Below are 56,589 nucleotides of genomic sequence, written 5' to 3'. Positions count from 1 at the left end.
GCGTCGCGGAGCATCGCGTCGTCACGGGTGTCCCGGACGATCGCCGGGATGCTCTCCCGCCCCACCGCCTGGGCGGCCCGCCAGCGCCGCTCGCCCATCACCAGTTCGTACTTCTCGTCGTCGAGCTGTCGGACGACGATGGGCTGGAGGAAGCCGACCTCCTGGATCGAGGTCTTCAGCTCCTCCAGCGCCTCCTCGTCGAAGACCTGGCGGGGCTGCTTCGGGTTGGGCATGATCGCGTCGACCGAGATCTCGGCGAATCGAGCACCGGGCACCGGGCTCAGCACGGGCTCCGGATCGTGGACAGGCGCTCCCGCCGGCACCGCGGCGACGGCGACGGTACCCGCGTCGTCCAGATGCTGGTTCTCCGGCTCGGCCGCCGCGGTGCCAGCGGCATCCGGCGCCGGCCCGGTTGGGATCAGCGCCCCCAGGCCCCTACCCAGACCGCCCCGAGGACGGTTCTTCATGCCACGCCTCCCAGCGACTCGTCCGCACTACGCATTCCGGCCCACCGGCTCCTTGACGCCGCGCTCGGCGATCTCCTGAGCGGCCTCGAAGTAACTCGTGGCACCCCGCGAACCGGGATCGTAGGTCATCACCGACTGGCCGTAACTCGGCGCCTCGGAGACCCGGACGTTGCGGGGGATGACCGCCTGGAGAACCTTGTCGCCGAAGTGGTTCCGGACGTCCTGCTCGACGGCGTCGGCCAACCGGGTACGACGGTCGTACATGGTCAGCAGGATGGTGGAGACATCGAGCTTCGGGTTGAGGTGCTGGCGTACCAGGTTGATGTTGTTGATCAGCTGGTTGAGCCCCTCCAGCGCGTAGTACTCGCACTGAATCGGGATCAGCACCTCCTGAGCGGCAACCAGGGCGTTGACGGTGAGCAGGCCGAGCGAGGGCGGGCAGTCGATGAAGACGTAGTCGAACTCGCCCGGGTAGGCGGCGATCGCCCGGTCCAGGCGCGACTCCCGGGCCACCACCGACACCAGCTCGATCTCCGCGCCGGCCAGGTCGATGGTCGCGGGTACGCACCAGAGGTTGGGGATCCCATCGACCGCCTGTGCCACCTCGGCCAGCGGCACGCTGTTGATCAGGCAGTCGTACACGTCGGGGATTCCGGTGTGGTGTGGGACGTTGAGCCCGGTCGAGGCGTTGCCCTGCGGGTCGAGGTCGACCACGAGCACCCGGTTGCCGTGCAGGGCGAGCGCCACCGCAAGGTTGACGGTGGTGGTGGTCTTACCCACGCCGCCCTTCTGGTTGGCGACGCACATGACCCGGGTCCGGTCCGGCCGAGGCATTGTCACCTCGCCACTGGGATTCAGGATCTGCACGGCGCGCATCGCCTCCATAGCCAACGGTGGGTCATCCTCTTCGCGCGTCGGGGTTTCACGTGAAACGTACGTGGGATCGGCCGCCACGGCGGCCAACGACTCGGTCGAAGCGACCGGCGCGGCGTCCCGGACAACCGCCGCAGTGGGTTGGTGTGGGACGGCCGGCTCGAAGCGAACCGCCGCGGCGGTGTTGCGGCGACCCGAGGTCGACCGCACTTCGGCGGCGTTCACCGGTCGACTCGACACCTCCGGCGTCCGACGACCACCCGGCGGCTTCGGCATAGCCGAGACCTCCGGATGCCCGGCGCCCGACGGCGGGTCGAGCGCTGCCGGCGGATCGCCGTCGGTAGATCGGGTCGATGGCCCGGTCGCGCCGGGCGACCAGCTCGGGTAGTCGGTTTCACGTGAAACGGGATCGCTGGTCGACCCGGTCACGCGTGGATCGTCGTACCTGCCGTCGTCATGCACCTGTCATCCCTGCCCGCTTCGGATGGTCGGTCCGCGCCCCGGTCAACTTGGCCGCATCCTCGCCCGCATCCCGGAGCGTACGGCCCGCGGGAGCGGTCGGAGACCCGCGACGTCCGTCACCCGCTCCACACTATCGACGCGCGGTCAGCCTACGGCGGACGGGCGCGGCCGGTCCACGTCGGGTTCTCATCCCCTCGTCCATCCGTACAGGTACAACGAGGCAACCCGCCGGCCGGAAGCCCGATGGCGCGAAGTGTCAGCCTCGGCGGGAGCGTCCGCCCCGGGCGCGCTTCTTGGCCGCCGGGCGAGCCGGGCCGACCATCCGCTCGCGCACGATCTCCACGACAGTGGTGGACGGATCGATCACCCCGACGCCGCAGAGCTGCACGGCCGGCTCCCCGCCGCCGAGTCGCGCCACCACTTCGGCGTGTTCCTCGATCTCGGCTGCGGCGGATGAGCCCTTGAGTGCCAGCAGCCGACCACCGCGAACCGCCAGTGGAAGGCTCCAGCCCGCGAGCCGATCCAGGGGCGCCACCGCGCGCGCGGTCACCACGTCTCCGCTGATCGGCTCCCGGCCGCTCGACCCGCTGGCCGCCTCGTCGGCCCGGCCGCGGAACACCCGCACCGACCTGGCCAGACCGAGTCGCTCGACGACCTCGATCAGGAACGACGTCCTCCGGGCCAGCGGCTCGATCAGTGTGACAGTGAGGTCGGGGCGGGCGATGGCCAGGACGAGGCCCGGCAGACCAGCGCCGGAGCCGACGTCGAGCACTGTCGCTCCGGACGGGATCCGCTCCGCGACAGCAGCACAGTTGAGCAGGTGCCGGTCCCAGATACGGGGTGCCTCGCGGGGGCCGATCAGGCCGCGGACCACCCCGTCGGTGGCGAGCAGTTCGGCGTACGCGGCGGCCAGGTCGAGACGGTCGCCGAAGAGGGTCAGCGCGGCCGGGGCCAGCTCGGGCGGCAACGCCGCGTCAGCCGGTGACGGTGCGGTGTCACGCCCGGCCGATTCGGCATCTGCGTCGACGGTTGCGGGGCGGACAGCGGACGGCCCGGGCGGCGTACCGCCCGGGCCGGACACGGCATCGGCCGTGATGTCGTCGTGGGTCACCCGGTCAGTCCGCCGGCCGTACGACGATGCGCCGGTTCGGCTCCACACCCTCGGACTCGCTCGCCACACCGGACATGGCGTTGACGACGTCGTGCACGCACTTGCGCTCGAACGCGGACATCGCCTCCAGGCGGACCGGCTCGCCGTACTCCTTGACCTTCTCGACGGCGTTCTTGGCGACCGCGGCGAGTTCCTTGCGGCGGTTCGCCCGGTAGCCACCGACGTCGAGCAGCAGACGGCTCGGCGTACCGGTCTGCCGGAAGACGGCGAGGCGGGTCAGTTCCTGGAGTGCCTCCAGGGTGGCCCCGCGCTGACCGACCAGATTCTGCAGCCGCTCGCCGACCACCTCGACCATCGGACGGCCGGCGGCAACCAGTTCGTCGATGTCGCCGTCGTAGTCGAGGATGTCGAGCAGGCCCTCGACGTAGTCGGCGGCGATCTCGCTCTGCCGGAACAGGTCGCCCTCGCCCACAGCCTTCTTCACCCGGGTGCCAGCGGCGGTGTCGGTGTCGTCGTCCGCCTCGGTGTCATCGGCTTCGGTGTCGTCGCCGTCCACCGCGAGCGTGGCGGTCTCCTCCTCGTCCAGGGACTGCTCGGCGCGGGGGATGCTGGTCTCGGTCACGGTCTCATCTCCGTACTCGCTCGGCCGGACCGTCGGGTCCGACTGGTTTCCCGGGGCCGGCTGGAGGTTGCCGGTGCCCACGGGCACGTCTGTACGGGCAGTGTCGCCCGTGGCCGCGCGGTGCGCGGTCGGTTCCGCCCGGCGCCGGCCGTACGGCGGCTGCGCGGTGCGGAACGGGCCGCCGCCGGTGATCCGGCGGCGGCCCTCGTAGGTCAGCCCTGCCGCTTGGCGGGGCGGCTCTTCTTCGGGTTGTTCGCCGGCTTGGCGCCCGGCTTCGGCCCGGCCACCTTGGGCGCGGCCGCCTTGACCGGCGCCGCCGGGGCGGCCTTGCCGCGACCGAACAGGCCACCGGACTTGGCGGGCTGCACCGGGTTGCGGCTGGCAGCGGGCGCGACGGCCTTCTTGGCGGTCACCGGCGGCGGGAACTTCCGCAGCACCCACTGCTGCTGGCCGAGGGTGAAGAGGTTGTTGGTGACCCAGTAGATGATGACGCCGATCGGGAAGATCGCGCCGGAGATCAGCAGTGACGCGGGGATGCCGTAGAGCATCAGTCGCTGGATCATCCGCTGCTGCGGGTCCTCGGCCCAGCCGGTCTTGAGGATCATCTGACGGCTGGTCAGGTAGGTGGTGGCGATCATGACCAGGACCAGGACACCAGCAATGATCTTCACGGTGCTGCCGTTGGCGCCGAGGCTGGCCAGCTCGTCGGCGGTGGAGCCGAACTTGCCGGCGATCGGGGCGGTGAAGAGCTTCGCCTGCGAGGCGCTCTGGAACTGGTCGACGGTCCAGCCGTAGAGGGTCTTGTTCTGCTTGTCCGGGTCCAGCCGGCGCAGCACGTGGAAGAGGCCCAGGAAGACCGGGATCTGAAGGAACATCGGAAGGCAACCCATCAGCGGGTTGGCCTTCTCCTTCTTGTAGAGCTCCATCATTTCTTTCTGGAGCGTCTCCCGGTCACCCTTGTGCTTCTCCTGAAGCTCCTTGACCTTGGGCTGGAGCGCCTGCATCGCCCGCTGCGACTTGATCTGCTTGACGAAGACCGGGAACAGGATCACCCGGACGGTGACCACCAGGAAGATGATGGACAGGATCCAGGCGAAGTTGGTGCCGATCACCGCACCGACGGGCACCCCGATGGCGTCCCAGGCAGAGTGCCAGGTCAGCAGGATCCACGAAATCGCGTAGTAGATCCAGTCGAGACTCAGACTCAATTCGGGGCTCCAGTCACATCAGCACGGCGGCGGTCGCCCGGCTCCGGCACCGGGTCATATCCACCAGGGTGAAAGGGGTGGCAGCGCAACAACCGTCGGGCCGCCAGCACGGCTCCCCGGAGCGCGCCGTGCCGAACGACAGCCTCCTGGGCGTACGCACTGCACGACGGGTAGAACCGACAGCGAGCCGGCAGTGCCGGACTTATCCACCGACGGTACGCGATGATGGGCGCGATCAGCACCTTGGCACCGGTTGTCGACGGCCGAGGGCTGCTCTGCTCGGCGCCGCTCATCGGGACCGCCGTTCGCGCGGCGACCGGGCGACAGCGATGGCGGCGTCCAGGTCGGTGGCGAGCCGAGGGTACGACGCCTGCGCCGCGGCGGGGAGCGCCCGGACGACCAGGGTGCTGCCGGCGGGCAGGTCGGCCAACCGTTCCCGGACCAGCGCCCGTAGTCGGCGCCGGACCCGGTTACGGGTCACCGCGTTGCCGACCGCCTTGGACACGACGAAGCCGGCACGGGACGGCACGGACGACTGCTCCGCACTGTTGTCCCGTACCGGCTCCGGCAAGGTCGGTGTGTCGGGGTCGATGGTCACCGGCATGGCCAGGTGGACCACGACGGCGCCACGTCCGGCGCGTCGGCCACCGCGAACCGCTGCGGCGAAGTCAGTACTGCGCCGCAGTCGCTGTGCGGCGGCCAGCACGACTGCCCACGTCCCCTGGACCGGCCCGGTCGGCTCAGGCCGACAGGGTGGTGCGACCCTTGGCGCGACGGCTCGACAGGATGGCACGGCCGGCACGGGTGCGCATGCGCAGCCGGAAGCCGTGGGTCTTCGCGCGCCGGCGGTTGTTCGGCTGGTAGGTGCGCTTGCTCACGTCAGGCTCTCCGTTTTCGTACGCGCCCCGCGCGACGGGATCGCCGGGGTCGTGTGGTGGTCCAGGCCACCTCGACGGTGGCCCACGATCGGTGCTGTCCGGCGGAGCGGGACCTCGGTGTTGCGGGGATGCGACCGCGGACAGCAAGCACCCATCACCCTAGCAGAGGGCGAGAAAGCAGCCGTTCCAGCCTACGCAGGGGGGCAATGACCGTCAAACACCCCGAGCGGGGGACAACGGGACGCGCCCGAGGCCGAAGGGTGGTTTTCGCTGATGCCGACAAGGGCGCCGCCGCGTCGCCGGTTGATGGCGCAGGGACAACGCTGTTACCGTGCCCGATTGCGGTGAGCGTCGGAAGCTCCGGTCGTCGCGCAGGCAAGACCGGACATGGCAGTGAATCGTTCGGCACGGTGTACCCGCTTCAGCGCCCGTTCAGGCAGGGGCAGGTCCCACCCGCGTCCGGCGGCGGCCACAATCGGTCGGTACACAGGCTGTGGATAACTTGTGGATGACCACCGGTCGACCGTCCGGGTGGGTGTTGTTCCACCCGCGAACGCAGCGGGCCCGGGACGGCCGGCTGGCAGACAGCGGCGGCCGGGAGCAGAAGCGAGGGGGTGGCACGACGGTGGCCGGTACGACCGACCTTGCCGCAGTGTGGTTAGCGGCGACCGACGAGCTCGCCGACGAGATCATCTCCGCCCAGCAGCGTGCCTATCTCCGACTGACCCGGCTGCGAGCGATCGTCGAGGACACCGCGCTGCTCTCCGTTCCGGACGCGTTCACCCGCGACGTGATCGAGTCACGACTGCGCCCGGCGATCACCGAGGCGCTCACCCGCCGGCTCGGCCGACCGATTCAGGTCGCGGTCACCGTTCGGGTGGCCGAGGACGCCACCGGCCGACCGGCCGGCACCGTCTACCGCAGCGCCCCGGAGACCGGGCAGCTCGACATCGACGGCCCGGGTATCGCGCCGTTCGACGACGACCAGAGTGCTCGACCGTCGACCGACGCGATGGTCGCGGAACAGTCACCCGCGCCGCGTACCCCTGATCCTTCTCCGCTGCCCGCGCCGGCGGGTCCGCCGCTCGCGCCGCCTGTGGAGGGGCATCGCGCGGGGTTGATTCCGGCCAGCAGGGACGGGCAGGAGGCGCTGTTCAGCGCTGCCTTCGCGGAGCCCCTGCGGCCCTCCCGGCCGGGTCCGGACCGGCGCGGTTACGACGAGCAGGCCGCCCGCCTGGATCCGCCCGGCCCCGACACCCGGCCCTACGAGCCCCGCTACCGGGACGACTCGGCGTCACCACGCGACCAGCACGTGATCCGTTCGCTCCCCCGGGACAGCGGAACGGACAGCGGCCCGGGTCGCAGCGCCGTGGACCATCGGACCGGTGGCCGCGACGACCGCCGGTTGCCCGGTGCGGACACCGGCGGCAACCGGCTCAACCCGAAGTACATGTTTGAGACGTTCGTCATCGGCTCGTCCAACCGCTTCGCCCACGCGGCGAGCGTGGCGGTGGCGGAGTCGCCGGCCAAGGCGTACAACCCGCTGTTCATCTACGGGCACTCCGGGTTGGGCAAGACGCACCTGTTGCACGCCATCGGGCACTACGCCACCACGCTCGGCAACGCCCGCTCGGTCCGGTACGTCTCGACCGAGGAATTCACGAACGACTTCATCAACTCGCTCCGGGACGACAAGACCAGCGCCTTCCAGCGGCGCTACCGCGACGTCGACATCCTGTTGATCGACGACATCCAGTTCTTGGAGAACCGCGAGCGCACCCAGGAGGAGTTCTTCCACACCTTCAACACGCTGCACAACGCCAACAAGCAGATCGTGATCACCTCTGACCGGTCGCCGCGCCAGCTCGCGACCCTTGAGGACCGGATGCGAACCCGGTTCGAGTGGGGGCTGCTGGCCGACATCCAGCCGCCGGATCTGGAGACCCGGATCGCGATCCTGCAGAAGAAGGCCGCGCAGGAGCGGATGTACGCCCCGCCGGACGTGTTGGAGTTCATCGCCTCCCGGGTGTCGAACTCGATCCGGGAGCTGGAGGGCGCGCTGATCCGGGTGACCGCGTTCGCCAGCCTGACCCGGTCGACAGTCGAGTTGTCGCTGGCCGAGGAGGTGCTTCGGGACTTCATGCCCGACGGCGCCGGTCCGGAGATCAACGCGGACCAGATCATGGCCTCGACCGCTGACTACTTCGGGGTGAGCCTGGAGGATCTGCGCGGCCAGTCCAGGTCCCGGGTGCTGGTCAACGCCCGCCAGGTGGCCATGTACCTGTGTCGGGAGTTGACCGAGCTGTCGTTGCCCCGGATCGGGCAGGCGTTCGGTGGCCGCGACCACACCACTGTGATGCACGCCGACCGCAAGATTCGTCAGCAGATGGCGGAGCGCCGCTCGCTCTACAACCAGATCGCCGAGCTGACCAACCGCATCAAGCAGAACAGCTGAGGCGTACGACAGCCCTCGCGACGGCGCGCAGCCGCAGGACACGCCCGACCGGAGATCCGGTCGGGCGTTCTTTCTGGGTCGGTCAGCTGGACTCTCGACATGGTGGAGACCACAGCATTGAGGCCGTGACCGCCTCGATCCCCACTCGTTGTCCACAGCTCGTTATCCACCGTCGGTGGATAACTACGGTCCGTCCTCCGCCAGTTACCCACAGGCTGTGGAGAAACCCTGTGTACGAGGCTGTGGACGCCTGGGGACGACCGTCAGGTTATCCACCGATCATCATCAACCTGTGCACGAGCTGTTGAAGGTTCTGGGGATGACGGCAATGGTGATCTTTCCCGCGATCCACAGGCTTGGGGAGAAAGTCGGTGGATTACCGGTGGACAACCGGTGGACAACGGTGGACAACCGGCCGTCGTCGGCGGGCTGTGGACACACGAGCCGGTTGTACCCCCGGTTCTCCACAGCTAAATCACCGGTGGATAACCTGTCTGACCTGCGCAGACCTCGGTTTTCCACAGTTTGCACAGGTGCGATGAAGACGATGAGTTATCTCTTCTAAGAGAACAAAAACCAATCATCACCGTTGGGCTTTCTGTGGATCGGGCCGAACGCTGTCGGATCAGCCGGTCAGCATCGACACGATCCATGGGGTCGGGCGCACAGCCGATGTCCCCGCGCCCTAAGGTGCGATGGGTACCCGCACGGTCGGGCGGGACGGTAGGCAGCGGTCGGCATGAGAGAGTTGTCGCTGACGTCGACGCGGAGGCATTGATGAAGTTCCGAGTGGAGCGCGACGCGCTCGCCGAGGCTGTGGCGTGGACCGCAAAAAGCCTGCCCAACCGGCCATCCGTACCGGTGCTCGCCGGGGTGATGCTCCGGGTCACCGACGGCAACCTGCGGGTCTCTGGGTTCGACTACGAGGTCTCCAGCCAGGTGACCGTCGAGGTGCAGGGCGACGCCGACGGCGCCGCGCTCGTCTCCGGCCGCCTGCTCGCCGAGATCACCAAGGCGTTGCCGGCCAAGCCGGTCGACATCGCCGCTGTCGGCGCGCATCTCGAATTGGTCTGCGGCAGTGCCCGGTTCACGCTGCCCACCATGCCGGTGGAGGATTACCCGGCGCTGCCCGAGATGCCGCAGAGCGCCGGCACCGTCGACGCCGCGGCGTTCGCCACCGCCGTGGCCCAGGTGGCCATCGCCGCCGGTCGCGACGAGACGCTGCCGATGATGACCGGTGTCCGCGTCGAGCTGTCGGGCAACACCCTGTCGATGCTCGCCACCGACCGTTACCGGTTGGCGCTGCGCGAGATCCAGTGGCGGCCGGACGACCCCGAGGTGAGCATCAACGCCCTGGTGCCCGCCCGGACCCTGAACGACACCGCCAAGGCCCTCGGCCCGCTGGGCGGCGAGGTCACGCTCGCCCTCGCCCAGGGCGCTGCTGGCGAGGGCATGGTCGGCCTCGCCGGCGGCACCCGACGTACCACCAGCCGGCTGCTCGACGGCGCCAACTACCCGCCGGTGCGGTCGCTCTTCCCGGCCACGCACAACGCCGCGGCCCGGGTGCCGGTCAGCACGCTGATCGAGGTGGTCAAGCGGGTCGCGCTGGTCGCCGAACGGACCACCCCGGTGCTGCTCAGCTTCAGCGCCGACGGCCTAGTGGTCGAGGCCGGCGGTTCCGAGGAGGCGCGGGCCAGCGAGGCGATGGAGGCCACCTTCACCGGTGAGCCACTGACCATCGGCTTCAACCCGCAGTACCTCATCGACGGTCTGGCAAACCTGGGCGCTCAGACGGCCGTGCTCTCGTTCGTCGACGCCTTCAAGCCCGCGGTGATCTCTCCCGCTGGCGAGGATGGCGAGGTCATTCCGGGGTACCGGTACCTCATCATGCCGATCCGCGTCTCGCGCTGATCGCGCCCAGCAACACCAGATCCACGGAGGTAGAAACACATGCAGCTCGGCCTGGTAGGACTCGGCCGTATGGGCGGCAACATGCGGGAGCGGTTGCGTTCGGCCGGGCACGAGGTGGTCGGCTTCGACCACAACGCGCAGATCAGCGACGTCACGACCATCGCGGGCCTGGCAGAGAAGCTTGAGTCGCCGCGCGCGGTCTGGGTGATGGTGCCCGCCGGTGTCACCGACGCCACCATCGACGAACTCGCCGAGGTGCTCGGCGAGGGCGACATCATCATCGACGGCGGCAACTCGCGCTTCAGCGACGACGCGCCCCGCGCGGAGCGGCTCCACCAGCGGGGCATCGGCTACCTGGACGTCGGGGTCTCCGGCGGCGTCTGGGGCCGGCAGAACGGCTACGGACTGATGGTCGGTGGCGCCCAGGAGCACGTGGACCGCCTGATGCCGATCTTCAACGCGCTCAAGCCGGAGGGTGAGTTCGGCTTCGTGCACGCCGGCCCTGTCGGTGCCGGCCACTACTCGAAGATGGTGCACAACGGCATCGAGTACGGGCTGATGCACGCCTACGCCGAGGGCTACGAGCTGATGGCCGCCTCGGAGCTGGTGACCAACGTGCCGGGCGTCATCAAGTCCTGGCGGGAGGGCACGGTCGTCCGTTCCTGGCTGCTCGACCTGCTGGACCGGGCGCTCGACGAGGACCCGGAGCTGGCCGATCTGAGCGGCTACACGGAGGACACCGGCGAGGGCCGGTGGACGGTGGACGAGGCGGTCCGGCTTGCGGTGCCGCTGAACGTCATCACCGCTTCGTTGTTCGCCCGGTTCGCCTCGCGGCAGGACGACTCGCCCGCCATGAAGGCTGTCTCCGCGCTGCGTCAGCAGTTCGGTGGCCACGCCGTCCACAAGCGCTGAGCGGTATCCACAACCTGTGTACGTTCACCGGCTGGAACTGGTCGACTTCCGCTCGTACGAGCGGGTGGCCGTCGACCTCCAGCCGGGGGCGAACGTCCTGATCGGCGCCAACGGCGTCGGCAAGACCAACCTCGTCGAGGCGCTGGGCTACGTGGCGACCCTGGACTCGCACCGGGTCGCCACCGATGCGCCTCTGGTCCGGATGGGCGCCACGTCCGCGGTGATCCGCTGCGCGGTGGTGCACGACGGGCGCGAACTCCTCGTCGAGCTGGAGATCGTGCCCGGCAAGGCCAACAGGGCCCGACTGGGCCGCTCACCGGCGCGGCGGGCCAGAGACGTGCTCGGCGCGCTCCGGCTGGTGCTGTTCGCCCCGGAGGATCTTGAGCTGGTCCGGGGCGATCCGGCCGAGCGCCGTCGCTACCTGGACGACCTGCTGGTCAACAGGCAGCCCCGGTTCGCGGGCGTGCGGGCCGACTACGAGCGGGTCGTCAAGCAGCGCAACGCCCTGCTGCGCACCGCCTACCTGGCTCGCAAGACCGGTGGCTCCAGGGGTGGCGACCTCGGCACCCTCGCGGTCTGGGACACCCACCTGGCCCAGCACGGGGCGGAGCTGCTCGCCGGCCGCCTGGAGCTGGTGGCCGCGCTCACCCCGCACGTGGCCAAGGCGTACGACGCGGTGGCCGCCGGTCGGGGTGCGGCGAGCATCACCTACCGGCCCTCGATCGAGTTGGTCGAGCCGACTACCGATCGGGTCGCGCTGGCCGAGGCGCTGACGGCGGCCCTGGCCGCGTCCCGCTCCGCCGAGATCGAGCGGGGCACCACCCTGGTTGGCCCACACCGCGACGAGTTGGCGCTGAGCCTCGGCCCACTGCCCGCCAAGGGGTACGCCAGCCACGGCGAGTCGTGGTCGTTCGCCCTCGCGTTGCGGCTGGCCGGGTACGACCTGTTGCGGGCCGACGGCATCGAGCCGGTGCTGGTCCTCGACGATGTCTTCGCGGAGTTGGACACCGGCCGCCGGGAGCGGTTGGCGGAGCTGGTCGGCGGGGCGAGCCAGCTGCTGGTCACCTGCGCGGTGGACGACGACGTGCCGGCCGCCCTGCGCGGCACCCGCTACCAGGTCGGCGAAGGGACGGTACGCCGTGTCGGATGAGCCAGGCAGCAAACGACCAGCGGCCGGCGACGGTCCTGCTGCGCGTACCCCGAAGGCGGCGGAGGGATCGGCGGGCGGTGAGCCGGCGGCGGCCGCCAGCGGGCCGGAGCTGGCCCGGGCGGTGCTCGACGCGGCGCTGTCCCGACGGCAGGCGGCGGCCCGCGCCCGGCGTACCCCCGGCGGCGGCGATGCTGCCGGCGGCGGCTCGGGACGGCGGTTGCGCGGTTACTCCGGCCCCGGCCCCGACCCGCGCGATCCGCAGCCGCTCAGCGCCGTGCTGAACCGGCTGGTGAAGGCGCGCGGCTGGCAGCAGCCGGCCGCCGAGGCCACGGTGTTCGGCGCCTGGGAGCGGGTTGTCGGCGCGGAGGTCGCGCAGAACAGTCGCCCGGTGAAGTTGGAGAACGGCGAGCTGACGGTGGAGGCGCGCTCGACCGCCTGGGCCACCCAGCTGCGGCTGCTCGCCGGCTCGCTGCTCAAGCAGATCGCCAGCGAGGTCGGGCACAACGTGGTGCGCAAGCTGCACATCCACGGCCCTGCCGCGCCCTCCTGGGGGAAGGGCCCGCGGCGGGTACGCGGCCGGGGGCCGCGCGACACGTACGGCTGAGCGGGCCGTTCAGCCGCGCCGGTCGGCCGCCCGGGCTGCCCGCTTGCGTTCCCGCTGCTCCCGGGTGAAGCGTTTGCGTTCGGCCAGGTCACGCTTCCACGCCTCGCGGGCCTCGGCCGAGCCGCCCTGCACCGCGCCCTGGACACCCTCGGCCGGGCCGGCGAGGTGCCGGAAGGCCCAACGCATCAGTCGACCGCCCTCGCCCGGGGCCCTGGTGATCGCGCCGTCCTCGCTCATCTGCCGTCCTCTTCCCCGCGTCGCCTCGCCGGTTCTCGCCCATCGCACGAGCAGACCTTTGGGGCACCAATGGTTGGTGTACCAATGATCGGTACGATAGTCACCGTGCGGAGCGAGGGCAACCGATGAGCGAACGACCTGACAGCGTCGACCCGCTGGCCCTGGAGCAGCAGGTCTGCTTCGCCCTCTCGGTGGCAGCGCGCAGCGTGGTGGCCGTCTACCGGCCGCTGCTGGAGCCGATGGGGCTGACCCATCCGCAGTACCTGGTGATGTTGGCGCTCTGGCAGCACGCGCCGCTGTCCGGCCGCGACCTCAGCCGCCTGCTCCAGCTCGACCCGGGCACGCTGTCACCCCTGCTCAAGCGGTTGGAGACGGCCGGCTACCTGCGCCGGGAACGCGACCCGAACGACGAGCGCAGCCTCGCCGTCACCCTCACCGCCAGCGGCGCCGCGCTGCGGAGTCAGGCCGAGCTGATCCCGGCCGCGATCGTGCAGCGGCTCGGGCTGCCCGTCGAGGACCTGCAACACCTGCACGCGGTGCTCACGCAGCTGATCGCGGCCGCCAACCGACCGGGCGCCTCGGAGAGTGACGCGGCGGCTCAGACGTCGGCGTAGACGGCGAACCCGCGCTCGGCGCAGCGCCTGTAGAACGCGGCCAGCACGCCCAGCTCCGCGCAGGTGAAGTTCCACTGCGGCGGAGCACCGCTCTCGTCGCGCAGCGCGTCGAGCCGGCTCTCCAGCCAGCGCAGCTGCTGCTCGGCCAACCGACCGTCGCCGAGCAGGGAGCGCAGCACGATGCTCACCGACTCGAAGGTGACCGCCTCGCCTGTCGCGCGGTGCGCGGCCACGAACCGTTCGATGCCGCTCGCGATCCAGGAGCAGCCGTCCGGATCGATCACCGGGTCCTCGTCCTCGGCGGCGGCGTCTGTGGCGTACAACACACCTTCGAGGCCGAGAAGCAGATCCACCAACTCGGTGTAGGCGGTCGCCCGGATGGTGCCGGTCTTCGCGATCAGCTCGGCCAGCGCCGCCGTCGGCGCGGAGATGCGCGGCAGGTCGACGATCTCGCCGAAGTCGACGAACTCGGCCGGCGCGACCGGATCGTAGAAGCGGCCGGTCCGCGGCCAGTGCACCGCGACGTTGTCCAGCCCCATCTGTCACCTCTTAAAGAGCACGTGTCGGGTCGATCGGGTCGATCGTCCCGGTTCCGGCCGGTAAAGATCAAGCCTGGTTCCGGAGCGCCGCAAACGTACGGCACTGACGCTTCGGCCGCGACCCCCGACCCGCCCGAGCGCGGGTCAACCCGTTCGGGGACGGCGCGTGCGATCGGACCGTGGCGTGTGGGGGGAGTCGCGGGCAATGGGGTTCTGCCGGCTACGGACTTCTCAGCCGCCTCGCTGAGGGTGCCGAGTGGTGGTTCTGTCCCCCGCGCACAGTAGGATTGACAGCGAGACGAAGACCCGGTGCGGGAGTGGGACGGGGCCGGTGGCCCAGATTCATTCTCCACGTCGGGTCGAGCCGATCGCGATCCGCGGGCAACCGCGGCGACCGGCGCGTTCGACCCGCTGTCCGGAGTTCTCCGGCGCCGGTCCGCGCGCGCCGACGTCGCGTCCTGTCCGCCGAACCCGCGCCCGACGCGCCCTACCGGCGCGGCTGACGCGAGAAAGTGGCCGAGGGTGGCAGCGCAGGACAAGCAGGAGTACGGCGCAGAGTCGATCACCGTTCTCGAGGGGCTGGAGGCGGTTCGCAAGCGGCCCGGTATGTACATCGGGTCCACCGGCGAGCGCGGTCTGCACCACCTCGTCTGGGAGGTCGTCGACAACGCGGTCGACGAGGCGCTGGCCGGATACTGCGACACCATCGACGTGGTGCTGCTCGCCGACGGCGGCGTCCGGGTCACCGACAACGGCCGTGGTTTCCCCGTCGACCTCCACCCGAAGCTCAAGAAGCCGGGTGTCGAGGTCGCGTTGACCATCCTGCACGCGGGTGGCAAGTTCGACGGCAAGGCGTACGCGGTCTCCGGTGGTCTGCACGGCGTCGGTGTCTCCGTGGTGAACGCGCTCTCCACCAAGATGTTCGTCGAGATCCACAAGTCCGGCTCCGTGTGGCGGCAGCACTACACCAACTCCAAGCCGAGCCCGCTGGAGAAGGGCGAGGCCACCGACCGCACCGGCTCGGCGGTCTCCTTCTGGCCCGACCCCGACGTCTTCGAGACCGTCGACTTCGACTTCCAGACCATCTACCGGCGTCTGCAGGAGATGGCGTTCCTCAACCGCGCCCTGCGCATCCACCTGCTCGACGAGCGGGTGGCCGAGGAGGAGGACGGCCGGCAGCGCGAGGTCACCTTCTACTACGAGGGCGGCATCGCGGACTTCGTCCGGCACCTCAACGCCTCGAAGAGCCCGATCCACAAGACAGTGGTCGAGTTCGAGGCCGAAGAGGAGGGCATGTCGCTCGAGATCGCCATGCAGTGGAACGAGTCGTACGGCGAGTCGGTCTACACCTTCGCCAACACGATCAACACCCACGAGGGCGGCACCCACGAGGAGGGCTTCCGGTCCGCGCTGACCAGCGTGGTCAACCGGTACGGCACCGACAAGAAGCTGCTCAAGGGCGACGAGAAGCTCTCCGGCGAGGACATCCGCGAAGGGCTCGCGGCGATCATCTCGGTCAAGCTGGCCAACCCGCAGTTCGAGGGTCAGACCAAGACCAAGCTGGGCAACACCCCGGTGAAGAGCTTCGTGCAGCGGGTCTGCAACGACCGGCTTGTCGACTGGTTCGACCGCAACCCGGCCGAGGCCAAGATGATCATCACGAAGGCGTCCCAGGCGGCCCGCGCCCGGATCGCCGCCCAGCAGGCGCGCAAGCTGGCCCGGCGCAAGTCGCTGCTGGAGTCCGGCTCGATGCCGGGCAAGCTGGCCGACTGCCAGTCGACCGATCCCCGCGAGTCCGAGGTGTTCATCGTCGAGGGCGACTCGGCCGGCGGCTCGGCCAAGCAGGGCCGCGACCCGCGGACCCAGGCGATCCTGCCGATCCGCGGCAAGATCCTCAACGTGGAGAAGGCCCGGATCGACCGGGTGCTGAAGAACAACGAGGTCCAGGCGCTGATCACCGCGCTGGGCACCGGCATCCACGACGACTTCGACATGGAGAAGCTGCGGTACCACAAGGTGGTGCTGATGGCCGACGCGGACGTCGACGGCCAGCACATCCAGACGCTGCTGCTCACCCTGCTGTTCCGCTTCATGCGTCCGCTGGTCGAGATGGGGCACGTCTACCTGGCCGCCCCGCCGCTCTACAAGATCAAGTGGAACAAGAAGGGCGACGACGCCCAGTACGCGTACTCCGACCGTGAGCGGGACGGCCTGATCGCGCTGCGCCAGCAGAAGAAGCCGAACGCCAAGCCGGACGACATTCAGCGCTTCAAGGGCCTCGGCGAGATGAACTATCCCGAGCTGTGGGAAACCACTATGAACCCGGCGACGCGTACCCTGCGTCAGGTCACTCTCGACGACGCGGCGACCGCCGACGAGTTGTTCAGTGTGCTGATGGGTGAGGACGTCGAGGCGCGCCGGTCGTTCATCCAGCGCAACGCCAAGGACGTGCGGTTCCTGGACATCTGACGGACTGCGCCGGATCGATCGGGCACTGCCCGGCCGATCCGGCGGTCCACAGAGTTATCCACAGCTTGGCCGGTATCCACAGCCGTTATCCACAGCACGAAAACGACTCTGAGTCTGATAAGGGTATACAGTGACCGATTCTCCCGAGTCCACACCGAACGAGCCCGAGGTTCCCGCCGAGGCCATCGCCGCGGTGGTCGCGCACGACCGGATCGAACCGGTCGGGCTCGAGGTGGAGATGCAGCGCTCCTACCTCGACTACGCGATGAGCGTCATCGTCGGTCGCGCGCTGCCGGACGTCCGGGACGGCCTCAAGCCGGTCCACCGCAAGATCCTCTACGCGATGTTCGACTCCGGCTACCGTCCGGACCGCGGCTACGTGAAGTGCTCCCGCGTCGTCGGTGACGTGATGGGTCAGTTCCACCCGCACGGCGACTCGGCGATCTACGACGCGCTGGTCCGGATGGCGCAGCCCTGGTCGCTGCGCTACCCGCTGGTCGACGGCAACGGCAACTTCGGCTCGCCGGGTAACGACCCGGCCGCCGCCATGCGATACACCGAGTGCAAGCTCGACCCCCTCGCCATGGAGATGCTGCGGGACATCGACGAGGACACCGTCGACCTGCAGGACAACTACGACGGCCGGGCCAAGGAGCCCACCATCCTGCCGTCGCGGATCCCCAACCTCCTGGTCAACGGCTCCGAGGGCATCGCGGTCGGCATGGCCACCAAGATCCCGCCGCACAACCTGCGGGAGATCGGCGCGGCGGTGCAGTGGTGCCTGGAGCACCCGGAGGAGGACGAGGAGACCACCCTCGAAGCCCTGCTCGGCATCGTCAAGGGCCCGGACTTCCCGACCCACGGCCTGATCGTCGGCACCACAGCGATCCAGGACGCGTACCGCACGGGCCGCGGCTCGATCCGGATGCGCGCCGTGGTGGAGGTCGAGGAGGACAAGCGGGGCCGCCCCTGCCTGGTCGTCAGCGAGTTGCCCTACCAGGTCAACCCGGACAACCTCGCCGAGCGGATCGCCGAGCTGATCAAGGAGGGCAAGCTCGCCGGGATCGCCGACATCCGCGACGAGTCCTCCGGTCGTACCGGCATGCGGATCGTCCTGGTGCTCAAGCGCGACGCGGTCGCGAAGGTCGTGCTGAACAACCTTTACAAGCACACCCAGCTCCAGGAGACCTTCGGCGCCAACATGCTGGCCCTGGTCGACGGGGTGCCGCGCACGCTCAACCTGGCCCAGTTCATCCGCTACTACGTCGAGCACCAGATCGACGTGATCCGCCGGCGGACCGCGTACCGGCTGCGCAAGGCCGAGGAGCGGGCGCACATCCTGCGCGGCCTGGGCAAGGCGCTGGACGCGCTGGACGAGGTGATCGCCCTGATCCGGCGCTCGCCGACTGTTGACGACGCCCGGCAGGGCCTGATCCGGCTGCTGGAGATCGACGAGATCCAGGCGACAGCGATCCTGGACATGCAACTGCGCCGGCTCGCCGCCCTGGAGCGGCAGCGGATCATCGACGACCTGGCGAAGCTCGAGATCGAGATCGCCGACCTCAAGGACATCCTCGCCAAGCCCGAGCGGCAGCGGAAGATCGTCTCGGAGGAGCTGGGCGAGATCGTCACCAAGTGGGGCGACGACCGCCGGACGCAGATCATCCCGTTCGACGGCGAGGTCTCCATGGAGGACCTCATCGCCCGCGAGGACGTGGTCGTCACGATCACCCGCACCGGGTACGCCAAGCGGACCAAGGTCGATCTGTACCGCTCGCAGCGACGCGGCGGTAAGGGCGTCAGTGGCGCCACGCTGCGGCAGGACGACATCGTCAGCCACTTCTTCGTCTGCTCGACCCACGACTGGATCCTGTTCTTCACGAACAAGGGCCGCGTCTACCGGGCCAAGGCGTACGAGTTGCCGGAGGCCAGTAGGGTAGCCAAGGGCCAACACGTGGCCAATCTGCTCGCCTTCCTACCCGACGAGCAGATAGCGCAGATCATTGAGATCCCGAACTACCAGGTAGCCCCCTATCTGGTACTGGCCACGAAGAACGGCCTGGTGAAGAAGACGCGGCTCGAGGAGTTCGACTCCAACCGTTCCGGCGGCATCATCGCGATCAACCTGCGCGATGAGGACGAGCTGGTCGGTGCTGCGCTGGTTGCGCCGGAGAACGACCTGCTGCTGGTCTCGAAGAAGGCGCAGGCGATCCGGTTCAACGCCTCGGACGAGGCGTTGCGGCCGATGGGCCGGGCCACCTCGGGTGTGATCGGCATGCGCTTCACGGACGACGACGTCCTGCTCGCCATGGAAGTCGTGCGGGAAGGTTTGGACGTGCTGGTGGCCACGAACGGGGGATACGCGAAGCGGACCCCGATCGAGGAATACCCGGTGCAGGGCCGGGGAGGTAAGGGCGTGTTGACTGCAAAGATCACCGAACGGCGCGGCGGTCTGGTTGGCGCGGTGGTGATCGATCCGGACGACGAGCTGTTCGCGATCACCAGCAACGGTGGTGTCATTCGGACTCCGGTGAAGCCTGTACGGCGTACGCGTGACCGGAACACAATGGGGGTCAAGCTGATGGACCTCCCGGACGGCGTGACTATCGTGGCGATTGCTCGCAATGCCGACGAGCCTGACGAACAGGACTAGTTGAATGACGGAGACACAGGCGAAGTCGGGGAACACGGGGACCTCGGCCAAACCGGTCGACGAGGAGGCCGCCAAGGGCGGCACACCAGCGACCGGCCGCGCGGCCGTGGGCCGGGCGACGGTCCCCGCCGACGCGCCTGCCCCGAAGTTCACCAGGGCTCCAGGCATGACACCCCCGCCGGAGCAGCCGGGCGAAGATGGCGAGTCCGGCGACAAGACCGAGGCGTCCAGCGCCGAGGCGCCGACGTCGGCCGCCGCCAGCCCTCCGGGTCCGGCGACGGCACCCCCGGCACGTCCGGCGACCACCCAACCGATCGGTCTCCGGCCCGGTCAGGCGGCGTCAACCGGGTCCACCGGCACCCAGCCGCGGATCACACCCGGGATGACCCAGCCGCAGCCTGACTCGGCGCGGGCGACCGCCACTGCCGGCCGTCCGGCCAGCGGCGGTGGCCTCCCACCGGGGATCGGCAACGCGTCCGCCGTCGGCGCAGCCCGCGTCGGTGACGCGGTGCGTGCGGCGCGTACGTCGGTCAGCTCGGCCGCCTCCCGCGGGCCGCGTCGGGCCCGGCTGAACCTCAAGCGGATCGATCCGTGGTCCGTGATGAAGTTCGCATTCGCGGTGTCGGTGGTGCTCTTCATCGTCGTGGTGGTGGCCACCTCGGTGCTCTACCTGGCGCTGGACGCGATGGGTGTGTTCCAGAGCGTCAACGAGAGCCTGAGCGATCTGGTCAACGCCGGCGGTGGGCAGAGCACCAGCGGCTTTCAGATCACCGCCAAGGGCGTGATTCTCAGCTCGGCGCTGATCGGCCTGGTCAACGTGGTGCTGTTCACCGCGCTGGCCACCCTTGGCGCGTTCGTCTACAACGTCTGCGCCGACCTGGTCGGCGGGATCGAGCTGACCCTCGCCGAGCGGGACTGAGTGACCGGGACGCCGGGGCACCGCGGAAAGCGGTCGCTCCGGCGTCCCGTACTCGGGTAGGTTTTGCAGGCGACGACGGGCCTGGCACGCAAGCTCGGACCCCGATTTGGGGCCGGCGGAGCGGATGGGTTAATCTTGCTCGTCGCAACGCGGGGCTATAGCTCAGTCGGTTAGAGCGCAGAGCTGATAACTCTGAGGTCGATGGTTCGATTCCATCTAGCCCCACCGCATGTCGTCCGACGGTAGTCGAGCGCGAGGGGTCGCCCCATGTTCAAGAAGCTGCTGATTCTGGCTGGCGTCGTCGGTGTGGCCGCCGTCGTGTTCAACAAGATCAAGGCGTCAAACGACGAGCGTGCCCTGTGGCACGAGGCGACGACCGCGCCCGACCTGCGCTGACGCTCGGCCCGGCGACGAGCGATCGTCGCCAGGGCCACCCGCGGGGCCCTAGCTCAACTGGCAGAGCACTGCCTTTGCAAGGCAGGGGTTAGGGGTTCAAGTCCCCTGGGCTCCACCAGCACTTTCTTCGGTTGATTCGATCCGAGCACAGCCAAGCCGGTCGCGCCGTCCCCTCCTGGCCGAGAATCCGGTCAATGGCCGAGGCAGCGTGACGAGTCCGCGCCGGCAGGACGTGCCCGTAGGCGTCGGCCGTCATCCGGATTGTGGAGTGCCCGAGCAGCTCCATCACCGTGCGCAGCTCCTCGCCCTTTTGACGGGAGCATGTCGGCTGATGGTCGTCGGGTACCGCTGCCTGCTCCTCGGGCCGCCCACGGTGGGTCTGACCATCGGCGCGATAGCCCTCTGGTCCCTGAAGCCACCGCTGGTCTGGATGCCGATCGCCATCACGTTTGGGACAGTGTTTGTCGGGGTGGCTGCGATATGGGTCGGGCTGGCGACTCTGTACGCCTGCCGACTCATGCCACGGGGTGGCACCAACCGACACGCAGCCCTGATGAGGGCCCTGCGACGGGACGTGAATGCCGCGAGCGAGGCGTGGCATGTCGCCGGTCATAAAACCTGTAGATCGAGCCCGCTCTCGGGCCGCAGGAACGTCGCCGTGAACGTCATTGAACGTTCCGCTATGGTCGCTTCCAAAGCAATCGTCTCCGTGCCGGCGAGGTCCACCTCAACCGGCGCACTGCTCTGCCAGTCCAGATGAGCCCGCACCACATGCCGGCCTGGCGCTACGTCGACACTCTGGACGGCTCCACGCCTCAGGCGTGCCACGACTTGCCCATCAACCTCGATCTTGATACGGCGCAGCAGGCCACCAGCGTCCAGGGCGCGACTAACGGTGATCCTCGGCATGCGTGTCCCATCCCTCCCTGCTGCGCGGTGGCACATCGAAGTACCTCAGCGCCGTGCATGCCAAACCAGAGGGAGGCGAGTACGGCCATCCGTACAGCCGACACCGCGGCTGTCGCCGAATCTTCATGGTCACCATGCTCGGCAGCTCGGGTGCGATCCACAAGGGATGGGTGCGGGGGTGACGAGCCGCCCGGATGGTTTAGCCTCTTCCCGGCAGGGGATCCGCGCTCATGCGGATCAACATCGACGAACCGGATGCGGTCGAGAAGTTTTGGGAAGGGATGCGGGAGGTGGCCGCTGCCGCTACCCGGCACCAGGACGACGACCTGTACGACGCGCTCGTCAAGATCGGTAGATCCGCGCTGGCCCAGGGGGTCGAACTGGTGCCGTCCAGCGGATTCTTCCTCCAGTGCCCCATTTGTAGCGCCAGGTCGGGTCAGCGCTGCATCAACGTGGCCGGCCACGTGCTGGGCGAGAGCACACTCCATTCGGAGCGCGTCGAATTGGCCGAGAAGGCGATCAGCGGTGAGGTCCCGCTGCCTGCGCCGATGCGGTGACGACCTTTCCGCGCCGACGAGCGCTGACGGGGAGGTGGGCGGTATGGCGCTGAGGTGCAGCGATCCTTGCGACCCGGCCGCCGGGCTCTGACCGCGTGCGGTCAGGAGTCGGAGTGAGCGATGCGGACGGCGATGCCGTCGAGGATCAACTCCAGCCCCAGTGAGAAGTCCGCGTCGGCGATCGCCTGGTCGGGGGTGTCCGACGGCGGCGCCTCGAACAGTGTCGAGGAGAACAGCCGGGCCGTCTCGGGGAAGCGGTCGGGGTCGACGAGTCGGGCCAGCGCGCGGCCGTAGTCGCGTTCGGCGTCGGCCTGACCCTTGCCGTCGGCCCTACCCTCGGCGAGTTCGCTGAACTGCCGTACCGACTGGACCACGTAGCCGCTGATCAGCGACATCGCGCCGATCTTGTGCGCCCAGTCCAGGAGGGTGCCGGACATGATCGCCAGCGCGGCCTCCATCCAGGCGATCTGGTGCGGCCCGGAGGGCGGTCCGGCGACGGGCACGCGCGTCAACCACGGCCGACGCTGAAGCACTGCGCGGTGCTCGGAGGCCCACCTGCGCAGTCCTTCCCGCCAGTCGGGGGCGGCGATGGCCGGCGGTGGGCCCAGTGCGGCGTCGGCCATGAGGGTGAGCAGCTCGTCCTTGGAGCCGACGTGCCGGTAGAGCGACATGCTCGTGAAGCCGAGGCTCTTGGCGACTCTGGGAAGCGTGACGCCGTCGAGACCGTCACTGTCGGCGATGCCGACCGCCGCGGCGACGACCACGTTGACGTCGAGCGACGCGGGCCGTCCCAGACGCGACGGCTCTGACATCCCCCACAGCCGGCGCAGCGGTGCCGGAACAAAATCGTCGCTGGTCATGGGCTCCCACGTTCGCCCGGAAGGTTACGTCCACATCATGACAGACAGCATTAGTGTACGTCTGATACTTTCTCTCTGAAACTAAAGCCGAGTCGCGCGGGGAGAGACGACAATGAGCACTGACAGCGCAGTACGGACATCGAGAGGGCCGGTGCTGCGCACCGAGCGGGCCCTCGCGCCGGATCTGGCCCGGGGAGCGATGCTGCTGATAATCGCGCTCGCCAACGTCGCCGGAGTCGTCTTCGCCGGCGAACCCGGCCTCGACGCCACCCCGGAAGGCGTCGATCGCGGCCTCAACTTCCTGCTCTTCGAACTCGTCCATGCCCGCGGCTATCCGGTCTTCGCCGTGATGTTCGGCTACGGCCTCGTCCAGCTCGCCCGCCGCCAGGACGCCTCCGGCGCCACTCCGAAGCGGGTCCGCTCAGTGCTGCTGCGTCGTAACCTCTGGCTCGTCGTTTTCGGTTTCGCGCACGCCACCCTGCTCTACTACGGCGACTTCCTCGGCGCGTACGGAATCGTCGGGATCGCGATGACCCTGTTGCTGCTGCGCCGCGGCGACAGGTTCCACCGCATCGTGCTGGTGCTCTGGGCGCTGTCGGCGGTCGAGATGCTGGTCATCGGTGCCCTGGTGGCGAGCGGCATCCTCGGCGGGTCGGGCGGGTCGGCACCGCTGCCGTCGGGCCACGTCGACTCTCTCGCCGCGCCCGACTACGTGGCGGCCATGCTGGCCCGCCTCGGCGAATGGCCGGTGCACACGCTGACAGTCCTGCCCTTCATCATGATCGCCTGGCTGGGCATGTGGGCCGCGCGCCGCCGGATCCTCGAGGAGCCGGCTCGACACCGGACCCTGCTCACCTGGACCGCCGTCCTCGGCCTCGGCGCCGCAGTCCTCGGCGGCCTCCCGGCCGCCCTGGTCAGTGCCGGATGGCTGCACGTCGACGAGTCAGCCGCCAGCCTGATGCTGCTGCTCCACGGGGTCAGCGGCATGTTCGCCGGACCGGGATACGTGGCCGTCTTCGGCCTGATCGCCATGCGGGCCCACCGATCCGGCCCCGTCGTCGGCGCTCTCGCAGCCCTGGGCCAGCGCTCCCTGTCGGGATACCTGTTCCAGTCCGTGGCCTGGCTCGTCCTCCTGGCGCCCTTCACGCTCGCCCTCGGCGACCGGTTCAACAACCCCACGGTGACCGGTCTGATCATCGCGGTGGCCGTCTGGCTCGTCACCGTCCTGATCGCCAGTCAGCTCGACAGGCGCAAGCAACCCGGCCCCGCCGAGATCGTCCTGCGCCGCCTGACCTACCGGCCACGGACGTGATCGCCGCCGCCTGAAGCCGCCTCGGTGCTGGTGGCTTGGTGGACCACCAGCACCGAGGAATCGGCTTCCCACCCGGCGCCGCGCTCGCCATGATTCATCGGTGGACGAACAGCCGGAGCCCGTCATCCTGCACCTGTACTGCCGTGTCGACGTGATGGTCACCGATCCGGCTGCTGTCACCGGTCACGCCGTGGCCGATCTGCGATCCGCCGGGATCGACTGGTCCACCGAGGAGGACGCCCTCGACACGGCCGCTGCGGAGTTGCGGGGCGACCTGACCGCCTCGCTGGCCAGCGTCGCGGACATCAGCCGACTCGTCGACGACATCCCAGGCGTCGAGTTTCGGGGCGGCCACTGCTGGGCCGAGTCCGGCCCGGTGCGGGAGGCCTTTCCGGCACGCTAGTGACGCCGACGGTCAGTCGGCGGAACCACCGTCCGCTGTGGGCCCGGCACCGGATCGGGTCCGGTTGGGGCGGGCCTCCGGGAGGTGTTCAACCAGCTTGGTGAGCGCGCCGTTGGCGAAGGTCGCGCCGAGCGCCGACCCGGCCCCGATGGTCCAGCCCACCGGCCCGAGCGGGGTGCAGCCGAAGAACTGGCTCACCCCAGGGGTCTGCACCACCACTACCAGCACGCCCAGTGACGCCGCAGTGGACGCCAGCACCGTCGGGCTGGTGCCGCCGGCCAGGATGGTCTGTCCGAGTTGGGTGCCGACCAGGGAGACCAGGGCGACAGTGCCGGCCCGCTGCCGGCGTCCGGTGTAGCGGGCCAACGTCCAACCTGCTGTCGCGCCCAGCGTGGTGGCTGCCGCCCGCAGCCCGATCTCCCTGGTGAGGCTCTCGCCGAGCGCGGTGTCCGGGCCCTCCCGCAGCAGCGCGTCGGTGCGGTCCGAGGCGGGCGGCCGGACCGCGATGGCCAGCGCCGGCGCCAGGTCGGTGAGCAGGTTGACCAGTAGCAGTTGGCGTCCGGTGAGTGCGGAACGGCCGGTCGCCGCGGCGGTGAGCACACTGAACGCGATCTCGCCGAGGTTGCCGCCGACCAGGATGCTGAGCGCATGCCGTACCGACGACCACATGGCCCGCCCTTCGATCAGGGTGGCGATGATGGTTTCCAGCCGGTCGTCGGTGACCACCAGGTCGGCTGCGGCGCGGGCGGCCGGGGTGCCCCGTTGACCGAGGGCGATGCCGACGTCGGCCAGCCGGATCGCCGGGGCGTCGTTGGCGCCGTCGCCGGTCATCGCCACGGTCCGCCCGCACTTCTGCAACGCCTGGATGATCCGCACCTTGTGGGCGGGGGTGCAGCGGGCCACCACGTCGGTGTTTGCCAACCGCTCAGCGAGCGCGTCGTCGTCCAACTGGTCGAGTTCAGCGGCGGTGACCACCCGCTGTTCGTCGTGTTCACTGATGGTGGCGGCGATCGCCTCAGCGGTGGCCGGGTGATCACCGGTGATCATGATGGTGTGCACGCCGGCCTGCCGGATCCGGCGTACCGCCGGGGCTGCGCTCTCCCGGACACCGTCCGCGAGGGCCAGGAAACCCACGAAGGTCAGCCCTCGAACGTCGGAGTCGGTCACCTTCGGCTCGTTCACCGGGCACTCCGCGACGGCCAGGATCCGATTACCCGCACCGGCCCGGTCGGCGAGCATCCGCTCCAGCTCCGCACGGCCGGCGTCGTCCAGTGGCTCCCGACGACCGTCCGTGCGTCGGGACGAACAGCGCGGCAGCACCGTCTCCGGAGCACCCTTGACGCTCAACAACAGGTGACCGTCGGTCTGTCCGATGCTCGCGTGGTAGCCGCGGGACGGCTCGAACGGCAGGCCCCCGGCAGCGTGCCAACCGGCGGCGCCGGTCTGCTCCACCACCCCGGCCTCACCCGCACCCCGCCGGACCGCCCGGTCGGTCTGCAACGCCAACTCCTCCGGATTCTTCGCGGCGGGGGTGGCCCGCAGCGCCGCGGCCAGCGTCATCCGCAGTCGGTCGTCCAACCGGTCCAGCGGGGCGTACCGGTCGCCGACGCTGTCGCCGACCCCGGCAAGCAGCAACTGGCCCTCGGTGAGGGTGCCGGTCTTGTCGAAGCAGAGCACGTCCACCCGGCCCAGCGCCTCGATCGTGCGCGGGTTGCGGACCAACGCGCCGTGCTCGGCCAGCCGCCGGGCCGCGGCCAGCTGCGCCGCGCTGACCAGGAACGGCAGCCCTTCCGGCACCGACGCCACGGCGAGGTTCGCGGCGGTCGCCGCCGTTTCGGCCAGGGGTACGCCTCGAAGCAGGCCGGCGCCGGCCACCGCCACAGCGGAACCGGCCGCCAACGGAATGGCGGCACTGGTCAACGAGCCGAGCCGGGCCTCCACCCCACTGGCTGGTGGGTCCTGCTTGACCAGGGCGAGGCTGCGACCGGATTCGGTGTCCGACCCGGTCGCCACCACCACGGCAGTGCCGTGCCCGGCGGCGACCGTGGTGCCCTCGTACAACATGGAGTGCCGGTCGGCGAGTGCGGCAGCGACCACCGGTCGGTTGGACTTGGCGACCGGCAGCGACTCGCCGGTCAGCGACGACTCGTCGGCCTCCAGGCCCACCGCCTCGAGCACGCGGCAGTCCGCCGGCACCGAGTCACCGGGCTCTAGGGCGATGACGTCCCCGAGGACCAGGTCTTCGGCGGCGAGAACCTGCTCGGCACCGTCGCGGCGGACCCGTGCGGTCACCGCCGAACGGGACAGGAGTTCGGCCAGCGAGCGCTCGGTGTTGCGCTCGTGCACCGCCCCGATCAGGGCGGACCCGCCAACGACGCTGCCCACCAGCGCGGCATCGACAAGCGAACCGAATGACGCGGAGAGCACCGCCCCGGCGGCCAGCACCGGGGTGAGTGGGTTGGACAACTCGTCCACGAAGGCACGCAGCAGCCCTCCGCTCCCCGGTGCGGCATTGCCGTTCCCGCCAACGCCCTGGTGCCGGCGCTGCGCCTCCGCGCTGGTCAGACCGTCCGGCGTGGAACGCACGTGGTCGAGCACGGTGCCGACGGGCATCAGGTGCCAGGCGGTCGTGACCGGTGCCGGGGTGTCCGACTGGTCGTGCAGCCGGCGGGCCTGCCAGACCCCGTTGGCGAAGGCCAACCCCGCCGCGCCGTTCACGGCGACGAGCGAGCGGCCGGGCAGCTCGGCCGGCGGGGCCGTGAACGCGCCCAGCGCCCCGAGGCCGGTGCCGGCCATGGCCAGCCGGATGTTCTGCTGGGCAGCACGCCGAGCCACCCCGGTCGCCTCGATCACCAGCGCCACCACCCGCAGGTCGGCACCGACCAGCAGGTGCGCACCCCACGGCGGCAGTTCCTCCGGCGCGGCGAACCCGAGGCCGCAGTCGGACGCACCGAGCGCCTTCCGGTCCGCGGAAACCAGCATCACCACCGCCCCGTCGCGCTGCAACGCGCGTACCGACTCGGCCAGCCGGTCCCCGCCGGGCAGTATCGCGTCGGCGAAGCCGTACCGCTGCTCGTCACCGCCGGCGACGACCAGCCGCAGGCCGGCCCGCCGCGCGGCGGCCGGCAGCCCGTCGACGCCGGGTGCGGGTTCCGGCTCGACCCGCAACACTGCGGCAAGTCGGTCACCATGGGCGAGGCCGAGCAGGTGACCGCCGGCCGAGCGCAGCCGGGCCGCGTCCGGAATGGCGTCCGGGTCGTTTGCGGGCATCTGGTGCAACGGTCCGAGCCGCCAGCCGTCCGACGCACGGGAGGCGGCCGGGTCGTCCGGGTCGAACAACGCGAAGGCTCGCTCGACCACCTGGTCGACGTCCGTGTCCGGTGCGGGCGCCAGATCGGCAAGTACGCCCCGGTCCGAGCCGAGCACCGCAGCGTCCAGCACGAGGGTGTCGACCCGGTCCAACTCCCGCAGCACACTGCGGTCCATCGCGATCACCCCGCGCCGCGCCAGCATCCGGCCGAGCTGGGCGCCGTACCCTTCGCGTCCGCTGCCGGGCGCCTTCGGCAGCGCCGACAGGCCCAGCGCGGCGGCCCGCTTGCGCCCGGCGAAGGGCACCGCGGCAACGCCGGCCGCCGTACCGGCGGCGAGCGCCCGGTTGATGTACCGCTCGACCGGGCCGTGCGGCTTGGGGCGGGGACGGTCGGCGATCGGCCACCGGGCGACGGCACGCTCGGGGTCGCCGGTCAACCGCGGTTCGGCGCTCACCCAGGCGGAGAACTGGGCCCGGTCCTCGCCCCACTCCACGAGCCGTTGGGCGCCGTCGAGGACGATGCCCGTCCAGCGGCCGGTCAGGCCCTGCACCACGGCCTCGGCCAGCGGAAAGAGCACCTCCGCGCGCGGGTCGGAGCGCAACGTCCTGCCAAGGAACGCGTGCAGCTTCGGCTGAAGATCCACCGCGGCGAGCAGACCGGCCACCTCACCGGGCAACGGCGCGAACGGCAGGATCCGGGTGGCCGCCCAGAGGGTCAGACCCAGCGCGTCCGAGGCGAGCGCGCCGAGGGTGCGCGGGTTGTGTGGGCCCTCCTCGGGCGGGTGCGGGGGCGGGATCTCCGGGTCGGGCTCGTGGTCGCAGGTCCGCTCGACGCGGTCGATGGTGGCGATGAGGTCATCGAGATTCGGTTCGGGGGCCCGCACGGCCACCACCACCCGCCCGGATGGAGCGTTCACCCTGGCCCAGGCCACTCCGGGCATCCGCTCCAGCGCACCCTCCACCTGGCGGGCGAGCTGGTCGCCGCCCTCCTGGCAGACACCGTGCACCTCGATGTGGTGCCGACCCGGCCGGGACCAGACCCGACGCCGCGTCAACCCGACCGTCCGGGCCAGCCGGACCGCGGCCGAGCTGACCGACCGGGACGCCTCGCCCACCAGGTGTGGCACGCCGAAGGACGGCAGGATGCGGCCGGCAGCGCGACCCGCCGCCGTCATCGAGGCGTACGGCTGGACGGGCGCCGGCCCGGCTCCCTGTTGCCGCTCGTCCTGACCTTGGCCATGTCGTCCTCCCGCCGCACTCACGTCCGGCGGCCTGGCTTCCCGACCTGCCATCCGTTATGCCCCCTGAGTGGCGGAATTTTCCGCCGGCGCCGGCGCATGGACGGGATGGGCTGTGGAACCCGACGACCATCACCGGACATGGGGAGGCCGGAATGAGCACGCTGACGCGACATCTCAACGGTTCACGGGAGAACGTCAAGATGTACGACCGGCGGGTGCACCTGCCGATGCTGGGTGAGGTGGCGGTGCCGCCACCGGACAAGGTCGTCTACTACGCCGGGCTCGGGGCGCTCGCCGCGCTCCAGGTCATCGAGTGGCCGATCGCTGTGGTGATCACCGCTGGTCACCTGCTGGCAGACCAGCATTTTTCCGGACTGGTGCGCGGTGTCGGGGAGGCGCTGCAGGACGCCTGACGAGAGCCGGGTCACCGGACGGTTGACATGAATCAGGGTTGAAGTCGCATGCTCGGTCGATGCCGAGCACAGCCGTCACCGACACACCCGCCGCACCGGGACTCTTCGCACCCCGGCTGCGCGCGATGACGGTGGGCAGCGTCGCGCTGATCTCACTCCTCGCGTTCGAGGCGTTGGCGGTCGGCACGGCGATGCCGACCGTCGCGCGCAGCCTGGACGGGCTGGCGCTCTACGGGATCGCCTTCGGTGGCCCGTTCGCCACCGGTGTGCTGGCCATGGTGGTCTCCGGGATCTGGTGCGACGCGCGGGGTCCTCGGGGGCCGATGTGGCACGGCGTCGCCTGGTTCGTGGTCGGGTTGCTGATCGCCGGGACCGCGCCCGTGATGAGCGCGCTGGTCGTCGGGCGGGTGGTGCAGGGTTTCGGCTCCGGGCTGCTCTCGGTGGCGCTCTACGTGATCGTCGGGCAGGCGTACCCGCAGGACCTGCACCGGCGGATCTTCGCGGCGTTCGCGGCGGCGTGGGTCGTACCGTCACTGGTCGGGCCGGCGATTGCCGGCCTGATCGTGCAGCACCTGGGCTGGCGGTGGGTCTTCCTGGCGGTGCCGGCGGTGGCGGTGCCGGCGGGGCTGCTGATCCACCCCGGCCTGCGGTCGCTGGGTCGGAGTGCGGCGACGAGCCCGCCGAGGGGTGCGGCGGCACGGATCGGTTGGGCGTGCGGGGCCGCGGTGAGTGCCGCACTGCTGCACATCGGGGGACAGCAGCGCGGCACCACGGCCCTGGTGCTTGTCGCGTTCGCCGTGGCCGGCCTGTTGGTCTGTGCCCCGCGCCTGCTGCCGGCCGGGTTCCTTCGGGCCGCACGAGGGTTGCCCACAGTAGTGGGCCTGCGTGGCCTGGCGTCGGCGGCCTTCGTCGGCAGCGAGGTGGTCATCCCGTTGATGCTCTCCCGGGAACGGGGCCTGTCGCCGACCGCGGCCGGGCTGGTCCTCACTGTCGGCGCGCTGGCCTGGTCGGCGGGCTCCTGGTTGCAGGGCCGGATCCCGGTGCCGGCGTCGCGGGCCAGCCTGCCGCGCGCCGGGTTGACCTGCATCACCGTCGGCACCGCCACTGTGGCGCTGGCCGTACGGCCCGAGCTGCCGGTGGCCGTCGCCGTGGCTGGTTGGGCGATCGCCGGCCTGGGCATGGGGTTGCTCTATCCGCCGTTGTCGGTGCTCACATTGGAGTTGTCCGCGCCGGGTGAGCAGGGTCGTAACAGCTCGTCCCTGCAACTGAGCGACTCCCTCTTCGCGGCGACAGTGCTCGCGCTGACCGGGGCCGTGTTGGCGGCGGGAAACGCGCCGGGCCCGGCCAGCTACACGACGACGCTCGTGGTGACCGCGGGGCTGGCGTTGCTCGGGGCGCTGCTGGCCGGCCGGGTGGTGGTGGGCGGGGGCGTGCGACAGGTCGGCTGATCAGCGGATTCCGCCGCGTCCCACCCGCTCGTGCCGGAAGGATGGCGGGCGATGAACCTCCTGACCATTCTGCCGCTCGCCGTGGTCATGGTCGCCGGGACGCAGTTGGTGGTGGCGGTCTTCCTGGCCTCGTCGGATCGGCCCCGGGCGGCGTCGCTGGGCTTCCTCACCGGCGCGGGGCTGGTGGTCGCCGCCGGGGTGACGGTGGCCTGGTTGTTGACCAAGCTGGTGGGCGGAGTGGCCGCCGACGCCAGCGCCGTCGCCGGGAAGGTCGATCGTGGCCCCGCCATCGACCTGGTGGTGCTGGCCCTGCTGGTGTGCCTGGCCGTGCTGATCTGGATCCGCCGGGGCCGTTCCGGACCGCCGCGCTGGCTGGGGAGCATCGAGCATGCCGGTCCGCCGCAGGCGCTGCGGCTGGGTGCGCTGCTCTTCGTGGCGACGCCGACCGACGACCTGACCATGGCCACCGTCGGAGCGAGCGTGGCCCGACACGATCTGCCGTGGTGGCACCTGGTGCCGTTCGTACTGCTCACCGTGCTCCTGCTCGCGTTGCCTCTGCTCGCGTTGCTGCTGCTGGGGAACAGGGCCTCGCGGGTGCTGACGCGGATGCGGGAGTGGGCCCAGGGGCACGCCTGGGTCGTCAACGAGATCGTGATCGCGTTCTTCGCGCTGCTCACGGTGCTGGACCTGATCCGATCGGGGTGAGTGGCCGCTCGCCGTCACGGGTTGTCGCGTTGTTTCGTCAACGCCGGGTAAGGGTCGGACGGGTTTGCAGGAGGACGAGATGAAGGTTCTTATCACCGGGGCGTCCGGCAATCTGGGCAGTTCGGTGCTGGGCCGGTTGCGTGACGACGGGATCAGCGTTCGGGCCACCAGCCGCCGGCCGTCCGCCGGCTCGGACGTGGAGTGGGTGGTGACCGACCTGGCCACCGGGGATGGGCTGACCGAGGCGGTGACCGGCGTTGACGCCGTGCTGCACCTGGCGTCGGCGCCTCGGGGTCGGCAGACCTACCAGGTGGACGTGTTGGGCACCCGCCGACTGGTGGTGGCCGCCGGGACGGCCGGTGTGCGGCACATCGTCTACATCTCGATCGTCGGGGTTGATCGGGTGCCGTTCCCGTACTACCGCCACAAGCTCGCCGCCGAGCAGGTGATCGCGGCCGGGCCAGTGCCGTGGTCGGTGCTGCGGGCCACCCAGTTTCCCCAGTTCCTGGACGACATGCTGACCGCCAGCGCGCGGCTGGGCCCGGTGATCGGGGACCGGGCGGTGCTCGCCCAACCGGTCCACCCGGACGAGGTGGCGGCGCGGCTGGCGGCTCGACTGGTCGCCGGCCCGCTGGGCGGCATCGAGGAGCTGGGCGGGCCGCAGGTGCTCCGCTTCGACGAGGCCGCCCGGGCGTGGCGAGCGGCCCGAGGCTCGCGCCGACCGTTGCTGCCGGTGCGAATTCCCGGCCGACTCGGTAACGAACTGCGGGCCGGTGGTCTGACCACCGAGGCGCTGCCCCGGGGTGTGCGTACCTGGGCCGAGTACCTGGCCGACACGTACGGGGGAACCGGCCGGAAATGAGAGCAACACCGGTTCACGTTCGTCTTACCGTGACGCCATGTTCGCTGTCGTCACCACTGTGATCCTCTACGTCTTCGGCTTCGTCTTCCTCTACGGCGTGATCCGGCTGGGTGTCCGGCACGCGTTCGAGGATCTGGAGCTGCAACGGGCCAAGGCCCAGCGCGAGGAGGAGTTGGCGGCTGCCCGCGACAGCTCCTTCATGCGCGACAACGCCTTCCTCGCCGGCAGTTGAGCGCCGGATCGATCCGGCCCGGGCCGGTGGCGTCGCCGGGAGGACGGGGAGCCGCTGGGCGGTTCAGCGTCACGGATGCGAGGATCGCACCCGTGATGGGAACGCTGAAGACCGAACCGGCCCGCGTCCGCCTGGATCTGCTCGCCCCGCCGGTTGCGGAGGCCATCGCGCAGTGGCCGGTCGACGCGCCGGTGGACGTCAACGACGTGCTGGTCGCGCCGATCGACGCCGATCTCGCCGACACCGCGGCGTTCTGCGCGGCGTACGAGGTGGGGTTGGACGTGTCGGCCAACTGTGTCGTGGTGGCCGGCAAGCGCGAGGGCGTGGTGCGCTACGCCGCGTGCATCATCCTGGCCACCACGCGGGCGGACGTGAACGGGGTGGCTCGCCGGGCGTTGGACGTCCGCAAGGCGAGCTTCGCGCCGATGGACGACGCCGTCGAGTTGACCGGCATGGAGTACGGCGGCATCACCCCGATCGGGCTGCCGGCGCAGTGGCCGATCCTGGTGGACGCGCGGGTCATCGCCACACCGCACGTGATCGTCGGGTCCGGCGTACGGCACAGCAAGATCGCGCTGCCGGGGCCGGCGTTGGGCGCGCTGCCTGGAGCCCAGGTGGTGGAAGGGCTGGCCAGGCCGGTCTGACCAGGCATCGGCATCGATGTTGTTGCACGTGAAACATCGTGATCATCGATGCCGGCCGCCCGGCCGCCGATGACTCAGTGTGAGTGCGCTGCGGACTCGCGCTGCTCGACCTCGGCGAACGCGGCGAGCAACGTCTGCACCTCCTGCGCACCGGAGACCGCGTACTTCCCGGCCAGCACGAAGGTCGGCACGCTGGTGATGCCCAGATCCCGGGCGGCGGCCAGCCCGGCGGCGACGTCGGCGACGCGCTCGTCGGAGTCGAGGAACCGGCGCGCGTCGGCCGCGTCGAGGCCGATCTCACCGGCCAGGGTGGCCAGCGCCTCCCGCGAGCCGACGTCGACCCCGTGGTTGAAGTGCGCCTGGTAGAGCGCCTCCACCATCTCGGCCGCCCTGCCCTGATCGGTCGCCCAGGCGACCAGCCGGTGCGCATCGAAGGTGTTGGCGATCACCGCGCGGTCGTAGTCGAGCCGCAGCCCGTCGGCCGCCGCGACCTGGGTCACGTGGTCGACCATCTGCCGGGCGCGCTCCGGGCCGCCGAACTTGGCGGCCAGCGCCTGCACCAGCGGCTGAGGTTGCGGCACCGGCGACGGGTCGAGCTGGAACGGCCGGTAGCGGACCGTCACCGCACCCTCGTAGCTGGCGAGGGCCTGATCCAGGCGGCGCTTGCCGATGTAGCACCACGGGCAGATGACGTCCGCGTAGATCTCGATCTCCATGATCGGTGGCAACCTCGCGGTCAGCCCAGTTGTTCCCGGACCTGCCGCTTCAGGCGGCCCAGGATCGCCGTGCCGCCACGAATCCGCAGCGGGCTGATCGCCTGCGCCAGACCCATCCGCTGGTAGAGGTCGTCCGGCACATCCAGCACCTGCTGAGGGCTCGCGCCCGCCAGCCCTTCGGCGAGGATCCCGGCGAACGCCCGGGTGGTGGGCGCCTCCGGCGGGCAGTCGAAGAGCGTCTCGACTGTGCCTTCCGGGGTCACCCGGGCGCGCAGAAAGAACGCCGTCTGACACTCGGGCACCTGCTCCATGCCCTCGCGCTCCGCGGTGCCCTCCGGCAGCACCGGGATGACGTCCGCGTACTCCAGGAGCATCTCCAGAACCAGGTCGCGCGGCGCGGCGGCGAACTCGTCGACGATCTCGGCCAGTCGGGCCGGCATGTCAGCCATGTGTCGAGGTTACCGCCGTCGTGCCGGGGCCCCTGTCACACGGTGGGCGACTGCTCGCTGATCTCGCTGAGCGCGCTGGTGGGGTCGAGCTGCATGGCCAGGTCGCCGAGCGAGACGATCCCCACCAGCTTGCGGTCACTGTCACAGACCAGCACCCGTCGGATGCCTCGGTCCCGCATGAGCGCCGCCGCCTCGCCCGCAGTGCAGTGCTGCTCGATCATGACGACCTCGCGGGTGACGATCGAGCCGATGGTGGTGGCCGCAGGGGAGCTGTTCTCCGCCACGGCCCGCACCACGATGTCCCGGTCGGTGAGCATGCCGGCGAGGCTGGCGCCGTCGGTGACCACCACATCACCGATGTCGGCCTCCTTCATCACCCTGGCCGCCTCGTCCAGGGTGGTCTCGGCCGGCAGGTACACGACCTGCTTGGTCATCACGTCGCTGACCCGGTAACCGGTCATGAGAGCCTCCGAAGACGTTTCCACCCGATCCGACAGCACTACCCCGTGACGCGGCAGCTACACCAGGCTCGCACGTTCCTGGCTTACCTGGTGGACGAGTCGATCCACCAGGCCGTCCAGCGGCAGCTCGGTGCGCCCGTCGCCGGCCCGCTCGCGCAGCTCGACGTACCCCTCGGCGAGCCGGCGGCCGACCACGACGGCCCGGGGGATGCCGATCAGCTCGGCGTCGGTGAACTTGACCCCGGCGGAGACGTGCGTGCGGTCGTCGACAAGCACCCGCAGGCCGGCGGCGGCGAGGCGCCCGCCGAGCTCCAGCGCCGCGTCGAGCTGCGGGCCCTTGCCCGCAACCACCAGGTGTACGTCACACGGCGCGACCGCCGCCGGCCAGACCAGTCCCCGGTCGTCGTGGTGCTGCTCGGCCACTGCCGCCACCGCCCGGGACACCCCGATGCCGTAGCAGCCCATCGTCGGCCGGACCGGCTTGCCGGCCGGCCCGAGCACGTCGACGGCGAAGGCGTCGGTGAAGCGGCGGCCGAGCTGGAAGATGTGCCCGATCTCGATGCCCCGCCTGATGGTCAGCTCACCCGCCTCGCACTCCGGGCAGGGGTCGCCGGCGCGGACGTCGGCCGCCTCGATGGTGCCGTCGGGGGTGAAGTCACGTCCGCACACCACGTCGGTCGCGTGTCGGCCCGGCTCGTTCGCCCCGGTCAGCCAGGCAGACCCGGCCACCACCCGAGGGTCGACCAGGTAGCGGACGCCAAGCTTGTCGAACAGTTGCGGTCCGATGTAGCCGCGAACCAGCTCCGGATGCTCTGCCCACTCCTCGAAGACGGTCACCTGTGCCGGGTGCAGTGCGGCACCGACCCGCTTCAGGTCGACCTCCCGGTCACCGGGCAGCCCGATCACCAGGAGCTCGCCCCGGTCGGCACCCGGTTGACGAACTGACAGCACGACGTTCTTCAGGGTGTCGGCGGCGGTCCAGCCGTCCCGGCCGCCCAACCGGCGCGCGTTGGCCAACTCCACCAGGCTCGCGATCGTCGGCGTCTCCGGAGTGTCGTGCACCTCGACGGCCGGCTGCGCGCCCGGGTCACCGGCGCTCGGCACCCGGGTGACCACCGCCTCGGTGTTCGCCGCGAAGTCGCAGGAGGTGCAGCCGACGAAGGTGTCCTCGCCGACCGGTGTCGCCGCCAGGAACTCCTCCGACGCGGAGCCGCCCATCGCGCCGGACATCGCCTGCACCACCGTGTAGTCCAGCCCCAACCGGTCGAAGATCCGCTGGTACGCGGCGCGATGCCGCCCGTACGCCTCCCGCAGCCCCGCCTCGTCCAGGTCGAAGGAGTACGCGTCCTTCATCAGGAACTCCCGACCGCGTAGCAACCCGGCGCGCGGCCGCGCCTCGTCGCGGAACTTCGTCTGCACCTGAAACAGCGTCACCGGGAAGTCCCGGTACGAGGTGAACAGGTCCTTGACCAGCAGCGCCGCCATCTCCTCGTGGGTGGGCGCCAACAGGTGCTCGGCACCGCGCCGATCGGCGAGGGTGAAGATGTCGTCGCCGTACTCCGTCCACCGGCCGCTGGTGCGGTACGGCTCGGCGGGCAGCAACGCCGGGAAGTGCACCTCCTGGTCGCCGATCGCCAGCAGTTCGGCGCGTACCACCTCGGTGATCCGATCAAGCACCAGTTTGCCCAGCGGCAGCCAGGTGTAGCCGCCCGGTGCGGCACGACGGATGTAGCCGGCGCGCAGCAGCAGCCGATGGCTCGGCACCTCCGCGTCGGCCGGATCCTCGCGCAGGGTCCGCAGCAACAGGGTCGACATGCGTAGCAGCATCCGCGCAGCCTACGGCCGGTGCGGCAGGATGAGCGATCCATTTCGATCCGCGCCGCACCCGTCGCCGGCAACCATCAATGCCGTTCCCGACGTCTGCAATGACACCAGGCCCTCGCACCCCGACCTGAAGGATTGGCCCGTGTGGACCCTCTGCTGAGTGAGTTCGACTCGTTCGTCCGTTCCCGCACGCCGGCGCTACTGCGCTCGGCCTACCTGCTCACCGGCGACCAGCACCTGGCCGAGGACCTCGTTCAGTCGGCCCTGGCCCGGACCCACCGCTCCTGGAACCGCCTGCACCACAGCGGCAACGCCGAGGCGTACACCCGCAAGACCATGTACCACCTACAGGTGTCCTGGTGGCGACGGCGCCGGGTACCCGAGTCGATGCCGGGCGACCTGCCCGAGCCACGCGGAGGCGACTCGGCCCCGGACCACGCCCACCAGACCAGTCTGCGGCTCACCCTGCGGGCGGCACTGGCGAAGCTCTCCCCGAAGCAACGCGCCGTGCTGGTGCTGCGGTTCTTCGAGGACCGCACCGAGGCGGAGGCGGCGGACCTGCTCGGCGTCACGATCGGCACCGTGAAGAGCCAGACGGCCAAGTCACTGGCCAGGCTGCGCACCGTCGCGCCCGAACTCGCCGAGCTGTACGTCCTGGAAGGGAGTACCCGATGAACGACCAGCGCCTCCGGCTCGACCTGACCGCCCTGGCCGACGAGGTCACCTCCGTCGACCTGCGGGACCGTACGCTGCGCACGTCGCGGCGGCTCGGTATCCAGCGGGCGGTGGCCACATCGGCCGCCGCGCTGGTGCTGATCGCGGCGGCGGCCGGCACCGCCCTCGCCATCCGCCCTGACCAGTCCCCGAACCCGCTGCCGGCTGACACCCCGTCGGTCACCGCGACGCCGACGCCGTCGGCGTCGCCCACCCCGACGCCGTCCAACAGCGCCGGCGACACGCCCGGCGCCCCACCCAGCGGCGGGTCCAGCACGAACACGCCGTCCGTGCAGTTCGGCAAGCTCTTCTACGGCCCCGCCAGCGTCGCCCAGGTAAAGACCGCGAACCTGCGGTCCTGGCGTCCGGGTGACAGTTCGGTGCGTTTGCTGGCTCTGCCCGACATCGCGTTCAAGGGCAACTTGAGCGTCTCGTCGGACGGCCACCGGGTGGCTTGGGTGGACGACAACAATGACCTCGTCGTCTCCGACGCCGACGGCTCCGACAGGCAAGCAATCCGCTCAAGTGTCGATGCGTATTGCGTCGGCGCGGCATGGTCGCCGGACCGGCGGCAGTTGCTGTTCCGTGAGATAGCAGAAGTGGGTCCCGGTCGGTACGGCATGTTGGACATGCGCTCGGCGAAAAAGACCGTGCGTTGGTGGACCATGGAAACCAGGGCCTGCAACGCCGTCTGGTCGGCGGACGGTAAGACCATCGCCATGACCATCGACTACGGGGTCACGCTCTACGGCGCGGACGGCACGAAGAAGCGGGTTGTCCCCGGCTTCTCCGAAGACGGATGGCAAACCGACGACGTCGTCAGTCTCGCCCCGGATGGCTCGCTGGTCGCGCTGCTGCGGCACAAGCAGGATGGGGATGCCGGCGACGTGGCTCGTGATCTGCGGGTCAACGTTGTGCTGGACACCCGTACGGGCAAGCAGGTCTCGTTGCCGTTGGGTGGGCGCACGCTGGAGCAGGTCTACTTCCAGACCGACGGCTCGATGGTCGTGCGGGTCAAGACCGGCAGCGGACACGCGGTGCTGCTGGTGGACGAGGACGGGAAGAAAATCTCCGAGACCGCCGAGCCGGCGAGTCTGAAGGACATGCAGATCCTGGCCGTCGTCGACTGAACGATCGGCGCGAGAAAGGGCGGGTCACCCTCGGGTGGCCCGCCCTTTCTGCGTCTGCGCACCGCTGCGGAGTCGGTGTTGATCACGGTCGGTGAACTGCGGAAAAGGTTGCCGGTGCGAGCGGATCCGACTGTCCGGTAGTAGCGCGCCGCGGCGGCAACTCGCCACGGCCAGGCGCTCGTCTTGGGTGGTGTCAGGCACGATAAGCCTCCACAAAGGATTGAATCGATGAACCTCGGCCCGTTCACCCACACCACCCACAGCACCCGCCCCGCCTCGGCCCGCCGTTCCGGCGCGCTTGCCGGTACCGCCGCACTGCTGCTCCTGGCGTTCGGTGCCGCGGCTTGCGGCACCGCCGACCCGAAGACTGCGCCCGCTCCGGCCGAAAGCGTCACCGGCACCGCTACCGCCACCCCCGCTCCCGCGACCGGTGACACCCCGGCCGCCGGCACGGGCGGCTCCGTGCCGGATGCGGCCTCGGCCGTCGCGCCGGCCCGCCCGGCGGTCGGCTCGACGCAGTGGCCGCAGCTCACCTGGTACACCGCTGAGGAGCACGGCCAGAAGCAGAACGATCCGGCCCGGATCTGGCGGCGTACCCCCGGTGGGAGCTGGCAGTTGGTGCGTTCGGGCCGCCCCGAGAACAGCAAGAACCTCAATGGCCCGCTCGCCGTCTCGCCGGACGGCCGACGGGCAGCCTGGATGGAAGCCTCTGCCCGCCGGCTGGTGATCAGCGAGTTCGACGGCACGAAGCGGCATGTCATCCCGACCCAGGGTCAGCAGACGTGCGCGCCGAGCTGGCTCGACTCCGGGCGGGTGCTGTACGGCCTGGGGCCGGAGAAGGAGCTAACGCTCATCGCGGTCAACGCCGACGGGACCGGGCGCAAGGTGCTCGCCACCCACCACCCGAAGTGCCCGACGGTGTCCGGTGGATGGATCGCCCAGGTCGGCGAGCAGACCGTGGCGATCTCTGACGAGCGAGGCGTCCGACGGGCGGTCAGCCCGCGCCTCCCCGCCGGCCTCGTCATCGGTGCAGTGGCGGCGATCTCCGGCGACGGCCGGACGCTGGTGATCAGCGCCCACACGACCAGCCCCGGGGGTTGTGCCTGTGGCTGGCGGTTCCGCAACTACCGGCTCGACGCCGTCAGCGGGGCGGTCACCGAGTTGGCGCCGTTGGACCCGGCGTGGAAGCAGCCGACCGGGCACGGCCAGGCCATCGACGGTGTTGTGCTCGCCGACGGCGCTCTGGTGGTGCAGGTCGACGCGGGGACGCCGGCCGACGGCGCGCCGGCGTACCGGTTGGTCCGGTACGCCGCCAACGGCCGGGTGCTGGCCACCGCGTCGGCGCCCGCCGGCCAGCCGTGGGGTGGTCTGCTGGGCTGAGCTCCCGGTGCGGCGTCACCGGGTACGAGGGACCGGCCACTCACGGGGGTGGCCGGTCCCGCCCGTTGTGCGTGCCATGACGTCCGACACGTCTGCGGATCGGGGCACCACGCGTCGCGAGTCCGGTGCCAGACTGGTCGCCGCAGGCAACGAAGGCGTGAGGGGGCGCGGGTGCGCTGGCGCAGTTTTGTCGCGGTCGGGGACAGCTTCACCGAGGGTATGGACGACGCGTACCCGGATGGCACCTTCCGGGGTTGGGCGGACCTGGTGGCGACCCGGCTCGCCGCCGACGCGGGGCCCGACTTCCGGTACGCGAACCTGGCCATCAGGGGCCGGCTCTTCCCCAGCGTGGTCGCCGAGCAGGTGCCCTCCGCTGTGGCGATGAAGCCGGATCTGATCAGTTTTGCGGCCGGTGGCAACGATGTGCTGCGGCGCACCTTCGACCCGGACACGCTGGTCGCCCGCTTCGACGAGGTGGTCCGGCAACTGCGCTCGGGCGGCGCGGACGTGCTCCTCTTCCGGTTCGCTGACGTGATGGCCCGACTGCCCGGCCAACGCCTCGTCGCCCCCCGGGTGCAGCTGCTCAACCAGGCGGTCGGCGAAACCGCCGAGCGGCACGGCGCCATCATGGTCGACCTGTACGCCGACGACACGTTCCTCAATCCCATGCTCTGGAGCACCGACCGGCTGCACCTCTCCCCGGCCGGGCATCGCCGGGTCGCCGGGCAGGTGTTGAACGCCCTCGGGGTTGGTTGCGACGAGGAGTGGCTGATGGTTCCGCCACACCCGGCGCCGTCGCCGTGGCTGGCGGCCCGCGCCTCCGACCTGCGGTGGGCCGGCCAGTACCTCGCCCCCTGGGTGAAGCGGCGGTTGACCGGTCGGTCGTCCGGCGACACGGTGACGGCGAAGCGCCCGCAACTCGGCCCGCTCGTCGACTGATCATGATCACCCTGCACGCGGCGGCCCTGCTGCGCCGCGACCGGGACGGCGAGTCGTTGCCCGACCACGCCGTACTCGTCAGTGGCGACCGGATCGAGGCCGTCGGCCCACTGGCCGAGCTGAGTTCGGCGTACGCCAACGCCCGGGTTCGCCGCTGGCCCGGCGCTCTGGGGCCGGGTCTGCTGCACGACGGTCCGCTGCCGGCCGCGCCGACCCCGCGCGAGCGGGTGCACGCGCTGCTGCGTACCGGGGTGACGGCGGTGCTGGCGGAACACCTGGCCGACCCCGCCCTGCGGGCCGCCGCCGAGCGCAGCGACCTGCTGGTGCTGGCCACCGCCGTGGCGCCGACGCTGCGGTCGGCCGGGCGGGCCGACCTCGCGGTGCACGGCGTCGACGGGGCCTGTCTGGTGACAGTGGTCGCTGGTCGGATCGCCCACCGCCGCGCCTGAACGGCGTACCTTGGGGATCATGTCTGTGCCGAACGATCCCGATCCCCGCCTCCAGTCGTACGCGGACCCGCAGCGGCTGGTCACCACCGAGTGGCTGGCCGCGCATCTGGGCGACGAGGGCCTCGTCGTCGTCGAGTCCGACGAGGACGTGCTGCTCTACGAATCCGGTCACATTCCCGGTGCGGTCAAGGTCGACTGGCACCTGGAGCTGAACGATCAGGTGACCCGCGACTACCTGGACGCCAAGAGTTTCGCCGAGATGTGTGCCGCGAAGGGCATCGGCCGGGGCGACACCGTCGTCTTCTACGGCGACAACTTCAACTGGTGGGCCACGTACGCCCTCTGGGTGTTCTCGCTCTTCGGCCACGCCGACGTGCGGATGCTCGACGGCGGCCGGCAGAAGTGGATCGCCGAGGGACGCGAGGTGACCCGCGACAAGCCGGCCCGCCCGCGCGCCGACTACCCGGTGCCGCTGCGCGACGACGCGCCGCTGCGGGCCTTCCGCGAACAGGTCATGGCGCACGTCGCCTCCGGCCGGCCGCTCGTCGACGTCCGGTCGCCGGGTGAGTACACGGGCGAGATGCTGCACATGCCGGACTACCCGCAGGAGGGTGCGCTGCGCGGCGGACACATCCCGGGCGCGGTCAGCAAGCCGTGGAAGTCCGCCGCCAACGAGGACGGCACCTTCAAGTCGGCCGACGAGCTGAAGGCGATCTACGCCGACCAGCTCGGGCTGAGCCCGGACGACGACGTGATCGCGTACTGCCGCATCGGCGAGCGGTCCAGCCACACCTGGTTCGTGCTGCGGCACCTGTTGGGCTACCCGCAGGTGCGCAACTATGACGGCTCGTGGACCGAGTGGGGCAACCTGGTCCGGGCACCCGTCGTCAAGGGCGACCAGCCCGGCGGCCTGGCCGTCTGACCGGTCATCGTGTGATCGACTCGGGTTTCCTGATGTCGGGGTGTCCCGCTCGCTCGGACACCGCGATGTCAATGAACCCGAGTCGATCACGTCGGGACCACGCGACAGTTGTCAGCTGGCGAGTGCGAACACGCCGCGCAGGTCGCGGACGATGCCGGTGATCTCGCCGGTCTCCGGGTGCCAGCGCGCCAGGGCGGCCGGTTCCAGTCGGAGCAGGATCGCGCCCCTGCTGTCCCAACCCAGCACCTCGCAGCAGCCCTTGCCGCGTTCCCGGCCCAGGTCGAGCAGGTGGAGCACGGCGCCGGTCCGCGCGTCCAGCACCGCCGCCGCCTCGGCACCGTCGATCTCGCTGTTGATGATCCAGGCTGCCCGCGCCAGGCGCTCGCCGTGCAGCCAGCCCCGGCCGTAGAACTCGTTGACCTGGTACGGCGAGGGCAGCGCCGAGGCGTTGACCGGCTGTTCGGAGCGGAGTTCGCCCTCCCGTGCGGTCCGGCTGCGTAGTGTCAGGCCGGTCCGCTCGCCGTACACGTCGATCAACGGGGCCTCCCCGCCGGCGGCCGGGTCGGGTGTGATCAATTCCCAGGTCGACACGTCGATCGTGCTGGCCGCCCCGGTGACCACGTCCACCGCGTACGTCCGGTCGTCGCCTCCGACCAGCACCCGGTCGTGCGCCCACACCACCAACTCCAGGTAGCCGTCGAGCGGTATCCGGCGGACGGCCGCCGTGGTGAGGTCGATCAGGATCAGCTCTTTGGTCTGCGCGAACGCTGCCGTCCGGCCGTCCGGCGACAGCATTCCCGGCTTCAGCGCGGGCGCCTCGTTGCCGCTCGCGTCCCGGGTCGGTGCCAGCGTCACCACGTCGAGGCTGCGTGTCACGCCGTCGTTGCCGAGCACCCGGACCGGGCCGTTCGCGTGGTACTCCTCGTCCAGCGGCTGGAACAGTGCCAGTGCCCGCTGGACCGGTCGCTCGGAGAGCGGCACTGTCGCCGGGTCGCCGAGCTTGGCCAACGGATCGGGCGGGAAGGTCAGCTCGGCGGGTGGTCGCTGCACCGGCCCCGCGTGGGAGGGGCCGACGGTCGGGGTGACAGTGGGGCCGACCGGAGGGACCGGCGCCGGGTCGGTGGGTGGTCGCAGCGCCGCCACCATGCCACCACCGACCAGCACCACGGCCAGGGCGACCACTCCGACGGCCCGCCGGGTCCGCCGGGTACGCCGAGCCCGCTCCCATCCGGCGGCGGCCGGCTGGCTGGGGAGCACGTCCTCGACGCTGACGGTCAGCAGTCGGCGCAGTTCCTGCTCGTTCACGGGTTCACCTCCAGACCGCTGGCCAGATCGGCCGAGCCTCGGCTCGGCCGGGCATCGCGGGCGAGGTCCGGGGCGACCTCGCGGAGTCGGCGCAGCGCCGCATGGCACTGGCTCTTCACGGTGCCGACTGTCACCCCGAGCGCCTCGGCGGTGGCGACCTCGGTCAGGTCCTCGTAGTAGCGCAACACCAGCACGGCCCGTTGCCGCGGTGGCAGCAGGCCCAGCGCGTCGTGCATCGTCAGCCGTAACGCGCCGTCACGGTCGTGGGCCACCTGGTCCGGCGGCGCGGCGCTGAGCCATTCCCGCCGTCGGCGACGCCACCACGACACCGAGTCCCGGTAGAGGATGGCGCGCACGTACGCGGACGGGTCGCCGTTGCGGACCGAGGACCAGCGCAGCGCCAGCTTCAGCAGCGCGTCCTGGAGGAGGTCTTCGGCCTGATGCTGGTTGCCGCAGATCAGGTAGGCCGCGCGGAGCAGCCGGTGCTGGTGGTTCTCCACGAAGGCGAGGTAGCCGTCGCGTCCGTCGTCAGTCGTCGGCGCCATCCGCCCCCCTCCCGGCCGTCGCGCAGTACGCGTCATCTGGCAGACGCACGGGAGGTGGGAAAAGGTTGGGTCAGCCCGGTGGCGTTCCGGTCAGATAGCGCTGGAGGGTCGGCGCGATCCAGGCGACCAGCTCATCCGGCGTGGTGTCCACAATGGGGGACAGGCGGACGATGTATCGGGTGAAGGCGAGGCCGAGGATCTGGCTGGCGACCAGGCCGGCCCGTCGGGCGGTCAGCGCCGGGTCGCTGCCGAACGTGGCGACGGCGGTGGTGAGTTGGTCGGCGAAGATGCCGCGCATGCGTTCGGCGGCGCCGGGGTTGGTGCTGGCGGCTCGCAGCAGCGCCACCAGAGTCTCGTCGCCCTCCCAGCGGGCGAGGAAGTGTCGGACCAGCACCTCACCGAGGTGGGCGGGCGGCACCGAGGTCAGGTCGGGCAGGCGTAGGTCGAACTCGGCCGCCGCCGCGAAGAGCCCTTCCTTGCTGCGGTAGTAGCGCATCACCATCGACGGGTCGATCTGGGCGTCGGCGGCGATGGCCCGGATCGTGGCGCGTTCGTAGCCGTCCGCCGCGAACCGTTCCCGGGCCGCTCGCAGGATCGCCGCCCGGGTGGCGTCGGAGCGGCGGGAGCGCGTCGGGCTGGTCATGCCAACGACCGTATGCCAACACCTGTTGACACGCAATTGGGAGGGCCCTAGCGTTGCCAACAAGTGTTTGCCAACAGGTGTTGGCCCAGTCGATCTGGAGGTGGCCATGCTGCCCACGAGCACCGACGTCCTGGTGGTGGGCGCCGGCCCCACCGGTCTCGCCACCGCGTTGACGCTGGCCCGGCGCGGGGTCGAGGTGACAGTGCTGGACCGGTTGACCGCACCGCCGAAGACCTCCCGAGCGGCCGTCGTGCACGCGTACACACTTGAGGTGCTGGACCGGATCGACGCCGCGGCGCCGCTGATCGCCCAGGCGGTGCGGACGCCGCGCTTCACAGTGCGCGACCGGGACCGGGTGCTGCTGTCGGTGCCGTTCCACGAGTTGCCGTCCCGCTTCCCCTACGCGCTGCTGGTCTCCCAGGCGGTCACCGAGTCCGTGCTCACCGAGAAGCTGGCTGAACGTGGCGTCCAGGTACGACGGCCGTGCCAGCTCACCGGGCTGAGCCGCGCCGGTGACGGCATGCTCGCGCAGGTCGACGGTGAGGCGCTGCGGGCCCGGTTCGTGGTTGGTGCGGACGGCCTGCACAGCACCGTCCGACAGTTGGCCGGCATCGGCTTCACCGGCAGCAGCGACGAGGAGTCCTTCGTGCTCGCCGACGTGCGGGTGCGCAGCGTGCTGCCGCGCGACGAAGCCGCGCTCTTCCTCGCCCGCCCCGGGCCGCTGGTCTGGGCACCACTGCCCGGCGGGGTGGTCCGGCTGGTCGCCGCCGTGGCCAGCGCACCGGCCGAACCGGATGCGGCCTACCTTCAGGCGTTGCTCGACGAGCGCGGCCCGGCGCGACGACCCGACCGGGTGACCGAGGTGCTCTGGGGCTCCCGGTTCCGGGTGCACCACCGGATCGCCGACACCTTCCGAGCCGGGCCGGTCCTGCTGGCCGGCGACGCCGGGCACGTGCACAGCCCGGCCGGTGGGCAGGGCATGAACCTCGGCATCTGCGACGCTGTCACGCTCGGCACCGCGGTGGCGGACGTGCTCGACGGTGGCCCGGAGACGCTGCTCGACGACTACACCGCCCGGCAGCGGCCGATGGCCGAGGACGTGCTGAGCTTCGCCGCCGCACTGACCAGGATGGCCGGTGTCTCCCCGGCTCGTCGGCCCGCCCGCGACGCGCTGCTCCGGCTGCTCGGTGCCGTTCCACCCGCCCGCCGACGCATCGCGCTGCGCCTGTCCGGGCTGTCGCACCGGGAGCGGACGCCGGGCTAGCCCGCGCGGCCCAACACAGCGGGCGCGGCCGGCCGCAGCGTCCGCCACGCGGCGACGGTGACCAGCGCGAACGTCGCCGCCGCCCCGCCCGCCACCGGCGCCGTGCCGTACGCCGCGGCGGCCAACCCGGCGAGCGCCGCCCCGAGCGGCGCGCTGAGCAGACCGACCATCCGCTGGGCCGCACCGGCCCGGCCCAGCAACTCGCTCGGCACGTTCCGCTGCCCGTACGACGCCCACAGGCTGTTCCACACCACAGTGCCGGCGGCGAAGACGGCGAGCGCGATCCCGCCGGACACCGGATGCCGAGCCAGCGCGAAACCGGTCAGCGCCACGGTCTCCACGGCCAGCACCGCACGCAGCGCCGGCACCGTGCCGAACCGGGCGGCGAGCCGCCCCGCACCGAGCGCCCCCGCCACGCCCCCGACGATGGCGGCGGCGGCGAACAGCCCGTAGCCGGCCGGCGGCACCCGCAGCACGTCCAGCGCGTAGAGCACCAGCACCGCCATGATTCCGCTGATCGCCAGGTTGCTCGCGGCGGTGAGCAGCGTGACCCGCCACAGGGTCCGGTGCGCCCGCAGCCAACGCAGCCCCTCGACGATCTCGCTCCACACCGAGCCGCGCCGCCCTGTCGTCCCCGGGGTGCCGGCGGGAGGCGGACCGAGGGCCAGCACGAGCAGGGCGGCCGCCGCGAAGGTGACGGCGTCGAGAGCGAACGGGAGGGCCGGGGCGACGGCGAACAGGACACCGGCGGCGGGCGCTCCGAGGAAGCCACCTGCCACGGCCGACCCCGCCTGGAGCCGGCCGTTCGCCCGGGGCAGCGCGTCCGGCGGAACCAACGCCGGGAGCAGCGCGAACGAGGCGGAGTCGAAGAGAGTGCCCAACGTGGCGAGCAGAAACGCCGCCACCAGCAGCACCAGGACGCTGACCCGGTCGAGCGCGACCACGACTGCCAGCGCCGCCACCACTGCCGCGCGTACCCCGTCGACGAGGGCCATCGTCCGACGGCGGTCCCAGCGGTCCGCGTACACGCCGCCGAGCAGGCCGAACAGCAGCGGCGGCAACTGCCCGGCCACAGTGACCGCCGCGATGACCCGCGGATCACGGGTCGCGGTCGCGGCCAGCAGGGCCAGTGCCGGGGTTCGCAGCGCGTCCCCGAACCGGGACGAGACGGCCGCGGACCACAGGAGCCGGAAGTCCCGGCCCAGAGCGGAGGAAGTCATGCCGGCGACCGTGCCGGTTCGACCGGGTCGAGGGTCAAGCCGCCGGGCAGAAGGGGACCGCGCCTGTCGGTGATCATGGGTACGGTGGGCGCCGGCACCGGGACCGGGGAGACAACAGGCGTGGACCACACTTTCCAGGTCGACCTACGTGGCGTGGTTGACCTGCTCAGTCATCACCTCTACGGCAGCCCGCGGGTCTACGTCCGCGAGCTGCTCCAGAACGCGGTGGACGCGATCACCGCCCGACGCGGGACCGAGCCGGACGCGCCGGCGCTGGTACGCATCGAACCCCCGGACAGCACCGGCGACGGCACGCTACGGGTGCACGACACCGGCATCGGCCTGACCGAGGCGCAGGTGCACGAGCTGCTGGCCACCATCGGCCGCAGCTCGAAGCGCGACGAGCTGGGCTTCTCCCGGCACGAGTTCCTCGGCCAGTTCGGCATCGGTCTGCTCTCCTGCTTTCTGGTGGCCGACGAGATCCAGGTGTTCACCCGGCACGGCGACAACCCCACCGTTCGCTGGACCGGGTACGCCGACGGCCGCTACGCGGTGACGGTGGCCCCGCCGGAGGCGGCCCGCGCCGAGCCGGGCACCACTGTCACGCTGGTGCCCCGCCGCGACGCGGACCAGTGGTTCACCACCGCGACAGTCACCGACCTGGCCCGGCTCTTCGGCGCGCTGCTGCCGGTCACCGTCCGCGTCGGCGACGTCGTCACCACCACCGGGGAACCGCCCTGGCCGACCACGCCGGGAGCGCCACTGGACCGCGCGGCGCTGATCCGCTACGCCCGGGAGACACTCGGCGTGGACCCGTTCGACGTCCTGCCGCTGGCCGTGCCGGAGGCCGGGCTGACCGGTGTCGCCGTCATCCTGCCGACCCCGGTGAACCCGGCGGCCCGGGCCGGGCACCGCGTCTACCTCAAGCGGATGCTGCTCACCGAGAACGCCGACGGGCTGCTGCCGGAGTGGGCGTTCTTCGCGCACTGCGTGGTGGACGCGACCGAACTGCGCCCGACCGCCAGCCGGGAGGCCCTCTACGAGGACACCCTGCTGACGGCGACCCGGGAGGCGCTCGGCGACCAGGTGCGCGGCTGGCTGGTCCGACTGGCCCGGCACGACCCGCACCGGTTGGCCGAGTTCCTCCAGGTGCACCACCTCGGCGTGAAGGCCCTGGCGCTGCACGACGACGAGATGCTCCGGCTGGTCGACAGGTGGTGGCCGATGGACACCAACGTCGGCACGCTGACTCTCGCCGAGTTCCGGGAGCGCTACGGCGTGGTCCGCTACGCGGCCAGCCTGGACGAGTTCCGTCAGCTCGCCGCCGTCGCCGCCGCGCAGGACCTGGCGGTGGTCAACGCCGGCTACACGTACGACACCGAGCTGATCGAGCGGCTGCCGGTGGTGGACCGCTCGGTGCTCATCGAGCGGCTGGAGCCGAGCGACCTCACCACCCGGTTCGACGCGCTCGACCCGCAGGTGGAGTTGGCGCTGCGACAGTTCCTCGCGGCGGCGCAGCGGGCCGTCGAGCGTTCCGGCTGCGAGGTGGTCATTCGGGCGTACGACCCGGTCTCGCTGCCCGCGCTCTACCTGGTCAGCCGGTCGGCGGCGTTCAACGACCAGCTCGCGGCCAGCCGGGACCGGGCCGACGAGCTGTGGGGTGGAGTGCTCGACGCGCTCGCCGCCACCGCCCCGCCGGACCGTCCACAGCTGGTGCTGAACCACCGCAACCCGCTGGTACGACGGGTGACCATGCTGAGCGATCCGGAGCTGGTCGGTCTGGCCATCGAGGCGCTGTACGGGCAGGCGCTGCTGCTCGGCCACCATCCGATCCGCGCTGCCGACGCCGCGCTGCTGAACGATTCCTTCCTCGGCCTGCTCGGCCGGGCTGTTCCGGGACGGGAGTGAGCATGAGCGACGAGGATCTGTGGCGGGTGCTGCGCGGCATCTCCGACATGCCGTACGGGGCGGGGCAGATCGCCGCCCTGGAGCAGTTGCTGCGCCGGGTGGACGCCGCCGACGACAGGCACCTCGCATTCGTCACCCGGATGCAGGCCACCACCGGCTACATCTACGGTGGCGAGCCGGCCAAGTCCTTCGTGACCTTCTCCTGGTGCCTGTCCGAGTTCGACAGTGACCCCCAGCCGTACCACCAGCGTCACCTGCACAACCTGCTCTGGCACTTCAAGTACATGATCAACGGGTTGCTGAACTTCCCAGAGGTGCCGCTCGACCGCACGTACGCCGTGCTGGACGACATGGAACGTCGTTACCGGGCCGGCGGGCACAGCCTGCAGGCGGTGCACAAGCACCGGTTCCGGGTCGCCGACCACGTGGGCGACGTCGAGGCCGCAGCGCACTGGTACCGGCTCTGGCAGACCACCCCGCGCGACGGACTGTCCGACTGCGCCGGGTGTGACCCCACGAGCCAGGTGGGCTACCTCGCCGACACCGGGCGGGACGTGGAGGCGGTGGAGCTGGCCGAGCCGGTGCTCGCCGGCCGGCTCAACTGCAACGAGCAGCCGCAGTCGATCCTCACCGCGTTGCTCCTGCCGTACCTGCGGACCGGGCGGGCCGAGGAGGCGCGGGACGCGCACCGGGAGGCATACCGCCGGCTGCGCGGCAACCTCGCCAACCTGTGGGACATCGCGGACCACGTCGAGTTCTGCACGCTTACCGGCAATGAGGCGCGGGCGATCGAGCTGGTCGAGCGGCACCTGGACTGGCTGGACCGGCCGCCGTCGCCGGCCGCCGCCATGCACTTCGCGGCGGCGGCCGCCGCCGCGCTGCGTCAGGCCGGTTCGTCTGCCGTGTACCGCCGGGCCGCCGAGGGTCGGCCGGCCGCTGCGGTGTCGGCGGCGTCGTTGGCGGACGAGCTGGCCGAGACCGCTGCCGGTCTGGCCGCCCGGTTCGACGCCCGTAACGGCACGAGCCACCAGTCGGAGTGGATCGCCAGGCGGCTGGCCGTGCAGGCGAGCGGGGAGCATGTGCCGCTGTCGGCGAGCGTCCGCCGTCGCCCGGCCCAACCGGTCGGGGACGAGCCGGCCGCCAGGCCGGGCACGCCGGCGTCGTCCGCTGGGCGCGTGCGGCTCCCCGCCAAGGGTGAACGACCCGCCGCGACAGTGCCCGCCGACGCCGGCCCGGACGATCTGCTGGACCTCGCGGAGCAGAGCTGGGGCCGGCACGACCGGGGCACCTTCCGGGCGGCGCTTGTTGCCTTCGACGACCGGTTCGGCACCGCCGAGCTGCCTGCCCGCACGTCCGCGCACCGGCTGGCGTTGCGCGCGTCGGAGCGTGGCGACGAGGACGACATCGAGGGTGCGATCAAGCTGAATCGGGCGGCGTTGGAGCTGTACCGGGAGGCGGACGAAGAGGTGGCGGCCCAGACGGTCGCCGGGCGGCTCGGCGTGCTGTTGACCCGGTCCGACGAGGAGACCGAGGAGGGTCTGCTGCTGGTCCGGGAGGCGGCCGAGGCCCTGGACCGGCTCGGCGACGCCCAGCAGCGGGCAGCCGGACACGACCGGGTGGCGTTGGCGCTGCTGCACCGCGAGCGTTGGGCGGACGCCCTCGCCGCGCTCGACCGGGTACCGGCCGATGCGGGCGGCGATCGGCACCTGGCGGCCCGGATCGCCCTGCACCGGGGGCACCTGCTGGAGCAGACCGACCGCGTCGACGAGGCTCGCGCCGCCGTCGACGAGGCACGCCGGATCGGCCGGGAGTTGGGTGTCGGCGAGGTGGTCACGGGTGCCTGCCTGGCGTACGCGCGGCTGGTCGACGACCCGGCGGATGCCGTGGCCGCCTGCGACGAGGCGGTGCAGGCGGCACCGGCGGACGCGGAGCTGCCCGTCCGGGTCGCCCGCGCCCGGGCGTTGCTGGCGGCCGGCCGGGTCCCGGACGCGGTCGACGACTTCGTCGAGGCGGTGACGTTGTGCGTGGAGCGGGGCGCCGAGGGGGACGCGTTCCTGCGGTGGGAGCTGGCGAACGCGTACCGGATGGTGGGCCGGCTCGCCGAGGCCGCAGAGGTCGCCGAGGAGGCAGTGCTCGGTCTGGATCGGCTGGGCGCCCAGGCGGAGGCGGACCGCTGCCGGCACCTGCTGGCCGGCGTCTACGCCGGACTTGGTGAGATCGACCCCGCGTTGGCGCTGTTGGAGCAGTTGGCCAGCAATCTGGACGGACCGGACAACCTTCCGCACCGGGCGCAGGTGCTGGAGGAGGCCGGCGGGATCCTCTACGACGCGGACCGGGACGCGGCGGCGGGCGAGCGGTTCGCCGCCGCGGCCGAGGCGTACCGGCTCGGCGACCTGCCGCTGGACGAGCTGCGTGCTCGCCGGCGGGAGACGTACGCCTGGTTCTGGGCCGACGACCGGGACGCGTCCTTGCGCGCTGTCGAGGTGGTGGACGGGTTGGCGGCGAAGCTGGCCGAGCAGGCCGATCCGCCGGTGCTGTACGAGCTGGCGATGGCGGCCGAGGCCGGAGCGCGGGTGCTCACCGGCGAGGAGCGACTGGACGAGGCGCTGGGCCGGCTCACCGGGGTGCCGGACCGGTTGCGGTCGATCGAGGCGTTCGGCGAGGCCGCCCAGGTGGAGACCCTGATCGGTGAGTTGCTGTTGCGCCTGGATCGGCCGGTCGAGGCGGAGCCGCTGCTGCGCCGCGTGCTCGGCGGGTTGCCGGCCGCCTCGCGGCAGGTCCGCCAGACGGCCTGGCTGCTGGCCCGGGTGCTCGATCTGCTCGATCGACCCGGCGAAGCCGCCGCGTTGCGCGCGGAGCACGACCTGGACGAGGACGACTGACCTCGCCGGCCGCCCCTGGCCAGTTCAGGGGCGGCCCGGCCCGGGGCGGACGGAAGTAACCGGCAACCATCGCGGGCTCCTCGCGGTCTAGGCTTGCCCGGTGACGGTGGAGCAGCAGGCACGGGGTGCGGCGGGTGCGGGCCGGCGCAGGTCCCGCAAGGACGAGATCCTGGAGATCGCGGTAGGTCTGTTCGCGGCGCGCGGCTATCACGGCGTGTCGATGGACGACATCGGCGCCGCCGCCGGGGTCACCGGTCCGGCGCTCTACCACCACTTCGCAGGCAAGGAAGCCATGCTGGCCGCCGCGCTGATTCCGGTCAGTGAGGGGTTGCTGGCCGGGGGGCGGGAACGCGCCGTCGGGCGCTCGGACGACCCGCGCGGCGTGCTGGAGTCGCTGATCGACTTCCACGTCGAGTTCGCGCTGGCCAATCCGGCGGTGATCGCGTTGCACCTGCACGAGCTGGACCGCCTGCCCGAGGAGCCACGGCGCCGGATCCGTCGCCTGCAGCGGCTCTACGTCGAGGAGTGGGTGACAGTGCTCACCGCGCTGCACCCGGGGATGCCCGACGGTGAGGCGCGGGTTCTCGCGCACGCCGCGTTCGGCCTGATGAACTCGACGCCGTTCCTCGGTGGTGAGGTGGACCGGCGACGCCGCGCCGAGCTGCTGCGCGGCGCGACCCTGGCCGCGCTGCTCGCCTGAGCCGACTCGTCAGAACCGTGTCGGTCATGATTCCCTGACATCGTCCCACCATCCGGACGCCGGGAGGAAACATGATCGAGTCACTGCTGGTCGCCAATCGGGGCGAGATCGCCCGCCGGATCATCCGGACCGCCAAGCGGCTCGGCATCCGCGTGATCGCTGTGCACTCGGAGGCCGACGCCGACCTGCCATTCGTCGCGGAGGCGGACGAGGCGGTCCTCATCGGCCCACCGAACCCGGCGCTGAGCTACCGCAACACCGAGGCGATCCTCGCCGCCGCGAAGGCGACGGGTGCGCAGGCCATCCACCCCGGGTACGGCTTCCTGTCGGAGAACGCCGAGTTCGCCGGGACCGTCGAGGCGAGCGGTCTGATCTGGGTCGGACCCGACGCTGACGCGATCACCGCGATGGGCGACAAGATCAACGCCCGGAACCTGATGGCGGCGGCCGGTGTGCCGGTCGCACCGGGCACCACCGACCCGGCCGCCGACCTGGACGCTGCGCTGACGGCCGCTGCCGAGATCGGCTACCCGGTGATGGTCAAGGCCGCCGCCGGCGGTGGCGGCATGGGCATGGGCGTGGCGGTCGACGAGGCCGCGCTGGGCACCGAGTACGACAAGGTGCGCGCGTTCGCCGAGCGGATGTTCGGCGACGGTTCGGTGTTGATCGAGCGGTACTTTCCCCGGGTACGACACGTCGAGGTACAGATCCTCGGCCTGGCCGATGGCCGGGTGGTGGCGCTCGGCGAGCGGGAGTGCTCGGTGCAGCGGCGCAATCAGAAGCTGGTCGAGGAGTCCCCGTCGCCGGCGGTCTCGCCGGAGCTGCGGTCCCGGCTCCTGGCGGCGGCGGTGCGGGCCGGCGAGGCGGTCGGCTACCGCAACGCGGGCACCGTCGAGTGCCTGCTCGACCCGGCCACCGGCGAGTTCTTCTTCCTGGAGATGAACACCCGGTTGCAGGTGGAGCACCCGGTGACCGAGTACGTCTACGGCATCGACCTGGTCGAGGAGCAGTTGCGGGTGGCCTCCGGGTTGACGCCGACGTTCGACCCGGACGCGTTGACCCCGAGTGGGCACGCCATCGAGATGCGGATCAACGCGGAGGACCCGAAGCGTTTCCTGCCGGGTCCGGGTGTGATCAGGACGTGGGTCGAGCCGACCGGTGAGGGTGTCCGGGTGGACTCCGGCTACACCGGGGGCAACACTGTCACCCCGTTCTACGACAGCCTGCTGGCCAAGCTGATCGTCAGCGGCGCGACCCGCGACGAGGCGCTCGACCGCGCGAAGGCGGCCGTCGCGGCGTTCCAGATCGAGGGCCCGAAGAACAACGTTCCCTTCTTCGCCGAGCTGCTCACCAACGACGAGTTCCTCTCCGGCGGCTACGACACCGGCATCGTCTCCCGCATGCGCTGACCACCCCGGTGCCCACCCCCGGTGATCAAGAGGTTTGCGTCAGGATCTGCGCCGCGAATGACGCAAACCTCTTGATCAACAGCGGGGTGGCATGCTGGGAGGACCCCCAAGCACTGCTTTCGTCACAGTGAGGTGACCCCTTATGGCGGACCTGCCGAGTTTCGTCTCGATCCGTGAGGTCGGGCCGCGGGACGGGCTGCAGAACGAGGACCCGATCCCGACCGACGCCAAGGTGCGGCTGCTCGACGGCCTCTCCAGCACCGGCGTACGCCGCATCGAAGCGGTGTCGTTCGTGCACCCCAGGGCGATTCCGCAGATGGCCGACGCCGACGAGGTGTGGCAGCGGGCGATGAAGGTCGACGGGGTGCGGTACTCCGCGCTGGTGCCGAACACCCGGGGCGCCCAGCGGGCCCTCGCCGCCGGGTTCACCGAGATCGAGGTTGTGGTCTCGGCCAGCGACACGCACAACCGGCGCAACGTCAACCGGTCCACCGACGAGTCGCTGGACGACATCGCCGAGCTGATCGACCTGCTGCACGGCGCGTCGGCGCGGGTCGAGGTGATCGTGGCGACCAGCTTCGGCTGCCCGTACGAGGGGGACGTCGACCCGCGGCGGGTGGCCGGGATCGTGGACCGGGTGGTCCGCGACGGCGCGGACCGGGTCGCATTCGGCGACACCACAGGCATGGGCACCCCACGTCGGGTCCGCGAGCTAGTGAGCGCGGTACGCGACAGCAACGCACACGTGCCGGTGCTGCTGCACTTCCACAACACCAGGGGTACGGCGCTGGCCAACCTGCTGACAGCGCTGGAGCTGGGGGTGACCGAATTCGACGCCAGCGTCGGTGGCCTCGGTGGCTGCCCGTACGCGCCGGGGGCGAGCGGCAACCTGGCCACCGAGGAGGCGGTGCACATGCTGCACGACATGGGCATCGACACCGGCATCGACCTGCCGGCGCTCATCGAGGTGGCGGAGTTGGCCGAGGAGTTGCTCGGCAAGAAGCTGCCGTCGGGTGTGCTGCGGGCCGGTCCGCGTACCCGGCTGACGCCGATGCCGAGCTGAGGACGCGACGAAGGGGCCGGCGCACGCGCCGGCCCCTTCCAGCTACCAGGTCGATCAGCTCACCGGGGTGAGCACGCCCGGCCAGCTGTCGCGGAAGATGTCCGCGCTGCGGTCGGTGGCGCTGAACGTGCCGGCGAAGAGGTTGCTCACCCGGCTCGCCTCGGCGCTGCTCGGGTAGGCGTTGGTGCAGCTGGTGCCGGCGCTGCCGCCGGACATCAGCAGCGCGCAGTTTCCGTTGTAGTTGTCCGGCAGGCCGAGGATGTGCCCGATCTCGTGGGTCATGATCCGCAGCACGCTGTACTGGGCGGCCTGCTGGGTGTCGATGTAGACCCGGCCGTTGCCGAGGCTGGTCCGCTGGGCGTACGAGCCGCCGCCGGTGATCCGGTAGATGCGCAGGTTGGAGCCGCAGTTGGCGGTGAGCGTCAGGTTGACTGTGGCGTTGTTCCAGATCGAGGCGGCCTGGTTGGCGACGCTGGCGTAGCTTCCCGCCTGGCTGGTGTTGTAGCAGATGGTCATGGCGGCGGACGCGGGCGACGGGTTGGCGACCGTGATGCCGAGGGTGGCGAGTGTCGTCGCGAGCAACGCGACGGCGAGCCGGTTGAGTCGTGAGGTCATCGCTGACTCCGATCTGAGAGGGGTGTCAGGAGCCTAGCCATAGACATCTGTAAATATCAATGTCTACTTTGCCGACTCCTGGTCACCGCCCACCCCGATCAGCGCCTGACGCAGAGCCGCTACTGCGACCACCAGGTCGGCTGACGGGACCAGCGGTGCCGGCGCAGTGTCGCCAGCACCTCCGGCTCCAGGGGTTTCCCGTCGCTCACCGCGATGTTGCTCTCGACGTGCGCGATCCGTCGCATCCCGGGAATGGTGGTGCAGACCCTGGGGTCCGCCAGGATGAAGCGCAGCGCCGCCTCCGGCATCGGCATCCCGGGCGGCAGGTCCTCGCTCAGCGACTGGGCCCGGGTGACGCTCTCGGCCAGGTTCTCCGGCACGAAGTACGAGTTGCGCCAGTCCCCCTCCGGCCACGTCGACTCCACCGTCAACGTGCCGGTCAGGGTGCCCTCGTCGAACGGAACCCGGGCGATGACCGCGACGTCCTGCGCCGTGGCCGCCGGAAACAACTCGTCCTCGGGATCCTGGTCGAAGATGTTGTAGATGACCTGGACGGCATCGATCAGCCCGGTCTCGATCGCCCGTACGCCGTTCCACGCCTCCCAACGGTTGACCGAGATGCCGATCCCGCCGATCAGGCCGGCGTCGCGCAACCGGGTGAGCGTGTCCCGCCAG

General features: G+C 70.9%; 53 protein-coding genes, 2 tRNA genes and 1 pseudogene (2 of these 56 cut by a window edge). 33 read left to right on the top strand and 23 right to left on the bottom strand.

Annotated elements, in window-relative coordinates:
• The 8 genes from AB0B94_RS04090 to rpmH all read right to left on the bottom strand — a co-directional run.
• A protein-coding gene (locus AB0B94_RS04090; protein ID WP_357268048.1) for a ParB/RepB/Spo0J family partition protein crosses the window boundary here: on the bottom strand, positions 1–467 show its 5' end (the start). The gene continues 550 nt to the left of window position 1, outside the view; the window shows 467 of its 1,017 coding nt (coding positions 1–467); it begins with the start codon at positions 465–467; its stop codon lies beyond the left edge, outside the window.
• Positions 468–494: 27 nt separating this feature from the next.
• Positions 495–1,802 carry an AAA family ATPase gene (locus AB0B94_RS04085; protein ID WP_357268045.1) on the bottom strand — a complete coding sequence of 436 codons (1,308 nt, stop codon included), beginning with the start codon at positions 1,800–1,802 and terminating at the stop codon, positions 495–497.
• 256 nt (positions 1,803–2,058) lie between these two features.
• A complete protein-coding gene (gene rsmG, locus AB0B94_RS04080; RefSeq protein ID WP_357268429.1) occupies positions 2,059–2,769 on the bottom strand; it encodes a 16S rRNA (guanine(527)-N(7))-methyltransferase RsmG in 711 nt (236 codons plus the stop codon).
• Between the two features lie 148 nt (positions 2,770–2,917).
• Positions 2,918–3,535, bottom strand: coding sequence for a R3H domain-containing nucleic acid-binding protein (locus tag AB0B94_RS04075; protein WP_091397533.1), 618 nt, complete (start codon positions 3,533–3,535; stop codon positions 2,918–2,920).
• Positions 3,536–3,747: 212 nt separating this feature from the next.
• Complete coding sequence (gene yidC / locus AB0B94_RS04070) at positions 3,748–4,737, bottom strand: membrane protein insertase YidC (protein ID WP_238669756.1); 990 nt, start codon at positions 4,735–4,737, stop codon at positions 3,748–3,750.
• Between the two features lie 2 nt (positions 4,738–4,739).
• Entirely contained in the window at positions 4,740–5,036 is a 297-nt protein-coding gene (yidD, locus tag AB0B94_RS04065) for a membrane protein insertion efficiency factor YidD (RefSeq protein ID WP_238669633.1), read from the bottom strand.
• Positions 5,033–5,449: a ribonuclease P protein component gene (gene rnpA, locus AB0B94_RS04060; protein ID WP_357268043.1), complete on the bottom strand. Its 417-nt coding sequence runs from the start codon at positions 5,447–5,449 to the stop codon at positions 5,033–5,035. The genes yidD and rnpA overlap by 4 nt, the downstream gene beginning before the upstream one ends.
• 34 nt (positions 5,450–5,483) lie before the next feature.
• Positions 5,484–5,621, bottom strand: a complete 138-nt coding sequence (gene rpmH, locus AB0B94_RS04055; RefSeq protein ID WP_007453904.1) for a 50S ribosomal protein L34 — start codon at positions 5,619–5,621, stop codon at positions 5,484–5,486.
• A gap of 625 nt (positions 5,622–6,246) precedes the next feature.
• On the opposite strand from rpmH, the gene dnaA reads away from it, so the two are divergent.
• The 5 genes from dnaA (at position 6,247) to AB0B94_RS04030 (ending at position 12,653) form a co-directional block, all read left to right on the top strand.
• The gene (gene dnaA, locus AB0B94_RS04050) at positions 6,247–8,076 is read left to right on the top strand and encodes a chromosomal replication initiator protein DnaA (RefSeq protein WP_357268427.1); all 1,830 of its coding nucleotides are present in this window, start codon (positions 6,247–6,249) and stop codon (positions 8,074–8,076) included.
• A gap of 777 nt (positions 8,077–8,853) precedes the next feature.
• Positions 8,854–9,987, top strand: coding sequence for a DNA polymerase III subunit beta (dnaN, locus tag AB0B94_RS04045; protein WP_238669635.1), 1,134 nt, complete (start codon positions 8,854–8,856; stop codon positions 9,985–9,987).
• Positions 9,988–10,026: 39 nt separating this feature from the next.
• Positions 10,027–10,899, top strand: a complete 873-nt coding sequence (gnd, locus tag AB0B94_RS04040) for a phosphogluconate dehydrogenase (NAD(+)-dependent, decarboxylating) (RefSeq protein WP_238669636.1) — start codon at positions 10,027–10,029, stop codon at positions 10,897–10,899.
• 16 nt (positions 10,900–10,915) lie between these two features.
• Positions 10,916–12,049: a DNA replication/repair protein RecF gene (gene recF / locus AB0B94_RS04035; protein ID WP_357268040.1), complete on the top strand. Its 1,134-nt coding sequence runs from the start codon at positions 10,916–10,918 to the stop codon at positions 12,047–12,049.
• Positions 12,039–12,653, top strand: coding sequence for a DciA family protein (locus AB0B94_RS04030; RefSeq protein ID WP_357268038.1), 615 nt, complete (start codon positions 12,039–12,041; stop codon positions 12,651–12,653). The genes recF and AB0B94_RS04030 overlap by 11 nt, the downstream gene beginning before the upstream one ends.
• Positions 12,654–12,662: 9 nt before the next feature.
• On the opposite strand, the gene AB0B94_RS04025 is transcribed toward AB0B94_RS04030, so the two are convergent.
• Entirely contained in the window at positions 12,663–12,890 is a 228-nt protein-coding gene (locus AB0B94_RS04025; RefSeq protein ID WP_238677495.1) for a hypothetical protein, read from the bottom strand.
• Between the two features lie 125 nt (positions 12,891–13,015).
• On the opposite strand from AB0B94_RS04025, the gene AB0B94_RS04020 reads away from it, so the two are divergent.
• Positions 13,016–13,504 (top strand): MarR family transcriptional regulator, encoded by a 489-nt coding sequence (locus AB0B94_RS04020; RefSeq protein WP_357268035.1) that lies wholly within the window; start codon positions 13,016–13,018, stop codon positions 13,502–13,504.
• On the opposite strand, the gene AB0B94_RS04015 is transcribed toward AB0B94_RS04020, so the two are convergent.
• Positions 13,489–14,043: a hypothetical protein gene (locus tag AB0B94_RS04015; protein ID WP_238669641.1), complete on the bottom strand. Its 555-nt coding sequence runs from the start codon at positions 14,041–14,043 to the stop codon at positions 13,489–13,491. The genes AB0B94_RS04020 and AB0B94_RS04015 overlap by 16 nt on opposite strands.
• A 522-nt stretch (positions 14,044–14,565) precedes the next feature.
• Between AB0B94_RS04015 and gyrB the strand changes: the two genes are divergently transcribed.
• The 6 genes from gyrB (at position 14,566) to AB0B94_RS03985 (ending at position 20,598) form a co-directional block, all read left to right on the top strand.
• Positions 14,566–16,512 (top strand): DNA topoisomerase (ATP-hydrolyzing) subunit B, encoded by a 1,947-nt coding sequence (gene gyrB, locus AB0B94_RS04010; protein ID WP_203122992.1) that lies wholly within the window; start codon positions 14,566–14,568, stop codon positions 16,510–16,512.
• Between the two features lie 130 nt (positions 16,513–16,642).
• Positions 16,643–19,165, top strand: coding sequence for a DNA gyrase subunit A (gene gyrA, locus AB0B94_RS04005; protein ID WP_357268033.1), 2,523 nt, complete (start codon positions 16,643–16,645; stop codon positions 19,163–19,165).
• A 4-nt stretch (positions 19,166–19,169) separates the two neighbouring features.
• Entirely contained in the window at positions 19,170–20,084 is a 915-nt protein-coding gene (locus AB0B94_RS04000) for a DUF3566 domain-containing protein (RefSeq protein ID WP_357268031.1), read from the top strand.
• Positions 20,085–20,235: 151 nt separating this feature from the next.
• A tRNA-Ile gene (locus AB0B94_RS03995) sits at positions 20,236–20,309 on the top strand.
• A gap of 42 nt (positions 20,310–20,351) precedes the next feature.
• A complete protein-coding gene (locus tag AB0B94_RS03990; protein ID WP_209444550.1) occupies positions 20,352–20,480 on the top strand; it encodes a DLW-39 family protein in 129 nt (42 codons plus the stop codon).
• Between the two features lie 42 nt (positions 20,481–20,522).
• Positions 20,523–20,598: transfer RNA gene (locus AB0B94_RS03985), tRNA-Ala, on the top strand.
• 491 nt (positions 20,599–21,089) lie between these two features.
• On the opposite strand, the gene AB0B94_RS03980 is transcribed toward AB0B94_RS03985, so the two are convergent.
• Positions 21,090–21,389, bottom strand: coding sequence for a hypothetical protein (locus AB0B94_RS03980; protein WP_357268029.1), 300 nt, complete (start codon positions 21,387–21,389; stop codon positions 21,090–21,092).
• Between the two features lie 230 nt (positions 21,390–21,619).
• Here AB0B94_RS03980 and AB0B94_RS03975 point away from each other — a divergent pair, with 230 nt between their 5' ends.
• A complete protein-coding gene (locus tag AB0B94_RS03975; RefSeq protein ID WP_357268027.1) occupies positions 21,620–21,946 on the top strand; it encodes a hypothetical protein in 327 nt (108 codons plus the stop codon).
• 101 nt (positions 21,947–22,047) lie between these two features.
• On the opposite strand, the gene AB0B94_RS03970 is transcribed toward AB0B94_RS03975, so the two are convergent.
• The gene (locus AB0B94_RS03970; protein WP_357268025.1) at positions 22,048–22,806 is read right to left on the bottom strand and encodes a TetR/AcrR family transcriptional regulator; all 759 of its coding nucleotides are present in this window, start codon (positions 22,804–22,806) and stop codon (positions 22,048–22,050) included.
• 112 nt (positions 22,807–22,918) lie between these two features.
• On the opposite strand from AB0B94_RS03970, the gene AB0B94_RS03965 reads away from it, so the two are divergent.
• Entirely contained in the window at positions 22,919–24,118 is a 1,200-nt protein-coding gene (locus tag AB0B94_RS03965; protein ID WP_357268023.1) for a DUF418 domain-containing protein, read from the top strand.
• Positions 24,119–24,218: 100 nt separating this feature from the next.
• Positions 24,219–24,521, top strand: a complete 303-nt coding sequence (locus tag AB0B94_RS03960) for a hypothetical protein (RefSeq protein WP_357268021.1) — start codon at positions 24,219–24,221, stop codon at positions 24,519–24,521.
• Positions 24,522–24,533: 12 nt separating this feature from the next.
• Here the strand turns inward: AB0B94_RS03960 and AB0B94_RS03955 are convergent, their stop codons facing one another.
• Complete coding sequence (locus AB0B94_RS03955) at positions 24,534–29,006, bottom strand: HAD-IC family P-type ATPase (protein ID WP_357268019.1); 4,473 nt, start codon at positions 29,004–29,006, stop codon at positions 24,534–24,536.
• 162 nt (positions 29,007–29,168) lie between these two features.
• Here AB0B94_RS03955 and AB0B94_RS03950 point away from each other — a divergent pair.
• From AB0B94_RS03950 to AB0B94_RS03925, 6 genes and pseudogenes are all read left to right on the top strand, one after another.
• A pseudogene (locus AB0B94_RS03950) lies at positions 29,169–29,485 on the top strand (hypothetical protein).
• 59 nt (positions 29,486–29,544) lie between these two features.
• Positions 29,545–30,933 (top strand): MFS transporter, encoded by a 1,389-nt coding sequence (locus AB0B94_RS03945; protein ID WP_357268017.1) that lies wholly within the window; start codon positions 29,545–29,547, stop codon positions 30,931–30,933.
• A gap of 51 nt (positions 30,934–30,984) precedes the next feature.
• A complete protein-coding gene (locus tag AB0B94_RS03940; RefSeq protein ID WP_357268015.1) occupies positions 30,985–31,638 on the top strand; it encodes a GAP family protein in 654 nt (217 codons plus the stop codon).
• Between the two features lie 79 nt (positions 31,639–31,717).
• Positions 31,718–32,500 carry an NAD(P)H-binding protein gene (locus AB0B94_RS03935; protein WP_357268013.1) on the top strand — a complete coding sequence of 261 codons (783 nt, stop codon included), beginning with the start codon at positions 31,718–31,720 and terminating at the stop codon, positions 32,498–32,500.
• 37 nt (positions 32,501–32,537) lie between these two features.
• Positions 32,538–32,732 carry a hypothetical protein gene (locus tag AB0B94_RS03930; protein WP_238669660.1) on the top strand — a complete coding sequence of 65 codons (195 nt, stop codon included), beginning with the start codon at positions 32,538–32,540 and terminating at the stop codon, positions 32,730–32,732.
• 95 nt (positions 32,733–32,827) lie between these two features.
• Entirely contained in the window at positions 32,828–33,376 is a 549-nt protein-coding gene (locus tag AB0B94_RS03925) for a YbaK/EbsC family protein (protein ID WP_357268424.1), read from the top strand.
• Positions 33,377–33,450: 74 nt separating this feature from the next.
• Here the strand turns inward: AB0B94_RS03925 and AB0B94_RS03920 are convergent, their stop codons facing one another.
• From AB0B94_RS03920 to AB0B94_RS03905, 4 genes are read right to left on the bottom strand one after another with little or no spacing between them, the layout of a single operon-like run.
• Positions 33,451–34,092, bottom strand: coding sequence for a DsbA family oxidoreductase (locus tag AB0B94_RS03920; protein ID WP_357268011.1), 642 nt, complete (start codon positions 34,090–34,092; stop codon positions 33,451–33,453).
• Positions 34,093–34,112: 20 nt separating this feature from the next.
• Positions 34,113–34,541 carry a SufE family protein gene (locus tag AB0B94_RS03915; protein ID WP_357268009.1) on the bottom strand — a complete coding sequence of 143 codons (429 nt, stop codon included), beginning with the start codon at positions 34,539–34,541 and terminating at the stop codon, positions 34,113–34,115.
• A gap of 35 nt (positions 34,542–34,576) precedes the next feature.
• Entirely contained in the window at positions 34,577–35,002 is a 426-nt protein-coding gene (locus AB0B94_RS03910) for a CBS domain-containing protein (RefSeq protein ID WP_030487636.1), read from the bottom strand.
• Positions 35,003–35,059: 57 nt separating this feature from the next.
• Entirely contained in the window at positions 35,060–36,829 is a 1,770-nt protein-coding gene (locus AB0B94_RS03905) for a proline--tRNA ligase (protein WP_357268005.1), read from the bottom strand.
• Positions 36,830–36,970: 141 nt separating this feature from the next.
• On the opposite strand from AB0B94_RS03905, the gene AB0B94_RS03900 reads away from it, so the two are divergent.
• From AB0B94_RS03900 to AB0B94_RS03875, 6 genes are all read left to right on the top strand, one after another.
• Positions 36,971–37,501 (top strand): SigE family RNA polymerase sigma factor, encoded by a 531-nt coding sequence (locus AB0B94_RS03900; protein ID WP_238669665.1) that lies wholly within the window; start codon positions 36,971–36,973, stop codon positions 37,499–37,501.
• A complete protein-coding gene (locus AB0B94_RS03895; protein ID WP_357268003.1) occupies positions 37,498–38,670 on the top strand; it encodes a hypothetical protein in 1,173 nt (390 codons plus the stop codon). The genes AB0B94_RS03900 and AB0B94_RS03895 overlap by 4 nt, the downstream gene beginning before the upstream one ends.
• Before the next feature lie 228 nt (positions 38,671–38,898).
• Complete coding sequence (locus AB0B94_RS03890; RefSeq protein WP_357268001.1) at positions 38,899–40,050, top strand: hypothetical protein; 1,152 nt, start codon at positions 38,899–38,901, stop codon at positions 40,048–40,050.
• Positions 40,051–40,221: 171 nt separating this feature from the next.
• Positions 40,222–40,989: an SGNH/GDSL hydrolase family protein gene (locus AB0B94_RS03885; RefSeq protein WP_112583954.1), complete on the top strand. Its 768-nt coding sequence runs from the start codon at positions 40,222–40,224 to the stop codon at positions 40,987–40,989.
• 2 nt (positions 40,990–40,991) lie between these two features.
• Positions 40,992–41,438 carry a hypothetical protein gene (locus AB0B94_RS03880; RefSeq protein WP_357267998.1) on the top strand — a complete coding sequence of 149 codons (447 nt, stop codon included), beginning with the start codon at positions 40,992–40,994 and terminating at the stop codon, positions 41,436–41,438.
• A gap of 19 nt (positions 41,439–41,457) precedes the next feature.
• Complete coding sequence (locus tag AB0B94_RS03875; protein WP_357267996.1) at positions 41,458–42,360, top strand: sulfurtransferase; 903 nt, start codon at positions 41,458–41,460, stop codon at positions 42,358–42,360.
• Positions 42,361–42,471: 111 nt separating this feature from the next.
• On the opposite strand, the gene AB0B94_RS03870 is transcribed toward AB0B94_RS03875, so the two are convergent.
• The 3 genes from AB0B94_RS03870 to AB0B94_RS03860 form a co-directional block, all read right to left on the bottom strand.
• Positions 42,472–43,665, bottom strand: a complete 1,194-nt coding sequence (locus tag AB0B94_RS03870; protein WP_357267994.1) for a hypothetical protein — start codon at positions 43,663–43,665, stop codon at positions 42,472–42,474.
• The gene (locus AB0B94_RS03865; protein ID WP_238669671.1) at positions 43,662–44,210 is read right to left on the bottom strand and encodes a SigE family RNA polymerase sigma factor; all 549 of its coding nucleotides are present in this window, start codon (positions 44,208–44,210) and stop codon (positions 43,662–43,664) included. Before AB0B94_RS03865 ends, AB0B94_RS03870 begins: the two co-directional genes overlap by 4 nt.
• Positions 44,211–44,280: 70 nt before the next feature.
• Positions 44,281–44,853 (bottom strand): TetR family transcriptional regulator, encoded by a 573-nt coding sequence (locus AB0B94_RS03860; RefSeq protein ID WP_357267992.1) that lies wholly within the window; start codon positions 44,851–44,853, stop codon positions 44,281–44,283.
• Positions 44,854–44,959: 106 nt separating this feature from the next.
• On the opposite strand from AB0B94_RS03860, the gene AB0B94_RS03855 reads away from it, so the two are divergent.
• Positions 44,960–46,117 carry an FAD-dependent oxidoreductase gene (locus AB0B94_RS03855; RefSeq protein ID WP_357267990.1) on the top strand — a complete coding sequence of 386 codons (1,158 nt, stop codon included), beginning with the start codon at positions 44,960–44,962 and terminating at the stop codon, positions 46,115–46,117.
• Here AB0B94_RS03855 and AB0B94_RS03850 read toward each other — a convergent pair.
• A complete protein-coding gene (locus tag AB0B94_RS03850) occupies positions 46,114–47,337 on the bottom strand; it encodes an MFS transporter (RefSeq protein WP_357267988.1) in 1,224 nt (407 codons plus the stop codon). The genes AB0B94_RS03855 and AB0B94_RS03850 overlap by 4 nt on opposite strands.
• A 120-nt stretch (positions 47,338–47,457) precedes the next feature.
• On the opposite strand from AB0B94_RS03850, the gene AB0B94_RS03845 reads away from it, so the two are divergent.
• The 5 genes from AB0B94_RS03845 to AB0B94_RS03825 all read left to right on the top strand — a co-directional run bounded on the left by AB0B94_RS03845 (position 47,458) and on the right by AB0B94_RS03825 (position 55,299).
• Entirely contained in the window at positions 47,458–49,245 is a 1,788-nt protein-coding gene (locus AB0B94_RS03845) for an HSP90 family protein (RefSeq protein ID WP_357267985.1), read from the top strand.
• A 2-nt stretch (positions 49,246–49,247) separates the two neighbouring features.
• Complete coding sequence (locus AB0B94_RS03840; RefSeq protein ID WP_357267983.1) at positions 49,248–52,127, top strand: hypothetical protein; 2,880 nt, start codon at positions 49,248–49,250, stop codon at positions 52,125–52,127.
• A gap of 100 nt (positions 52,128–52,227) precedes the next feature.
• Entirely contained in the window at positions 52,228–52,827 is a 600-nt protein-coding gene (locus AB0B94_RS03835; RefSeq protein WP_238669677.1) for a TetR/AcrR family transcriptional regulator, read from the top strand.
• A 71-nt stretch (positions 52,828–52,898) separates the two neighbouring features.
• The gene (locus tag AB0B94_RS03830) at positions 52,899–54,236 is read left to right on the top strand and encodes a biotin carboxylase N-terminal domain-containing protein (protein ID WP_357267981.1); all 1,338 of its coding nucleotides are present in this window, start codon (positions 52,899–52,901) and stop codon (positions 54,234–54,236) included.
• Positions 54,237–54,378: 142 nt separating this feature from the next.
• On the top strand, positions 54,379–55,299 hold the full coding sequence (locus tag AB0B94_RS03825; protein ID WP_357267979.1) for a hydroxymethylglutaryl-CoA lyase: 921 nt from the start codon (positions 54,379–54,381) through the stop codon (positions 55,297–55,299).
• Between the two features lie 54 nt (positions 55,300–55,353).
• Here the strand turns inward: AB0B94_RS03825 and AB0B94_RS03820 are convergent, their stop codons facing one another.
• Entirely contained in the window at positions 55,354–55,914 is a 561-nt protein-coding gene (locus tag AB0B94_RS03820; RefSeq protein WP_357267977.1) for a snapalysin family zinc-dependent metalloprotease, read from the bottom strand.
• Between the two features lie 119 nt (positions 55,915–56,033).
• Positions 56,034–56,589: the 3' portion of an aldo/keto reductase gene (locus AB0B94_RS03815; RefSeq protein WP_357267975.1), read on the bottom strand. It continues 428 nt past the right edge of the window; 556 of the gene's 984 nt are visible here — the last part of the coding sequence; the start codon falls outside the window, past its right edge — the gene reads right to left on this strand; the stop codon is at positions 56,034–56,036.

The organism is Micromonospora sp. NPDC048986 (assembly GCF_040649335.1).
GTDB classification, from domain to species: Bacteria; Actinomycetota; Actinomycetes; order Mycobacteriales; family Micromonosporaceae; genus Micromonospora; species Micromonospora alfalfae.
Note: the sequence above shows the minus strand (reverse complement) of the source record. Positions and strands in the feature narration are given on the sequence as shown.

What these genes read in the sequence shown, in the direction of transcription:
- yidD (WP_238669633.1), bottom strand. Translation starts at nt 5,036, where the DNA reads ATGAGCGGCGCCGAGCAGAGCAGCCCTCGGCCGTCGACAACCGGTGCC.
- dnaN (WP_238669635.1), top strand. Translation starts at nt 8,854, where the DNA reads ATGAAGTTCCGAGTGGAGCGCGACGCGCTCGCCGAGGCTGTGGCGTGG.
- gnd (WP_238669636.1), top strand. Translation starts at nt 10,027, where the DNA reads ATGCAGCTCGGCCTGGTAGGACTCGGCCGTATGGGCGGCAACATGCGG.
- AB0B94_RS04025 (WP_238677495.1), bottom strand. Translation starts at nt 12,890, where the DNA reads ATGAGCGAGGACGGCGCGATCACCAGGGCCCCGGGCGAGGGCGGTCGA.
- AB0B94_RS04020 (WP_357268035.1), top strand. Translation starts at nt 13,016, where the DNA reads ATGAGCGAACGACCTGACAGCGTCGACCCGCTGGCCCTGGAGCAGCAG.
- AB0B94_RS04015 (WP_238669641.1), bottom strand. Translation starts at nt 14,043, where the DNA reads ATGGGGCTGGACAACGTCGCGGTGCACTGGCCGCGGACCGGCCGCTTC.
- AB0B94_RS04000 (WP_357268031.1), top strand. Translation starts at nt 19,170, where the DNA reads ATGACGGAGACACAGGCGAAGTCGGGGAACACGGGGACCTCGGCCAAA.
- AB0B94_RS03990 (WP_209444550.1), top strand. Translation starts at nt 20,352, where the DNA reads ATGTTCAAGAAGCTGCTGATTCTGGCTGGCGTCGTCGGTGTGGCCGCC.
- AB0B94_RS03980 (WP_357268029.1), bottom strand. Translation starts at nt 21,389, where the DNA reads ATGCCGAGGATCACCGTTAGTCGCGCCCTGGACGCTGGTGGCCTGCTG.
- AB0B94_RS03975 (WP_357268027.1), top strand. Translation starts at nt 21,620, where the DNA reads ATGCGGATCAACATCGACGAACCGGATGCGGTCGAGAAGTTTTGGGAA.
- AB0B94_RS03970 (WP_357268025.1), bottom strand. Translation starts at nt 22,806, where the DNA reads ATGACCAGCGACGATTTTGTTCCGGCACCGCTGCGCCGGCTGTGGGGG.
- AB0B94_RS03965 (WP_357268023.1), top strand. Translation starts at nt 22,919, where the DNA reads ATGAGCACTGACAGCGCAGTACGGACATCGAGAGGGCCGGTGCTGCGC.
- AB0B94_RS03955 (WP_357268019.1), bottom strand. Translation starts at nt 29,006, where the DNA reads ATGACGGCGGCGGGTCGCGCTGCCGGCCGCATCCTGCCGTCCTTCGGC.
- AB0B94_RS03945 (WP_357268017.1), top strand. Translation starts at nt 29,545, where the DNA reads ATGCCGAGCACAGCCGTCACCGACACACCCGCCGCACCGGGACTCTTC.
- AB0B94_RS03940 (WP_357268015.1), top strand. Translation starts at nt 30,985, where the DNA reads ATGAACCTCCTGACCATTCTGCCGCTCGCCGTGGTCATGGTCGCCGGG.
- AB0B94_RS03935 (WP_357268013.1), top strand. Translation starts at nt 31,718, where the DNA reads ATGAAGGTTCTTATCACCGGGGCGTCCGGCAATCTGGGCAGTTCGGTG.
- AB0B94_RS03930 (WP_238669660.1), top strand. Translation starts at nt 32,538, where the DNA reads ATGTTCGCTGTCGTCACCACTGTGATCCTCTACGTCTTCGGCTTCGTC.
- AB0B94_RS03925 (WP_357268424.1), top strand. Translation starts at nt 32,828, where the DNA reads ATGGGAACGCTGAAGACCGAACCGGCCCGCGTCCGCCTGGATCTGCTC.
- AB0B94_RS03920 (WP_357268011.1), bottom strand. Translation starts at nt 34,092, where the DNA reads ATGGAGATCGAGATCTACGCGGACGTCATCTGCCCGTGGTGCTACATC.
- AB0B94_RS03915 (WP_357268009.1), bottom strand. Translation starts at nt 34,541, where the DNA reads ATGGCTGACATGCCGGCCCGACTGGCCGAGATCGTCGACGAGTTCGCC.
- AB0B94_RS03910 (WP_030487636.1), bottom strand. Translation starts at nt 35,002, where the DNA reads ATGACCGGTTACCGGGTCAGCGACGTGATGACCAAGCAGGTCGTGTAC.
- AB0B94_RS03905 (WP_357268005.1), bottom strand. Translation starts at nt 36,829, where the DNA reads ATGCTGCTACGCATGTCGACCCTGTTGCTGCGGACCCTGCGCGAGGAT.
- AB0B94_RS03895 (WP_357268003.1), top strand. Translation starts at nt 37,498, where the DNA reads ATGAACGACCAGCGCCTCCGGCTCGACCTGACCGCCCTGGCCGACGAG.
- AB0B94_RS03890 (WP_357268001.1), top strand. Translation starts at nt 38,899, where the DNA reads ATGAACCTCGGCCCGTTCACCCACACCACCCACAGCACCCGCCCCGCC.
- AB0B94_RS03880 (WP_357267998.1), top strand. Translation starts at nt 40,992, where the DNA reads ATGATCACCCTGCACGCGGCGGCCCTGCTGCGCCGCGACCGGGACGGC.
- AB0B94_RS03875 (WP_357267996.1), top strand. Translation starts at nt 41,458, where the DNA reads ATGTCTGTGCCGAACGATCCCGATCCCCGCCTCCAGTCGTACGCGGAC.
- AB0B94_RS03865 (WP_238669671.1), bottom strand. Translation starts at nt 44,210, where the DNA reads ATGGCGCCGACGACTGACGACGGACGCGACGGCTACCTCGCCTTCGTG.
- AB0B94_RS03860 (WP_357267992.1), bottom strand. Translation starts at nt 44,853, where the DNA reads ATGACCAGCCCGACGCGCTCCCGCCGCTCCGACGCCACCCGGGCGGCG.
- AB0B94_RS03855 (WP_357267990.1), top strand. Translation starts at nt 44,960, where the DNA reads ATGCTGCCCACGAGCACCGACGTCCTGGTGGTGGGCGCCGGCCCCACC.
- AB0B94_RS03850 (WP_357267988.1), bottom strand. Translation starts at nt 47,337, where the DNA reads ATGACTTCCTCCGCTCTGGGCCGGGACTTCCGGCTCCTGTGGTCCGCG.
- AB0B94_RS03840 (WP_357267983.1), top strand. Translation starts at nt 49,248, where the DNA reads ATGAGCGACGAGGATCTGTGGCGGGTGCTGCGCGGCATCTCCGACATG.
- AB0B94_RS03830 (WP_357267981.1), top strand. Translation starts at nt 52,899, where the DNA reads ATGATCGAGTCACTGCTGGTCGCCAATCGGGGCGAGATCGCCCGCCGG.
- AB0B94_RS03825 (WP_357267979.1), top strand. Translation starts at nt 54,379, where the DNA reads ATGGCGGACCTGCCGAGTTTCGTCTCGATCCGTGAGGTCGGGCCGCGG.
- AB0B94_RS03820 (WP_357267977.1), bottom strand. Translation starts at nt 55,914, where the DNA reads ATGACCTCACGACTCAACCGGCTCGCCGTCGCGTTGCTCGCGACGACA.